Source organism: Tunturiibacter empetritectus, assembly GCF_013410875.1.
GTDB lineage: Bacteria > Acidobacteriota > Terriglobia > Terriglobales > Acidobacteriaceae > Edaphobacter > Edaphobacter empetritectus.
The window spans coordinates 1,149,792-1,207,462 of sequence record NZ_JACCCU010000001.1 but is presented as its reverse complement, the minus strand read 5'-3'; the positions used below and the strand labels follow the sequence as shown (position 1 = coordinate 1,207,462).

At 57.0% G+C, this 57,671-nt stretch carries 42 protein-coding genes (2 of these 42 cut by a window edge); 18 read left to right on the top strand and 24 right to left on the bottom strand.

All coding sequences use genetic code 11. The features are described 5' to 3' along the window. The 4 genes from HDF08_RS05030 to HDF08_RS05015 form a co-directional block, all read right to left on the bottom strand. Positions 1 to 42, bottom strand: partial view of a hypothetical protein gene (locus tag HDF08_RS05030; RefSeq protein ID WP_179637467.1) — the 5' end (the start) only. It extends 657 nt beyond the left edge of the window; only the first 42 of its 699 coding nucleotides appear in the window; its start codon is at positions 40 to 42; its stop codon lies off the left edge, out of view. Further along, entirely contained in the window at positions 39 to 794 is a 756-nt protein-coding gene (locus tag HDF08_RS05025) for a PilN domain-containing protein (protein WP_179637466.1), read from the bottom strand. The genes HDF08_RS05030 and HDF08_RS05025 overlap by 4 nt, the downstream gene beginning before the upstream one ends. Further along, positions 794 to 1,918 carry a type IV pilus biogenesis protein PilM gene (locus HDF08_RS05020; protein ID WP_179637465.1) on the bottom strand — a complete coding sequence of 375 codons (1,125 nt, stop codon included), beginning with the start codon at positions 1,916 to 1,918 and terminating at the stop codon, positions 794 to 796. Before HDF08_RS05020 ends, HDF08_RS05025 begins: the two co-directional genes overlap by 1 nt. A 112-nt stretch (positions 1,919 to 2,030) precedes the next feature. Beyond that, positions 2,031 to 3,665: a GspE/PulE family protein gene (locus HDF08_RS05015; protein WP_179637464.1), complete on the bottom strand. Its 1,635-nt coding sequence runs from the start codon at positions 3,663 to 3,665 to the stop codon at positions 2,031 to 2,033. Between the two features lie 237 nt (positions 3,666 to 3,902). On the opposite strand from HDF08_RS05015, the gene HDF08_RS05010 reads away from it, so the two are divergent. After that, positions 3,903 to 4,466 (top strand): HdeD family acid-resistance protein, encoded by a 564-nt coding sequence (locus tag HDF08_RS05010; protein ID WP_179637463.1) that lies wholly within the window; start codon positions 3,903 to 3,905, stop codon positions 4,464 to 4,466. A 209-nt stretch (positions 4,467 to 4,675) separates the two neighbouring features. Here the strand turns inward: HDF08_RS05010 and HDF08_RS05005 are convergent, their stop codons facing one another. From HDF08_RS05005 to HDF08_RS04995, 3 genes are all read right to left on the bottom strand, one after another. After that, positions 4,676 to 5,437, bottom strand: coding sequence for a DUF2959 family protein (locus HDF08_RS05005; protein WP_179637462.1), 762 nt, complete (start codon positions 5,435 to 5,437; stop codon positions 4,676 to 4,678). Positions 5,438 to 5,440: 3 nt separating this feature from the next. Beyond that, positions 5,441 to 6,112 carry a DUF2306 domain-containing protein gene (locus tag HDF08_RS05000; protein ID WP_179637461.1) on the bottom strand — a complete coding sequence of 224 codons (672 nt, stop codon included), beginning with the start codon at positions 6,110 to 6,112 and terminating at the stop codon, positions 5,441 to 5,443. Positions 6,113 to 6,368: 256 nt separating this feature from the next. Next, a complete protein-coding gene (locus tag HDF08_RS04995) occupies positions 6,369 to 7,568 on the bottom strand; it encodes a type II secretion system F family protein (RefSeq protein WP_179637460.1) in 1,200 nt (399 codons plus the stop codon). A 267-nt stretch (positions 7,569 to 7,835) separates the two neighbouring features. Between HDF08_RS04995 and HDF08_RS04990 the strand changes: the two genes are divergently transcribed. Next, positions 7,836 to 11,231, top strand: coding sequence for an FG-GAP-like repeat-containing protein (locus HDF08_RS04990; RefSeq protein WP_179637459.1), 3,396 nt, complete (start codon positions 7,836 to 7,838; stop codon positions 11,229 to 11,231). Positions 11,232 to 11,334: 103 nt separating this feature from the next. On the opposite strand, the gene HDF08_RS04985 is transcribed toward HDF08_RS04990, so the two are convergent. Continuing rightward, positions 11,335 to 11,922, bottom strand: a complete 588-nt coding sequence (locus HDF08_RS04985) for a TetR/AcrR family transcriptional regulator (protein ID WP_179637458.1) — start codon at positions 11,920 to 11,922, stop codon at positions 11,335 to 11,337. 160 nt (positions 11,923 to 12,082) lie between these two features. Here HDF08_RS04985 and HDF08_RS04980 point away from each other — a divergent pair, with 160 nt between their 5' ends. Next, positions 12,083 to 13,762, top strand: coding sequence for a DHA2 family efflux MFS transporter permease subunit (locus HDF08_RS04980; RefSeq protein WP_179637457.1), 1,680 nt, complete (start codon positions 12,083 to 12,085; stop codon positions 13,760 to 13,762). A gap of 280 nt (positions 13,763 to 14,042) precedes the next feature. Here HDF08_RS04980 and HDF08_RS04975 read toward each other — a convergent pair whose 3' ends face one another. Continuing rightward, positions 14,043 to 16,502, bottom strand: coding sequence for a beta strand repeat-containing protein (locus HDF08_RS04975; RefSeq protein WP_179637456.1), 2,460 nt, complete (start codon positions 16,500 to 16,502; stop codon positions 14,043 to 14,045). A 477-nt stretch (positions 16,503 to 16,979) separates the two neighbouring features. Next, positions 16,980 to 17,360 carry a HesB/IscA family protein gene (locus HDF08_RS04970; RefSeq protein ID WP_179637455.1) on the bottom strand — a complete coding sequence of 127 codons (381 nt, stop codon included), beginning with the start codon at positions 17,358 to 17,360 and terminating at the stop codon, positions 16,980 to 16,982. Positions 17,361 to 17,516: 156 nt separating this feature from the next. Here HDF08_RS04970 and HDF08_RS04965 point away from each other — a divergent pair, with 156 nt between their 5' ends. Together HDF08_RS04965 and HDF08_RS04960 are read left to right on the top strand one after the other, a co-directional pair. Continuing rightward, positions 17,517 to 17,690 carry a hypothetical protein gene (locus tag HDF08_RS04965; protein ID WP_179637454.1) on the top strand — a complete coding sequence of 58 codons (174 nt, stop codon included), beginning with the start codon at positions 17,517 to 17,519 and terminating at the stop codon, positions 17,688 to 17,690. A gap of 176 nt (positions 17,691 to 17,866) precedes the next feature. Next, positions 17,867 to 18,142: a hypothetical protein gene (locus HDF08_RS04960; RefSeq protein ID WP_179637453.1), complete on the top strand. Its 276-nt coding sequence runs from the start codon at positions 17,867 to 17,869 to the stop codon at positions 18,140 to 18,142. Between the two features lie 187 nt (positions 18,143 to 18,329). Here HDF08_RS04960 and HDF08_RS04955 read toward each other — a convergent pair whose 3' ends face one another. Together HDF08_RS04955 and HDF08_RS04950 are read right to left on the bottom strand one after the other, a co-directional pair. Further along, a complete protein-coding gene (locus HDF08_RS04955) occupies positions 18,330 to 18,821 on the bottom strand; it encodes a RidA family protein (protein WP_179637452.1) in 492 nt (163 codons plus the stop codon). Positions 18,822 to 18,849: 28 nt separating this feature from the next. Next, on the bottom strand, positions 18,850 to 20,436 hold the full coding sequence (locus HDF08_RS04950; protein WP_373563123.1) for a flavin monoamine oxidase family protein: 1,587 nt from the start codon (positions 20,434 to 20,436) through the stop codon (positions 18,850 to 18,852). 154 nt (positions 20,437 to 20,590) lie between these two features. Between HDF08_RS04950 and HDF08_RS04945 the strand changes: the two genes are divergently transcribed. From HDF08_RS04945 to HDF08_RS04935, 3 genes are all read left to right on the top strand, one after another. Next, on the top strand, positions 20,591 to 21,424 hold the full coding sequence (locus tag HDF08_RS04945; protein WP_218884495.1) for a TetR/AcrR family transcriptional regulator: 834 nt from the start codon (positions 20,591 to 20,593) through the stop codon (positions 21,422 to 21,424). A gap of 85 nt (positions 21,425 to 21,509) precedes the next feature. Next, on the top strand, positions 21,510 to 22,691 hold the full coding sequence (locus HDF08_RS04940; protein WP_257030873.1) for a hypothetical protein: 1,182 nt from the start codon (positions 21,510 to 21,512) through the stop codon (positions 22,689 to 22,691). Next, positions 22,688 to 24,184 carry a hypothetical protein gene (locus HDF08_RS04935; RefSeq protein WP_353068479.1) on the top strand — a complete coding sequence of 499 codons (1,497 nt, stop codon included), beginning with the start codon at positions 22,688 to 22,690 and terminating at the stop codon, positions 24,182 to 24,184. The genes HDF08_RS04940 and HDF08_RS04935 overlap by 4 nt, the downstream gene beginning before the upstream one ends. Positions 24,185 to 24,215: 31 nt before the next feature. Here HDF08_RS04935 and HDF08_RS04930 read toward each other — a convergent pair whose 3' ends face one another. Both HDF08_RS04930 and HDF08_RS04925 read right to left on the bottom strand, forming a co-directional pair. Then, positions 24,216 to 27,809 (bottom strand): TonB-dependent receptor, encoded by a 3,594-nt coding sequence (locus HDF08_RS04930; RefSeq protein WP_179637451.1) that lies wholly within the window; start codon positions 27,807 to 27,809, stop codon positions 24,216 to 24,218. A gap of 796 nt (positions 27,810 to 28,605) precedes the next feature. After that, complete coding sequence (locus tag HDF08_RS04925; protein ID WP_179637450.1) at positions 28,606 to 31,170, bottom strand: TonB-dependent receptor; 2,565 nt, start codon at positions 31,168 to 31,170, stop codon at positions 28,606 to 28,608. 116 nt (positions 31,171 to 31,286) lie between these two features. Here HDF08_RS04925 and HDF08_RS04920 point away from each other — a divergent pair, with 116 nt between their 5' ends. From HDF08_RS04920 to HDF08_RS04910, 3 genes are all read left to right on the top strand, one after another. Beyond that, positions 31,287 to 32,135 (top strand): hypothetical protein, encoded by an 849-nt coding sequence (locus tag HDF08_RS04920; RefSeq protein WP_179637449.1) that lies wholly within the window; start codon positions 31,287 to 31,289, stop codon positions 32,133 to 32,135. A 10-nt stretch (positions 32,136 to 32,145) separates the two neighbouring features. After that, positions 32,146 to 32,535, top strand: a complete 390-nt coding sequence (locus HDF08_RS04915; protein ID WP_179637448.1) for a hypothetical protein — start codon at positions 32,146 to 32,148, stop codon at positions 32,533 to 32,535. Positions 32,536 to 32,703: 168 nt separating this feature from the next. Then, positions 32,704 to 34,020: a hypothetical protein gene (locus HDF08_RS04910; RefSeq protein WP_179637447.1), complete on the top strand. Its 1,317-nt coding sequence runs from the start codon at positions 32,704 to 32,706 to the stop codon at positions 34,018 to 34,020. Positions 34,021 to 34,333: 313 nt separating this feature from the next. Here the strand turns inward: HDF08_RS04910 and HDF08_RS04905 are convergent, their stop codons facing one another. Then, positions 34,334 to 36,346 (bottom strand): winged helix-turn-helix domain-containing protein, encoded by a 2,013-nt coding sequence (locus HDF08_RS04905; protein WP_179637446.1) that lies wholly within the window; start codon positions 36,344 to 36,346, stop codon positions 34,334 to 34,336. Positions 36,347 to 36,627: 281 nt separating this feature from the next. Here HDF08_RS04905 and HDF08_RS04900 point away from each other — a divergent pair, with 281 nt between their 5' ends. The 4 genes from HDF08_RS04900 to HDF08_RS04885 all read left to right on the top strand — a co-directional run bounded on the left by HDF08_RS04900 (position 36,628) and on the right by HDF08_RS04885 (position 42,935). Next, complete coding sequence (locus HDF08_RS04900; RefSeq protein ID WP_179637445.1) at positions 36,628 to 40,032, top strand: TonB-dependent receptor; 3,405 nt, start codon at positions 36,628 to 36,630, stop codon at positions 40,030 to 40,032. Positions 40,033 to 40,187: 155 nt separating this feature from the next. Further along, on the top strand, positions 40,188 to 41,438 hold the full coding sequence (locus HDF08_RS04895; protein WP_179637444.1) for an MFS transporter: 1,251 nt from the start codon (positions 40,188 to 40,190) through the stop codon (positions 41,436 to 41,438). A gap of 80 nt (positions 41,439 to 41,518) precedes the next feature. Continuing rightward, positions 41,519 to 42,229, top strand: a complete 711-nt coding sequence (locus tag HDF08_RS04890; protein ID WP_179637443.1) for a response regulator transcription factor — start codon at positions 41,519 to 41,521, stop codon at positions 42,227 to 42,229. Between the two features lie 319 nt (positions 42,230 to 42,548). Beyond that, positions 42,549 to 42,935, top strand: a complete 387-nt coding sequence (locus tag HDF08_RS04885; protein WP_179637442.1) for a hypothetical protein — start codon at positions 42,549 to 42,551, stop codon at positions 42,933 to 42,935. 159 nt (positions 42,936 to 43,094) lie between these two features. Here the strand turns inward: HDF08_RS04885 and HDF08_RS04880 are convergent, their stop codons facing one another. The 7 genes from HDF08_RS04880 to HDF08_RS04850 all read right to left on the bottom strand — a co-directional run bounded on the left by HDF08_RS04880 (position 43,095) and on the right by HDF08_RS04850 (position 52,226). Next, positions 43,095 to 43,604 (bottom strand): DUF4142 domain-containing protein, encoded by a 510-nt coding sequence (locus HDF08_RS04880; RefSeq protein WP_179637441.1) that lies wholly within the window; start codon positions 43,602 to 43,604, stop codon positions 43,095 to 43,097. A 202-nt stretch (positions 43,605 to 43,806) separates the two neighbouring features. Then, positions 43,807 to 44,412 carry a hypothetical protein gene (locus tag HDF08_RS04875; protein WP_218884494.1) on the bottom strand — a complete coding sequence of 202 codons (606 nt, stop codon included), beginning with the start codon at positions 44,410 to 44,412 and terminating at the stop codon, positions 43,807 to 43,809. Positions 44,413 to 44,550: 138 nt separating this feature from the next. Next, positions 44,551 to 47,211 carry a TonB-dependent receptor gene (locus HDF08_RS04870; protein WP_373563122.1) on the bottom strand — a complete coding sequence of 887 codons (2,661 nt, stop codon included), beginning with the start codon at positions 47,209 to 47,211 and terminating at the stop codon, positions 44,551 to 44,553. Positions 47,212 to 47,267: 56 nt separating this feature from the next. Continuing rightward, the gene (locus HDF08_RS04865) at positions 47,268 to 48,008 is read right to left on the bottom strand and encodes an acid phosphatase (RefSeq protein ID WP_179637440.1); all 741 of its coding nucleotides are present in this window, start codon (positions 48,006 to 48,008) and stop codon (positions 47,268 to 47,270) included. Positions 48,009 to 48,194: 186 nt separating this feature from the next. After that, on the bottom strand, positions 48,195 to 49,619 hold the full coding sequence (locus HDF08_RS04860) for an ATP-binding protein (RefSeq protein WP_179637439.1): 1,425 nt from the start codon (positions 49,617 to 49,619) through the stop codon (positions 48,195 to 48,197). 4 nt (positions 49,620 to 49,623) lie between these two features. Then, entirely contained in the window at positions 49,624 to 50,301 is a 678-nt protein-coding gene (locus HDF08_RS04855; RefSeq protein ID WP_179637438.1) for a response regulator transcription factor, read from the bottom strand. A 212-nt stretch (positions 50,302 to 50,513) separates the two neighbouring features. Then, the gene (locus HDF08_RS04850; protein ID WP_179637437.1) at positions 50,514 to 52,226 is read right to left on the bottom strand and encodes an MFS transporter; all 1,713 of its coding nucleotides are present in this window, start codon (positions 52,224 to 52,226) and stop codon (positions 50,514 to 50,516) included. A gap of 249 nt (positions 52,227 to 52,475) precedes the next feature. On the opposite strand from HDF08_RS04850, the gene HDF08_RS04845 reads away from it, so the two are divergent. Next, entirely contained in the window at positions 52,476 to 53,543 is a 1,068-nt protein-coding gene (locus HDF08_RS04845; protein WP_179637436.1) for an amidohydrolase family protein, read from the top strand. Positions 53,544 to 53,642: 99 nt separating this feature from the next. Here the strand turns inward: HDF08_RS04845 and HDF08_RS04840 are convergent, their stop codons facing one another. Then, positions 53,643 to 54,629: a carbohydrate kinase family protein gene (locus tag HDF08_RS04840; RefSeq protein WP_257030871.1), complete on the bottom strand. Its 987-nt coding sequence runs from the start codon at positions 54,627 to 54,629 to the stop codon at positions 53,643 to 53,645. Positions 54,630 to 54,660: 31 nt separating this feature from the next. On the opposite strand from HDF08_RS04840, the gene HDF08_RS04835 reads away from it, so the two are divergent. Both HDF08_RS04835 and HDF08_RS04830 read left to right on the top strand, forming a co-directional pair. Continuing rightward, on the top strand, positions 54,661 to 55,893 hold the full coding sequence (locus HDF08_RS04835; RefSeq protein WP_257030870.1) for an SIS domain-containing protein: 1,233 nt from the start codon (positions 54,661 to 54,663) through the stop codon (positions 55,891 to 55,893). A gap of 2 nt (positions 55,894 to 55,895) precedes the next feature. Continuing rightward, positions 55,896 to 57,179 (top strand): D-tagatose-bisphosphate aldolase, class II, non-catalytic subunit, encoded by a 1,284-nt coding sequence (locus HDF08_RS04830; RefSeq protein WP_179637435.1) that lies wholly within the window; start codon positions 55,896 to 55,898, stop codon positions 57,177 to 57,179. Here HDF08_RS04830 and HDF08_RS04825 read toward each other — a convergent pair. After that, positions 57,154 to 57,671: the 3' portion of an aldose epimerase family protein gene (locus HDF08_RS04825; protein ID WP_179637434.1), read on the bottom strand. 511 nt of this gene lie beyond the right edge of the window; 518 of the gene's 1,029 nt are visible here — the last part of the coding sequence; the start codon falls outside the window, past its right edge — the gene reads right to left on this strand; it ends in the stop codon at positions 57,154 to 57,156. The two genes, HDF08_RS04830 and HDF08_RS04825, sit on opposite strands and share 26 nt — an antisense overlap.

The following is a 57,671-nucleotide window of genomic DNA, read 5'->3' as shown; positions in this document are numbered from 1 at the left end:
GGCCGCAACTGCGGACCGTTTCTTCTCCGCTACCGTTGTCATCGTGGCGCTCCCTTCTGCGTTGGAGCCTTCACGCCGGTCCTTGGAGATGCGGCAGGAGAAACACTCTTCAGAGCCCTCTTCTTCTTCACGCCATCCGCAGGCGAATCACTCTTCGCTGTGCCGCCTTTGACCTTAGCTGCAACATCTTTCGTTGATTTTTCCGGCAGCGGGTTATATCCGCTCAACACATCGAACTGCACCGCGCCCGGAACCGTCACCTGCGCCGCACTCCGATTGCCCTCCTGCGTCTGCGCCTGCTCCGACGCCAGCCTCGGCGACAGGAACCGCTGCGACGTCTCCAGATTCCTCACCAGCTGCACTGCCTTGTCGCGATCCCCACTGACCCGCAGCCGAATATTCACATCGCCTTCCTTCGTAATCACAGGATCGATGCTCGTCACCTGCACCCCAACCGGAAGCACACGTTCAAGATCCATCATCACGGCCGTCCAGCTGAAGCTCTTATCCGCAAATATCTCATTCAGATATCGCGATCGCTCCAGCACCGCCATATTCTGCGGCTGCCGCATCCTGGCCTCGTTCGCCTGACGTTCCTGCTGGAACCTCTGCGTCTTCGCCTTCAGCGCATCCATCTGCCCCTGCGCCACCTTCGCCTTCGCATTCAACGAGTGCAGCGCAAACCCCAGCCCCACCGCCAGCAGAGCCAGCACCACCATCGCCAGCCGCAGCTTCGCAAACAACGGCCTCAGCTCAATAAACGGTCGGTTCGCAAGATTGACAGAGATCCGCATCAGTTCTTCAGCGCTCCCCGGACGCCGGCCAGCCAGCCTCGCGGCACACTCGCCGTCACCGCTCCCGCCTCCATCATTCCTGCGTCCATCATCTCGCGCACCCGAAGGCCCTCCAGCCCATTCTCTTCAGCCGCCGTCGTCAGCGTCCCCGCATCCAGCGTTCCCGCCATCAACAGCTGCTCCGGTGCCGACTGCAACGAATCCTCAAAGTAAGCTGCCGCCACACTCACCGCCTGCGCCACCTCTCGCGCTGCCGCCTGGGCCTCAATCTCCCGCACCAAAGCCGAGTTCATCACCGAAGGTGGCATCGCAGACGGCGCATCAAATTGCTCCCATCCCTCCGGCCCCAGCGGCTCCTGCCGCGCCCACTCCTGCACCGAACTCTCCCGGTCCACCAGCGGTAACGCACTCCCAACAAGCTCCACCGGACCACCAGCCCCCGCGCCCAGATCCACCGACCGATGCAGCAGCAGAACTCCCGCCTGCACGATCGCCGTCGTCACCGAACCCAACCCAGCATTGACCACCAGCACCGGCGACGGCGTCTCATCGAGGCCAGCCAGCGCGGCCAGCGTACTCGGCAGCACCGCGCCCGGCAGATACCCCGCAGCCAGCACCATCGCCTCATACTCCTCGAGCACAGCCTTCGGCATCGCTACCGCCAGCAGCCGGATCGTTCCCTTCTCGCTCGACATCACCTGGTAGCTCACCATCGCGTCATCCGCGTCGAAGGGCAACAGCTTCTTCAAACGAAACCGCACCAGCGGCAGCGCCTCGGCCGCCTTGGTAGGTAGTTGCTCGAAGTCCAGAAACAGCACCCGCACCGCCGAATCCGGCACAATCAGGGTCACATCGCGCAACCGGCCCGCACCCCGCTCCGCCCGTTCCACTCCGCGCCCCGAGACCGTATCGAGCGCCTTCTTAACCGCAGCAGTCACCGAACTTTTATCGACGAGATTGCCCGCCTTCAGCCCCGGCGCAACCACACCATTCGCCAGATCCACTCGTGCCACAGAGGTCAGCAGAGCCGCCGCATCCTCGGCCCGCGCCGCCACAACGCCCTCTGCGCGAACCTCAACCGCCAGCCGCGGCCGCGTGCCCAATGTCTTCGGTAAAATTTCCATTCCGTCCTAGACTACCTTGCTCTATCGATTGTCACTACGTCACCAACATGGTGCGCTGTGTCAAATCGTACTTCGCGGCCCGCCTGTACCGTCCCGCCCTTATCTTCCCGCCCTACCGTCCTGCCTCGATAAACGTAACCTTGTTGATCTCCTTCAGCGTCGTAATCCCGTCCCTTACTCTCTCCAGCGCCGAATCCCTTAGAAAAGCCATCCCTTTCTGCTTGGCCTTCTTGCGAATCTCGCTTCCCGGCTTCTTCGCCAACAGCATCTCGCGAATCTCGTCATCCAGCTCCAGCAGTTCGTGGATCGCCGACCGCCCACGATACCCCGTCCCGCCGCACTCAATGCAACCCGGTCCCTCGCGAAAGTTGAACCCGCGCCACTCGTGCAGATCCAGACCGCTCGCCAACAGTTCGGCATCGCTATAGTGCACATCTCTCACGCAAAATTCACAAACCTGCCGCACCAGCCGCTGCGCCAGAATACAGTTCAACGCCGAAACAAAGTTGTAAGGCTCAACACCCATGTTCAAAAACCGACCCAGCACATCGACCACGTTATTCGCGTGCACCGTTGTAAACACAAGGTGTCCCGTCAGCGCGGAGTTGATGGCAATCTGCGCCGTCTCCGCATCGCGAATCTCTCCGACCAGAATCTTGTCCGGGTCATGCCGCAGAATCGACCGCAGCCCTCGCGCAAACGTCAGCCCCTTCTTCTCGTTCACCGGAATCTGCGTAATCCCGCGGATCTGATACTCGACCGGATCTTCAATCGTGATGATCTTATCTTCTTCCGATTTGATCTCGTTCAACGCCGCGTAAAGAGTCGTCGTCTTACCCGAACCCGTCGGCCCAGTCACCAGCACCATGCCATACGGCTCTTTGATGTACCGCCGAAACCGTTCAAGATCCTTCGCCGCAAACCCCACCACATCTAGCGACAGCGACTTAAACTTCTCCGACATCGACTCTTTATCGAGCACACGCAGCACAGCATTCTCGCCATGCACCGTCGGCATAATCGACACACGAAAGTCGATCAACCTGCCCTTGTAGCGAACGCGGAAACGTCCGTCCTGCGGCACGCGCCGCTCTGCAATATCCAGCTCGCTCATAACCTTGATACGAGAAAGAATCGTCTGGTGATGCTCCCGCGCAATCGGAGCCATCGCCTGCTGCAACACGCCGTCGATGCGGTACTTCACCAGCAACGAATCATCAAAAGTCTCAAGGTGAATATCCGAGGCGCGCCGCTCGAGCGCGGTAAAGATCGTCGTATCCACCAGACGAATGATTGGCGAGATATCGTCTTCGCTGGTCAGCCGCTCAATCGAGATATTCGAGTCCTGGTTGTCGTCTCCCGACAACACGTCGAATGCAAGACCCTCACTGGCCTCGTCGAGCACCCGCTGGCTCTGCTCGGTCTTCTTCAGCAGTTCGGTGATCTGGCTCAGGGTTGCGACCCGTGTCACCAGCCGCTGCCCCAACAGCCCGGAGATCTCGTCCAGCACCATCAGCTTCGAAGGATCGGAGACCGCGATGGCGAGCTTGCCCTCCATCTGCTCCAGCGGCACAAAGTTGTACCGGAACATCATGTCCACAGGCACGCTCTTGAACAGCTCATGCGAGATCTTGAAGTTCTTCAGGTCCACAAAATCAGCACGATAGCGCCGCGCCAGCAGCTGCGCCCGCTCCACCTCGCCCATCCCCGCTTCATTGATCGGTATTGCCAACGGTGCCATTGCCATATCCGTAAGACTCCCTTTGTAACTAACCGTCACTCACACCTTCGCGTCATTCACAGTGTGTTCAAACGGCTTTTTCTACGCGAACCGTTTCTACGAAAACTTTGCTCAAAATCCAGGACTCGTCGAAGACGAAAACTGTCGTCCAGTCTTCTATTATTCAGCAGAATCACCTCTTATGGTATCCTCCGCCCAACTACGTTTGGGCTCAGCAACCTACGTCTTTTGGAGGACTACTCTATGAGTACCTACCCGCCGACCCTCTCCGCTCTCGCTCCAAAAGCCATCAACTGGTCCATCGCCCTCAGTATTCTGCTGATCCTGGCCGGCCTCTTCGCGATCCTCGTTCCGCCATTTTCCGGCCTCGCGGTCACCCTCATCTTCGCGTGGGCCATGATCATCAGCGGAATCACCCACTTCGTCTTCGCCTTCAAGACCCATACCACCGGCGGCGTGCTCTGGGAGCTGCTCGTCGGCGCCATCTACCTCTTCACCGGAATCTATCTTCTGCTGCACCCACTCGACGCGCTCATCGTCCTCACGCTGATCCTTGCCGTCTACCTGGTCTTCGAAGGAATCGTGGAGATCATCCAGTCGTTCCAGCTTCGCCCCCGCCACGGAGCGAGCTGGCTGTTGTTCGACGGCGTCATCACGCTGATCCTCGCCATCATGATCTGGCGCTCGTGGCCTGCGAGCACGGTCTGGGTCATTGGAACGCTGGTCGGCATCAGCATGATCTTTAGCGGCTTCTCGCGCCTCATGCTCTCGCTCGCTGCCAAACGCGCGCTTAATCAAAGCCTCTAAAAGATAGCGTCCTGCCGGACGGGCCTCCTACGCGGAGAGCGGTCACTTCATGACGCGTGTACCCCTTCGGTTGCTCCTCCCGTTGGTCGGAAGGAAGATGACGCCGAGCATCGCGAGGCCCCCATGCTGATGATCCTGCCAGGACCGGTATACAAGTCACGAAGTGACCGCCCCACGCGCAGTGGGCCCGTCCGGCAGGACATCATCTTTTAAGGCTGATCCGCATTCAAAGAATTAATCAACGTATCCGCCTGCGCAATCGACGCATCCAGACTCACCATCAGCACATCTACATCCGTCGACATCTGAGCCGAAGTCCCCTTCAACGACCCAATCGCCCGCGCATTCAAATTGTGCTTCAAAAACGTCACCTGATCCCGAAACGCCGTAATCACCGGCGTCATCCGCGCCTCCGTCTGCCGCATCGACTTGATATACCCCGCCTCACTCAGCCGCGACTGCCGTAGCATCACCGCCGACTGCGCCTTCAGCTTCTTGTTCTCCATCCCATCGATCTCCTTCTGCCACTCCTTGAAGAGATCCCCCGAAACCTGATCGATCGAGTCGATGCGGTTATGCAACTTCTGCGCACTATCCGCAGCCTTTTCATACTCTCCATTCAACTTCTTGTAGTTCTTCTCGAGCGACCCACCCTGAAACCCGGTCAACGCCTGGAACGACTCCATCGTCGTCTTGATCTGTTCCTTCGCCTGCTGTTGATCCTTCTTCGAGTCCTTCACGCGCGACACCAAAATGTCCCGCTTCTCTTTGCCAAACGTCTTCATCGCCTTGTAGTACGAGCTCGTACACCCACTCAGCAACATCAGCGGAGCCACCGCCGCCACGCCTCGCAACACCCAACGCCGAGAGATCACAGTCAACTCCTCCACCCGTCCAAGCTTGACGAATTGTAACCTCTCCCCCGAATCCACCCGAATCTCTTGAATCAACGGAAGATCAGCCCGAATCAATCTCTAACCTGCAACAGGAAGCCGATTGCCCCTCGAGCGCAGCCACAGTTCGATAGCAATCGTGTTGATCGAAAATCCAATCCAGAATGCAATGCCGAAGAACTGCGCCGGCTCGAGATGCGTCAACCGGCTCGTCGCAAAAAACACACCCATCCCCGGCCGCGTGGTTGCAATACCAAGAAGAATCGCAACCGCCCGCAACATCCAGCGCATCCGTTCAACCGCATCGCCGCGTCGCACAGCCACGAAGGCCCGCAGCAGCGAAAACAGGAAGAGACTATTGAACAACAGAACCGCCGACCGCTCCACCCACCCTCCTACCGGATAAGCGCTCATGGCATACGCGGTAACTCCCACCCAGGCTCCCAGCGGAAAGAACAACCGCTCCGCCCACATCGTCGTCGGTCGTTGCAACAACACCAACGGACTCAGCAGAACAAACGCCATCGCTGGAACAATATGCGCCAGCGTCAAAGCAGCGTGCGACGCAAACACTGCATCAAGGGCTGCCGTAGGCGACAATCCACCAGACCCACCCTGCCCAGGATGAGCAAGCACCGCCACTCGACGCAGCACCACCGCAACCGCAATCACAACGCAGATCCAGAAGCCCACCTTCAGCCACGCAGGATAGACACCACGAGCCACCCCTTCTACCGGAGCATTAGCGCTCATATGCCCTCCTATCCTTGAGCTACAAACCCCCGCGCAGACTTGCGAGGGCAACCAGAATACGCAGCGAAGTACCTTCAGGTGCGCCCTGCGCGGGCAGCGGTCACTTCGTGACGTGTATACCGGCTTCGCCCTAGACCTCCCGATGGTCGGCACATAGATTTCAAGCGACCACCGGGAGCAGCGATCCAAAGGAGGTATACCCGTCACGAAGTGACCGCCCCGCGCGTAGCGGTCCCGGCCGGAAGGCCAAGATCATCTACTGGCCGCCCGAACCACCCGCACTCAAACTGAAGATCGGCAGATAAAGCGCAATCAAAATCGTCGTCACCACCAGCCCCATCATGATCAAGATCAGCGGCTCAATCAGACTCATCGCCGCCGTCAGATTAGTCTGCACATCCTCCTCAAAGAACTCCGCCACCGAGTTCAACATCTGCGGCAGCGCACCAGTCGACTCGCCCACCTCGATCATCTCGATCGCCAGCTCCGGAAATACCTTCGTCGCCTGCAAGCTCACCGACAAGCCCTTGCCCTCGCGAACCGTCTCCACCGACTTGTAAACCGCACTCGCAATCTGCCGCGAATCAATCGACTTCGCCGCCGTCTCAAGCGAAGGCACCAACGGCAAACCACCCGTCAACAGCGTAGACAGAGTCCGCGAAAACAACCCCACCTGATACTTCAGCCATACACTGCCAAACACCGGCAGCTTGATCCGAATCTTATCGATCAGGCTCGCCCCAGCATCCGTCTTCGACCACCGATAAAGCAAAAATCCAACCGCCCCCACCACCACCGCAACATAAATCCCGTAAGCCTGCGCCTCCCGCCCCAGGTCCAGCAGAAACGTAGTCAGCGCCGGCAGCTTCGTCCCCAGCTGGTCATAGAGCTGCGCAAACCGCGGCACCACAAACGTGATCAGAAAGATAAACAACCCAATCACCATCACTACCAGCAGCGCCGGATAGATCAAACTCGCCTTCAGCTTCTTGCGGAACGTCAGCGACACACGCTGAAAGTCCAGAAACCTCTGCAACACCTCTTCCAGATTTCCCGACCGCTCCCCCGCCAGCAGCGTCGTCGTATACACAATCGGAAATCCGCCCTGCGCCTCAAACGCCTGCGAGATCGACTCCCCCGTCTTCACCCGCGCCGCCACGTCCTCCAGCTGCGCGCGAAAGTGCGGAATCTTCTGCCTCTTGCCCAGCAGCTCCAGCGACCCCAAAATCGGCAACCCAGCCTTAATCAACGTCAGAAACTGTTGATTGAAGACCAGGAACGTCTCCAGCTTCACCTTCTTCTTGCTAGCCCCGAGCGCACTCTTCGCCTTGACGGAATACACGAAGTATCCTGCATGGGTAAACCGCGCCTTCAGCTCCTCCGCGGTAGCCGCCGCATGGCTCTGCTCCATCACCCGTCCACGCTCATCCGCCAGCTTGATCACAAACTCAGTCATAGAACCTACGGCACCCGTCTCCGCTCAAAGCTACTTCGTCCATCTTAGACGTTCCCACATCCAAAACGCGTCTCCGAAGGACACACGTTACTATCCCCCAAACAGGTCATAAGATTTCTCAACGACCGCAAACCCCGCTCCTGTATTATCTGGGTGACATTTCGTCGCCATAAATAAATCTTTTTGGCGGCATGACGCCGCATAAAGCGCACAGTACGAGCTTCACAAACCCGTTCCCGCCGAGCATCTTTTGAAGGACATGCCACAATGACTGCGACCCCTTGGTGCAAGACCCCCTCCGGAGCCCGATCGCTCCTCGTCTCTCTGATCGCCATTCTCCTCACCCTCCCCGCCATCGCTCAGACTCAAACTCCCATCTTCCCAGTTCTTCCGTATAACTTTGCCCTTTCCCCGCAGCCCAATATGGCCCTGGGCGACTTCAACGGCGATGGTCGAATCGACGAAGCTACGTCCAACGGCATCAACGCCATGGGTATAAGTCTGAACAACGGCCCGACGTCGTCACCAACTCTTACAAGCATCCCACTGTCATGCACCCCGCAGTATGTTCTGGCGTCAGATCTGAACAACGACACTAAGCTTGATCTCGCATTCTCGTGTGGAGGTGGATACATCGGCGTGCTGCTCGGGAACGGCGACGGCACCTTTCAACCGGCGTCCTACTACGCTGTCACAATTCCAGGCGCGGCTGCTCCCATCTTGACCCAGGTAATTGCCATCGACCTGAATGGAGACGGCTATCTTGATATTGCCGTTATCGCGAACAGCGACGAAGTTGGTGTACTGCTGAACCAAGGCAGCGGAAAACCAGGATCGCTCTCTTCGTCCGTCTTATATTCCGCCCCAACAAATGTCACCTTCAGGTTCATCGGCGCCGGTGACTTCAACGGTGACGGCAAACAGGACATCATCGCAGGCAATGCGCAACTAGCGGTCTACTACGGCAAGGGAGATGGGACATTAAACTCTCCACAGCTTATAACCGCGAGCGTCGCTACAAATTCAATAGGCCAGAGTTTCGTCACTGGAGATTTCAACCGAGACGGACTGGCAGATGTTGCATATCTCAGCTCGGACCCACAGAGCCAGGACCCGTCAGCTCCTGCCATATCACTTCAGATTTTACTTGGGGATCCAAGTAAAAACTTTACGACTGGCGCGACCCTTGCTCTCAACCCGTCCATGAATTATGCGCAGATCGTTCCCTTCCAGAACACAACTACGAGCAGCGTCACGAACTTCGCCCTGGTCGGCGGTGTTACCTCCATCGCTATCAATGACGGGAATGGTGGCCTCTCCATGGGAGAGAGCTATAGCTTGTCCACCTATGCCGTAGCCTTGTCGGGAGCCAACGGCAATATCAACCTCTACTTTCAGTCAAATGTAGAATCGGTAACCGCTGTCGGCAACGGAAACGGCACCTTTCAAGCATCCCCAGCGACCGTTCTGCCGTACGCATCGACATCGACACAACAAATCGGAACTCCTATCACTGCGGATCTTAACGGAGATGGCCTCACCGATGTGCTCGGTGTTGACTTTGGCGGAAATTTGATAGCCGCCTTGGGGCGCGGAAACGGGAGGTTCGCGGTCACCACGCAAAATACCGGGAGCACCCAACCGCCGCAATATATAAAGAACCCGCCAGTCATCGTCACAGGAGATTTCGATGGCGACGGCAAGCCGGACGCGATCATCATCCTGCCCGGATCACTTGACTCCCATGGGGAAGTCATTACCGCAAACGCACAGATGTTTTTTTACAGCGGTAACGGCGACGGCACCTTCAAGGCGAGTCCCGCCCCAGCAGCTCTGAGCTTCTATGGGGCAGGCACACCTGCAGTCGGCGATTTCAACGGCGACGGCAAGCTCGACCTTCTTGTACCTTACGGCGGACTCGACGCCCACGAGAACCCCGCTTTTCCCACAGGAACTTTCTTTTTTGCAGGCAAGGGAGACGGAACCTTCGCCGCTCCCATAGCGGTTTCGGCACCCCCGGTCGGGTACGATCAATCCACTCTTGGACAAGTCGTAGACGTGAATAACGACGGGAAGCTCGATATCATTGGCGGCAATACCCTCAGTTTGGGAAATGGTGATGGCACCTTCCAGGAACAGCCCTGGCCCACTGGAGGGGTTGTTACAAGCGATCTGAACGGGGATGGGATCCCCGACCTGCTTGCCGGAGGCGGGATCTATGCCGGAAACGGTGACGGAACCTTTCAGACGACGCCCTTCTTTACAAAAGCTGGCTTTGGCACAGCGGTCGGCGACCTCAACGGAGACGGACACCTCGATCTGCTCAACCCTGCGACAGGTGGCCTAAATTCATCTGTCACCATTTATTTCGGAGATGGTAAAGGCAACTTCACTGCTGACCCGAACACCTATCCTGTCAATGTCGGTCCTCTCGGTCAACTCGCCCGGTTGAATAATCAGGCGCCAAACCTGCCAGGCGACAACAAATTGGATTACCTCAGTTTCAGTGGCCAAGCATACTCGCTTGGCCAAGCCGTGTACTCGCTCCTGAACCAACTCAACCCTGCGTCGACTCCTCCAGCACTACTTCCCTCCAAAACCACACTCGCGGCCTCAGCTAACAGCGCAGCACCCGGTCAGCAACTCACGTTTACCGCCACGGTCACAGGAGCCACACCAACTGGCACAGTCTCCTTCGCCAGCAATGGCAAAGCACTCGGAACAGCGTCCATTATCAACGGAAGTGCCACACTCGCCACGTCCTTCGCGACGGCAAGCACTTACCCCGTCATCGCCAACTACGCCGGAGACACCAACAACACATCAAGCTCCTCAAACGCAGTTTCGATCGTCGTCGCTCCGGTAAGCTCGACGACCACTCTCTCCGTCTCTGCGGCGAGCGCCGGAACGAACCAACAGCTCACCCTCACCGCATCCGTCTCAGGACTCAATCCGACCGGAACGGTAACCTTTGCCTCCGCAACCGCGATCCTTGGCACAGCTCCTGTGACCAACGGAGTAGCAGTCCTGCCCTTCACCTTCACAGCCGCTGGCATTTACACCGTCACAGCAAGCTACGCAGGCGACATTGCCAACCTGAGCAGCGTCTCCGCACCGGTCACCGTCACCATCCCCGCTCCGGACTATACCGTCACCGCCTCCCCGTCCTCCGCAACCATCAAGGCCGGACAATCCGCCACCACCACCCTCACCGTTACCCCTGTGGGTGGCTACACGGGCACGGTCAAGTTCTCCTGTGGTACCCTGCCCACCGGAGTGACCTGCAACTTCGCTCCATCCTCCATAACGCCGTCCACCGGCTCGGCAACCTCCACTCTAACCATCACGACAACCGCACCACCGACTGCCTTCCTGCGTAACCTATCCGGTCCGCTGCAAGGGATCGCCTGGGCCAGTCTTCTCTTCCTGACCCTCACCCCGCGCCGGATCTTCAGACTCAATCGCCGTCTCGCACGCGCAAGCCTGCTCACACTCTTGTTGGCCGCTGGTCTGCTGTCGTTCTCAGGCTGCAGTTCTTCCTCACCCTCTAACCCTCCCACCAATCCGGGCACCCCAGTAGGTGTCCAGACCGTCACCCTGACCACGACAGACTCCTCCGGCAACCTTTCACACGCCATCAACTTCCAGGTGACGGTCCAATAACCGGCAGCTGATCGACAGCGAAGAATAAAGTCGCCACCAAACCTCCACCAACAAAAAATCCCCGAGATTCAATCGGGGATTTTTCGTGTCTCGCATCGCCCTATCAAGCCGCCACAATCTGACCCAGCATGATCTCAAGCCCGTCCCTCGCGTCTTGTACCGCCACCCGGTTCCCCTCCAGACGGCTGATCATCAATGCGCCTTCCAACGTCGCAATGATCACGTTCGCAACCCGCCGAGGCTGAACCTCACCCCGAATCTCCCCCGCCGCAATCCCAGCCTCCACAATGCTCGCCAGCCGAGCCTTCCACTCCTTCATCGCCGCACAAACCAAACTCCGCAGCAGCGGATTCCCATCATCCGCATCGATCGCCGTATTCATCAGCGGACACCCCCCCGGAAAAATCCCCGGAGTCTCCGCAAACCGCCTCACCGAGTACCTCAGCTTCTCCACCGAACCCGGAATCGCGTCTTGCCCTTCCCGCCGCGCCTTCGCCACCCGCCCCCACGCATACCGAAACGCCTCCGCCGCCAGCTCCTCCTTGCTCTCGAAGTGACGGTACACCCCACCCTTCTCCAGCCCCGTAGCATCCAGCACATCCTGCATCGAGCATCCGGCAAACCCCCGCTGATTAAAGATCGGCGCCGCCTCCTCGATAATCCTCTGCCGCGTTAACTCCCCTTTTCCCATATCTCTATCCTCACCCTCGCGGCCGCCCCGAAATCCTACAGCAACAAAACGAATCAAGCGGCGCCTCAAATGAATCAGATGCTTAAAGAAACCGTTCAGTCTCTTTTTTGAGACCGCACCCCAGAACGCCGCCCTAAACCGAGAGGAGATCCAGAAGTCCATGGCCACCGCCACCCTCATCGAGCCACCGAAGCCCGTTCAGCCCGCCGCTCCCCCGCAGCCTGCCAAGTCCGCCGCCCAGCGCCCAGCCCGTCCCCTCATCAACCCTTGGGTCGTCGCCCTCACCGTCACCCTCGCCACCTTCATGGAGCTGCTCGACACCTCCATCGCCAACGTCTCCCTCCCCTACATCGCCGGCGGCCTCGGCCGCTCCTACGACGAAGTCACCTGGATCCTCACCACCTATCTCGTCGCCAACGCCGTCGTCCTCCCCATGTCCGCGTGGCTCTCCCGCGTCTTCGGCCGCAAGACCTACTACATGGCTTGCGTAACCCTCTTCACCATCACGTCCTTCTTCTGCGGAATCGCCCCCACCCTCGGCATCATGCTCCTCTCGCGTGTCCTGCAAGGCATCGGCGGCGGCGGCCTCGCCCCGGTCGAGCAAGCCATCCTCGTAGACGCCTTCCCTCCCGCCAAACGCGCCTCCGCCTTCGCCCTCTACACCGTCGCCATTGTCACCGCCCCCGCCATCGGCCCCGTCCTCGGCGGCTGGATCACCGACAACTACAACTGGCGCTGGGTCTTCTTCATCAACATCCCCGTCGGCATCCTCTCCCTCTTCCTCACCAACCGCTTCGTTCACGATCCCGAGGGCTACGCCGAAGAGCGCAAGACCGTCCGCGGCCCTGCCCTCAATGGCAAGCCCGGAAAACTCCGCGTCGACGGCATCGGCATCGCCCTCGTCGGCCTCGGCTCCGCAGCCCTCGAAGTCCTCCTCGACCGCGGCCAGATCGACGACTGGTTCGGCTCCCCCTTCATCATCTGGTGCTTCGTCATCGGTATCGGCTGTCTCACCGCTGCCGTCTTCTGGGAGCTCCACGTTCCCGACCCCATCATCGACTTCCGCCTCCTCAAGATCCGCAACTTCGCCATCGCCAACTTCTTCTACTTCATCTTCGGCTTCGGCCTCTTCGCCTCCACCACCATGATCCCGCAGCTCCTCCAGTCCCTCTACGGCTACCGCGCCATCGACGCCGGCCTAGTCCTCGGACCCGGAGCCTTAGTCATCACCTTCCTGGCCCCCGTAGGCGCGCAACTGGTTCAGCGAGGCATCGTCAAGCCCCGCATCCTGCTCTTCGGAGCCGTCATGATCGTCGGCATGTCGTTCCTCCACTACAGCCACTTCAACCTCGACACCGACTACAAACACTACGCCCTCGCCCGCGCCCTGCAAGGCCTCGGCTACGGCTTCTTCTTCGTGCCGCTCTCGGTCATCGCCTACTCGCAGCTAAGCCCGGCACAAAACAACAAGGCCTCCTCCCTCACCAACTTCTTCCGTAACTGGGGTGGCAGCTTCGGCATCGCCTTCATCACCACCATGTCCGACCGGCGCCAGAGCTTTCACCAGGAGCGCGTAGGTTCAAACCTCGCCTCCTCCAACGGCACCCTGCAGCAGAACATCAACCAGACGGCCTCCTACCTGCAATCTCACGGCTTCTCCCCAGCAGACGCCATCAGCGCAGCCTACGGACGTGTCTACGACCAGCTCCACGCCCAAACCCAGCTCCTCGCCTTCATGGACTGCTTCCACATCATCGGCATCATCACCCTCATCGCAGCCCCGATAGTCCTGCTCACCAAAGCCTTCAAACCCAGCGGCAAGTCCGAAGAAGCCCACTGACCTAGTCTTGGATCGACAACAATTTCGCATAGCTCCTGCCGGCTTGTCGGGACTTCTCAGTGGCATGGAACCAGGAACCGGGCGCAAGAGTCGCTATCTGAGGAACTAGGCAACTGGTAGTTCCCTGATTCGCCGACGCCGGCCACAGGAGCCCACCATGAAGAGTAACTCCGCCCTGTGTTTAAGTCGTGACGACTGCCCGGGGCACGCCGCTGCTGCCGTGCCTCCGGACTATAAGACACCTACTGACAAGGCAACTCTTTCGATCTCTCCTCGTCCGCTAATTTGACGGTGCGCCAACTGTGGCTGAGAAGTTGCTGACGGTTGTCTGTTCATAGTATCTGCCGGTAGCTGCGCTGAAGTAGAGGTAGGCGACAGGAGGAACAGCGACGCTGCCTGAAAACAGCTGCTGGCCATCCATCGTGACAGTCATCATCCCCTGAACGATGGAGACGACATAATCATGTGAGACCGTGGCCCCTGCCGTGGCAAGCGGAGGGATATTGCCATTGATGAGAGTGTACGGCTTTTCCCACAGCGCGCCCTCTCCTCGACCCACGGCGATATAAGGAACGGCTGGATCGGGGCCATCACGGTAATCGTCGAAGACGAGCACGACTCCGGGAATTGTCTCAGCTCCCAGGCCGCTTCCCGCCGTTCCAATGCTGCTGGTCGTTGCTCCGAGAGAGGGGTCTCCCAACGTCATGGCAAAGCCATCCGCGGGCGGAGTGCTCGCATCGGTGGTCGTGAACGTGAAGCTGAGTTGAAGGTTGCCCGTTGGGATAAGGTTCGGCCAGACGATTGCCGAGCTTTGATCGTTCGCAGCTGAGGAAAGTTGGACCTCGCAGTTAGCATTAGGGGTAGGGGTAGTTGTACTGCCAGCCACCGGTGCCCATCCAGAGCAAAAATTGCTGATACCTCCTAGAGGTCCAACGGAAAGTAAGACAGAGGTGCTCGTGACAGGAGTAGAAGACCCGTTACTGACGACCACATAAAAGACCGAGCCGGAGTCGGTGGTGGCTGTCGTAGCCTGCGTATAGCTCGCACCCGTCGCCCCTGCAATCGCGGTGAAGGTGGAGGTTCCAGCCGCGGCTTCAAACCATTGATAGGTCAGGGGCAGCAAAGAAGTCGCCGTTACGGAGAAAGTAGCTGGTTGCCCCGCGCTGACGTATACGCTCACTGGTTGCTTCGTTATCTGAATTCCATTGCCAATCGAAAGAATGGCTGTCTGGGATGTGGCCTGTCCGTAACTGTTCACTACGATGACATAGTAGCCATCCTGGTCGTTGCTGAGGGCAGTACTCGACGCAGGAACTGTGTAGGTGGTGCCGGTTGCGCCAGAGATCGCTACCCCGTTGATCATTCCTGCCGGAATGCGATACCACTGGTAGGTAAGCGTTCCAGGTCCGCTAGCAGTCACTGTAAAGGTTGCAGTGCTGCCACTGGCGACCGTTTGGCTAACAGGCTGCGTGACGATGGTGGGCGGCACATTGCCCGTAGTCACTGTCAGGGTTGCCGAGGTGCTGGTAAGAGCATTCCCGCAGGTATCGGTCACCGTGGCGTAGTAGTTTGAGCCGCTGGAACTAACGCCCTCTACCGGGGTCGTATAAGTGCTCGAGGTCGCACCGCTGATCGCAACTCCACTCGAAGTGCCGGAAGCGATAAGGTACCACTGGTAGCTAAACGGAGCCTCGCCCGCAGCCGCAACCGAGAATGCTGCAGTCTGACCCTGGGCGATCGAAAGGCTCATAGGATTCGTCGTGATCGACGTTCCTACTGAGACCGTGGCCGCTTGCGAGGTGACGGTACCCGCAGCATTTGTAACTGCCACGGTATAGCTGCCGGCATCTGTTGCGGCGGCGCTGGCGATGAAGTAGCTCGAACTCGTGGCGCCCCCAATCGGCGATCCATTGAGGAACCACTGGTAGGTCCCTGCGTTCAGCGCCGATACAGAGAGCGTTGTCGAAGCATGAGTGCAAACATTCACGCTTGTTGGCTGCGCCGTAATCGCCGGCGGCACGCCAGCCGTGACCGTAAGTGTGGCAGGATTGCTGGTAACCGACCCGGAAGTATTGGATACAGTGACGGTAAACTGAGAACTATTGTCTCCAGCCGTCGTGGCAGGAGTGGTAAAGGTGCTTGAAGTGGCTCCGGCGATTGCGGTTCCGTTATCGAACCACTGATAGGTTAATGGCATGACCGTCGAGGTCGCGGTAACGCTAAACGTAGCAGTCTGTCCAACAGTCACACTCTGATTTGCAGGCTGCGTCGTAATCATTGGCAGGCCAACCGTCACCGTAAGCGTGGCGGGATTGCTGGTAGCCGACCCGGAAGTATTGGATACAGTGACCTTAAACTGAGAACTATTGTCTCCAATCGCCGCGGCAGGAGTGGTGTAGGTGCTTGAAGTGGCTCCTGCGATTGCGGTTCCGTTATCGAACCACTGATAAGTGAACGGCATGACCGTCGAGGTCGCAGTAACGCTGAACGTAGCCGTCTGTCCTACAGTCACACTCTGATTCGCAGGCTGGCTCGTAATGGTGGGGAACTTAGCGAACGGGTCTTTCGCACTCTTGCCGCAGGCTGTCATCACCAGCAGCAAGGTGACCGCCAGAAGCTGGCTGCACGACCAAAGCATAGCCGAACGGCTTGATCGTCCTCCGCCACCTGAAATGCCGCGGGGCGAAGGGAAGAGTGACGAAGAGGTGAGCGAATCAACATACGCAGCTGGTTTAAGCACGGGGGCTCCTGGACGGAACTGCAATTTTTAGCTTGGGCCCATCCCCTTGGTATATGGCTCAACGTCCAATGAGGAGCGAAAGATGAATCTCTAGCCAAGATAGCCGCAAAGATCTTCGAGATTACTACACCTTCCGTGCTATCTCATTACCCCAATCGGAGGGTTCCGCCGACTGCTCTTTCTGGCTTTCTTGGCCGCTTCCCGACCGATACCCCGAGATCTGACTCGAGCTCCTCACCCCAGAAGACCCTGAAAATAAACCTGAAAGCCGTGGCGTATTTTTCGGACCTCAAAATGTGACTGCTAAAACACCATCTTCACCACGCAAGCCACCACATCTACACCATCAAAACACCACGTCGAAACACCGCTTTTTCCTGAAACACCCTCAAAAAACGCCCATTAAACGCAGAAAAATCCCCGGCACCAGCCGGGGATTTTTTTCTTACCTTTTTCTAGAATTTCAGGTGAGTCTTATTAGACGCTGAAGCTCGAACCGCAACCGCAGGTGCTCTTCACCGCGGCATTCTCAAACTTGAAGCCAGCCGCCTCGAGCGTCTCCACATAGTCCACTGTGCAATTCTGCAAATACATTGCTGAGGTCGCGTCCACAAACACTTTTAGATCCTCGAACTTATAGACCTTGTCCATCATCCCGCTCTGATTTTCGAACGACATGGAGTACTGGAAACCCGAGCATCCGCCGCCAACCACACCAATCCGAAGCCCTGCAGGAACCGGGGTTTGCGTTGCCATAATCTCCCGAACCTTATTGATCGCAGCCGGGGTCAGGGTCACAGGCGTAGTCGAAACTGGCGCTCCAACAACAACTTCGGGGGTAACGGATGCAGTAGCCATCAGCAAATCTCCTTGTCTCATTCAGACATCTTTAAGTGTATGCGCCCGCCACCGCTCCGGCAAGCCCTTGTGTATAAGATGCGTCGCAGCTTGTTCCGATTCAACTGCTTGCCTAAGAATCCTGCTACGATTCCCCGGTAATTCCATCTAATCAATGTGAAGCTCCTCCTCTTCATCTCGAACGCTTTCATCAACACCATGGGCATCACCCAGCCCTCTCCCAAGGCTGCAAATCGTGCAGCATGGTTCATCTTCCTCATGCTGTCTGCCGTGCTCACTGTAGTTGTGACCATTGCACTTCTGGCCATCCGCTGGGCCTCTCAGCACTAACGTTTCAGGCTCGTTATAAGTTAGTCTCCCCCCGAAAAACCCTGTCGAACCGCACCCTCCAGAGCGTATGATTGCGGCGGACGGCCTGCTCCGAAACATCGGGAACCATCGCTCCATCGGAACGCATATCGCCCGAAAAAAGAACGTCGGCCCTGTAACAGGGCGGAGGAACCGCTATGAGCGTTTTACCTGTTCTACTAATCGTCTGGGCGGTGTTTTCAGCCTGTTTCCTCGCGCTTCTCGCCTACAAGGGACAGCTCACCCGCTATGAAGAGGACCAACTGTTCCTCAGTGACGGCGTCTCGGCTCACTCTCAACAAATGCAGACCGAGATTGTCCGCAAGGTTACTAAAATCGCCCCATTTGTTCGCGTCTTTGGCGTTGCGGCAGCCGTTATGACCGCAGGCATCATCGGCATCTTCACCTTCGACGCCTGGCAGCACCTAAGGTAGATCGCCAACACACATGCCGACCCGTCCCGCAAGGACTGTGTCGTCCTCTCTGTCGCCAGCCAGCTAAATGCCTTGGAAAATCGTTCCAGAAACAACGGGAGGTAGAGCCTTTCCTGTAGGAAGCTCTACCTCCCGGCGGCTGAATGTGTGTCCTCAAACGCCTACTACATACTTTGCGGCAACGAGCCTACTTCCCTCTCACTGCAATCACTTCTATCTCAATCAACGCCCAGGGAGCAGCCAGTGCCGCCACCTGAAAAGCACTCCTCGCTGGCTTATTCGGCTGATCCTTCGTGCCGAAGAACTGGGTATACGCCGCCTGCAGACCCGGAAAATCCAGCTTGCCGCCCTTCTCCGGATCTCCCGCCAGAAACACCGTCATCTTCACGACATCCTTCATATCCAGCCCCTGCTCTTTCAGTAGCGCCTGAATTTTGTTCAACGCGCTCAAGGCCTGCGTCTTCGTATCGCCGTAAACCGCAGCAGTTCCCTTCGCCTCATCCGCAGGTGTCACCGGCGAAGCCAGCTGCCCGCTCAAGTAGAGGGTATCGCCAGCCCACACGCCATTCGCGATAGGCGACTTCTCATTTGGCTGTAGATGCTTCACCACAACCTGTGCCTGCACTCCACATGCAACAGCCATCAGCGCTGCCGCCATCACACCAGTCTTAAGCTTCATCAATCACTCCCTATGCTTGCAGAAAAATTTAGCTGAGCACTGCACCAGTGGCAGCACCGGCCAGTCTCGCTGACTTCACTTTTTCAGAGATCATTCCAACCGCACGACGAGCACTCAACGCCGCACCCTCCTGCCATCCCACAATGTGGCTGGCCGTGTCGCCGGCAAAGTAGATCGGCCCATCCGCCTGGATGATCACGTCATACCCGCTCTTGCCGCCGCCATATTTGTTGATCCACGAGCCCTCATTCCAAGGCACTCGACTCCATCCACAGAACACGGGATTCATCAACTCTTTTCCATGGCCCGGATGAATCTTCTCGATCGAAGCTCGGGATGCCGCAAATTTTTCATCTAGAGTCATATCGTAGAACGGTGTATTCAGCTCATCTGTATAACCCGATACCACCACACCCGTCTGGTGCATCAACCGCGACGACGGATACCAGATCGGGCTTGGACCCTGCATCAGATACGACAGCCCACCGTAGATGTTGTAGTCCTGCTCCCAGAACCTTCTGCTCTCCCACGCAATCTTGTAGGCGCCGCCCATCGTGCTCTCGTCCACAACCCTCTTGAACGCCGGGGACAGGTCATTCGGAGTCTTCTTCAAGATTGAAAACGGCATCGCGATAATACAGTAAGAAGCATCCACCTGCTTCGTCTCGCCGCCCTGCGTATACGACACGCGAACGCCATTCGATGTCTTCCGAATCTCGGTCACCGGCGAGTTGTACTGCACCACCGGTCCCAGCGCCTTCGCAAAGGCATATGGGATCCGATCCATCCCGCCCACCGGCTGCATCATCGTCGCCTGCCAGTCCCAAGCTTCTTCCGTAAACAGATCAAACCAGAAGTTCTCATCCAACAACACCCGCATATCCATCGGTGCTTCCGGCACAGACACCTGAGACCCCGCCCCCGGCGGCGTCTTATATCCTGCCCTGTCGGAACCCGTATACGCACCCTTATCGTTCAGCGGTCCGTAGACCTTCAGAAATGCCGTCATCCGTTCACGGTCTTCCTTGGTTAACTCCGAGTCCAGCGCCCCATGCGCAATGCACTTCGAAAGCAGCTCCGAAACATGCCCGCGCGTATCGTTGATCGCCTTCCTCTGCGGCACTGGCTTCCCATCATTCGCCCGGTCGTTCTGAAGTAGGGTGGAACGCGATGTATTGATCTCCACCTCCATCGGAACGCCGAGCTCGCGACAATATCCAAGCATCGTCCAATGAGTGCTAGGCAGCCGCGCGGGGCCGAGGTTCTGATAGTTTCCCTCTTCCCAGTTGATCGCCTGTTTGCTTCCATCGCAGAAACAAACCTCCTGTCCTGCCCTCCCAGTCCAGTTACGCCCGCCCGGACGCTCGCGTGCCTCCAGCAAAGTCACTTCGTATCCCAACTTCTGCAGCTCATAGGCTGAGACCAGGCCCCCGATCCCACCGCCCAGTACCACCACCTTCACGCCCTTGCCGGACCCAGCCGCCGCCTGAATCGGCTCAGCCTCCGCGCCCTTCATCGGCATCAGCCCGAGAGACTGCATCGTTGCAAACGCGGCACTGTAGCCACCCACCTGACCCACTCGCATCAGAAAATCGCGTCGGGAGATTCCCATCATGCCACCTCTTTCTTCCAATGAATTCAACTCCTGATGCAGCTGCAAGAGAACGAACATCCTGGCGGAACGGAAAGGAATGGAAGCTCCGCAAAGACTTCGCGGAAGCCGCATCGCCTGAAGCACGGAGCTAAAGAAACCAGTTTTTCGAAAAGATATGTCTACTCTATCGCAAAACTTCGATACTGGTCAGCAAATTTCAGCAATGAATGTAACGCCGCAAGCGCCACATGCGACAAAGATGATGATCGTCATAAAATATCATCCGAACTTCAATCAACTTCAGGGTCGATCTTCGATGAGAGTAAGCCGAATCCAGGCAGCGCAGAACCGCGAACGAATCCTTGACGTTGCAACCAAACTCTTTCGAGAGCACGGCATCGACGGTATTGGGGTTGCCGATCTCATGAAGAGCGCCGGTCTCACCCATGGCGGATTCTACGGCCACTTCAAATCAAAAGAAGATCTCGTCGCACAGGCGTGCGGACGCGCTGTCGCCCGGATGCGTGACAACTGGATCCGCACCATGGATCACTCGAGTGCTCCCCTAGAAACTCTCGCGAATGAGTATCTCACTGCCAAACATCGGGACAACGCTGGCCGGGGCTGTCCCATAGCCGCCCTCGGCTCCGAGATTGCACGTCAAGGTTCGGTCGCGCGACACGCCGTGACCGAAGAACTGAAGCCTTTCATCAACTACCTCTCCGAAATCGTTCAGGGCAGATCTGCAAGTCTTCGTCGCGAACGCGCCATCGCACTTTACGCCAGTCTCGTCGGCGCTGTCGTCATCGCCCGCGTCGTCGACGATCTCGAATTTTCCAACGAAGCCCTTCATGCCGTGGCTAACGCGATCCACGGAAGAGGACGAAACGGAACACTCCGGCATCTCGGATCCCCGCGCCAAGCAGTAAGGAAAAAATTGTCTCCCGCGCTCTTCGCGAAACAAAAAAGTAGTTCACGCATCGATGCCCTCATTCTCAGAAAGGAGTAGGCCAGCCTCCGGTTGCGAAAGTGAGATAACTTGAAGCTCGGCAACATATAAGATAGGGCCATCGCAGCTTCGACAGTGAGGTTTCATGGCTTCCTCTACCTTCCCAATTCCGTACGCTGATAGTGCGAAGGCCGCGAGCGTTCCCTGGTATATCTGGTGCGGCGCGCTTGCCGTCACCTCCTCCTCGATCGGCGGAGCGTGGGACGTCTCCTGGCATCGCTCCATCGGCCGGGACAGCTTCTGGACTCCAGCACACATGGCTATCTACGCCTGCGGAGTTCTGGCCGCGATCATTTGCGGCTATCTCATGTTGGTCAATACGTTCGGGCGCTCTTCACGAGGGAGCGCAGCCTCAGTGAATGTTCTCGGCTTTCGCGCCCCTCTTGGCGCCTTCATCGCCGCCTGGGGTGGTATCGCGATGATCACTTCGGCCCCGTTCGACAACTGGTGGCACGCCGCGTACGGCCTTGATGTCAAAATCGTCAGCCCACCCCACACGCTGCTGATTCTCGGCATTCGTTGCGTCGCAATCGGCATACTTTTTCTGATTCTCGCCGCAATGAATCGAGCCTCCGCTGAAGAATCGAGCGAGCGCACCTTCAAAACTCTCCAGCGTCTCTTTCTGTATGTCGGCGGACTATTCATAGGCGGCCAGATGTTTTTCCTGATGGAATACACCTGGGACGTGAAGCTTCACTCGGTAAGTCCTTACGTCGCGATGGGAATCGCTCTCCCAGTTATCTTCGCAATGCTCTCGCAGGCGTCGCGGTACAAATGGGCCGCGACCTCAACCGCCGCTGTGTACATGATCGTCGCTATCTGTGAGATTCTCATCTTGCCTCTCTTCCCGGCGCAACCGAAGCTCGGACCTGTTTTCTATCCAGTCACGCACATGGTTCCTGCGAAGTTCCCTATCCTGATCGTTGTTCCTGCACTCGCACTTGATCTCCTCTGGCAACGCACCCGCGAATGGAAGCCCTGGATGGTCGCTCTGGTCTCCGGCTTCTTATTCATCGCGGTCCTCATGGTTGTTGAATGGCCGTTCGCAAACTTCCTGCTATCCAAAGCATCGGAAAACCGGTTATTCGGCACCGGCTACTTCGACTACAACTCCCGTCCCAATGGCGTCGACCGGATGCGCATCTTCTTCGAGCCTGACCATGGCACCGTCCTATTTGGCGGTCTGCTGCGCGCTGCTGTCTACGGTTCCATCGGAACCTGGATCGGACTGAGCTTCGGTCGCTGGATGCGGAGCGTGCAAAGGTGAGCCCTTTGTCCAGCCCGGTTCGCCTTCTCCTGCTCTCGATACTTTGTCTCTTTGCCGCTCCTCATTTAGCCCACGCCCACGTCGGCAGTAAGGACGTCTTTGAGCAGATCAACGCCGGCCCTTACAAGCTCTTCGTCACGATTCGTATGCCGACTGTGATACCCGGCGTGGCCTCGGTCGAAGTACGTTCCAGCGGCGCCACCGTCAGAAACATTCACATCACGCCGCTTCCCATCACCGGCGAGGCATCGAAGCATCCTCCAACATCAGACCCGATGACGAGCTCTACTGCTGATCCCGCGTTCTTCACTGGCAGCATCTGGATGATGGCCTCCGGTTCCTGGCAGGTTCGCTTCGAGATTGCAGGAGATGCCGGAGATCAGATCACGTCGGTTCCCGTGCCAGCTGTCGCCATCTCGACTTTGAAGATGCAGCACGGCCTTGGTCTCACACTAGGAATCCTTGGCCTCTTTCTAGTTGTCAGCATGGCGGGTATCGTTGCTGCGGCCGTCCGTGATGCGCGACTTGAGCCCGGCGCATCTCCATCGCCTAGTCGAAGACGAAAAGCCATTCTGGCTACTGTCGGCAGTCTCGCATTCATGGCTCTTCTGATTTGGGGCGGCGCGATCTGGTGGAACGTCGAGGCCGCAACCTATTCCTTGAATGTCTATCACCCCATGTCAGTCGAGACAACGCTTTCTGGCAATCTGCTCAATCTCAAGGTAGTCGCCGACGAGGGCGGCAAAGAGCGAAGCTCGCGCTCCAATAGGGATCTTCTCCTCGATCACGGCCACTTGATGCATCTCTATGCCATCCGTGAGCCTGAGATGGATGAAGTCTTCCACTTGCATCCCGAACTAACAGCACCAGGAGACTTCCGTATTGCATTGCCCTCAATGCCAGCTGGAGATTACAAGCTCTATGGCGACATCGTCCACGCTAATGGCTTCCCTGAAACGTTAGTCTCTGCCATCACCGTTCCTCTGAATATGCCAGGCGGGCCACTTGGTCCCGATGATGCGAATGGCTCTCCTACGCCTCTGAGCCGCGGCGAGCTTGGCAACTCATACAAACTACCCGATGGATACGTGATGGTGTGGGATTGCCCCTCAACCATCAGCGCGAGCACTGCATATGCTTTTCGATTCCATCTGCTGGACGCGAATGGTAGACCCGCTCCGGATGTCCAGCCTTACATGGGCATGGCAGGTCACGCGGCATTTGTTAAGACGGACGGCACCGTCTTTGCTCACACTCATCCTGAAGGGTCCGCTGCGATGGCTGCGCTCATGCTCGCGAACGGTAGGGACGCAAGCGGCCACGGAGATATGAGTATGGACATGAGTACGGACATGAGTACGCACAACGAGCCGCTCTCCAACATCGTCGTGTTCCCGTATGGGTTTCCCTCCCTTGGCCGCTATCGAATCTTCATCCAGATGAAGCACGGCGCGACCATCGAGACCGGAGCCTTCGACGTCATCGTTCCATAAGCGCTCCTCGATCTGCATCCAGCCGCAAACGCTAGAAGTTCAATCGCAACTGGAACTCCGTGCTCCGAGGCCCACCGATGTCTGATGTGCCTGAACCACGCTGGACGCGATTTTGATCATGATCACTAAAACTATTAGGCCCATTTAGCAGGCCGCTCGAATTGCCAGTGGTGGTATTTGCCAAAGTGCCGTTTTGATAGTCTTTGAAGTTCGAGAAGTTAGCGACGTTGTAGAACGCGATGCCGGGCACCAGGGACAGACCCTCCCGTATGCGAGTGAGACGAATCGGATAGGAGAAGTTAACATCGAGGGCACGGTAGGACGCGTTCTCGGGCCCATGAGCCTCCGGCACTGGGACGATAGGCTGCTGTGTCGCTTGGAGAGCAACCAACTGCTGCTGACTAAATAGCCCGGCTGCAACGAGAGCCTGTCCAGCTGGTGTCAACTGACCGGCCTGCGTCGCGTTGTATTGGCTAATCAAATTATTGAGGTTCGTGCCCTTGTACTGGTGCATGAAGTATCCGGGATTCGTTCCGGGTACAAGATCACCGATCGTGCCGTCACCAGTTACGTCGGACTGGAAGATACCAGCCGTTGGACCGCCGCCGGTTCCGCCATTATCAAGATTCAGATCGGTGGCCGCCGCGGAGTAAAAGTGACCGATGATGCCGACCTGTGGTCCATACTTCAGTGTTGCCGAACCGCCAAACGAGATCGCGTGCGTGTGATCCAATCCATTCCGGCCTATATATTGCGTAGGATTGTCCCAGTCATACGACGGCGAAGCAAAGAACTGGTCCCCCACACCTGTGTTGCCGTTGTTGATGGCAGGGTTTGCTGTCGAGACGATGCGGGAAAGTGAGTAGGAGATCTGCAGATTAGAGGACATAATGCCAGGAGCCGGATGGGCCTTCTGCTCACGGAAGACCACCTGCAGCGCATCATAGCCAGATCGCCCGACGGGTAGCAGAAAAAGCCCCTCTCCCAGCAAAGGATTGGCACCGGGAAACACCGCCCCGGTATCGGGGGTGAGTCCGTTGTAGGATGCCGGGTTGGTGTTGTTAAAGGTTCTCCCCGAATCGACACCGTTCCCCGCGAAGTCCAGGATCGAAGCTCCCGCTCCGATGGAGCATGTGATTGCCGCGCTTGTGGATCCGCCAGCGCATCCGAAGCCGTTGGTGGTCGCTGCTATGGCGTGTCGGGCTGCGGCGGGATTGAGATAGCGAGCAGCCCCGACATGATTCACATCAACCTGTTGAACGATCTTAAGGGTTGAGTTATGAATGTAATCGACTGAGAGGATGCCGCCCTTGAAGAGCTCCCGCTGAATACCGCCGTTCCACTGTTCGGAGTACGGCGTACGGTAAGGCGCCCCATAGATGGCAGTAGCCGTCAGTGTATTTCCGACAAATTGACCATTGTTGGCAGGCCCTACAGATGCGGTCACCTTCTGGAAGAGATTCGAAAGATTGAGGAAGTGCTGACCTGCTTGACTGATTGGTTCTGTGCAAAGAGTGGCGATGGAAACGCCGCCATCGCTCGTAACCACGCTTCCATCCGGAAGCGTCAGCGAGTTGGTCCCGCCGCAGATCGTGTGGTTTGCATCGTTGAAGAGACCCTTTTGGAGAAGTGGGCCACGGGAGTTGAGAGTATTGTTGAAGACGTCACTTTCGTAGAAGATTCCGAATGCTGCACGAAGCACTGTCTTGTGGTCGCCAGGGCTGAAAGTGAATCCAAGCTGAGGACCGAAGTTTGCATCCGGCTGGTGAACCTTCTTACCAAGCCCAGGCTGAAACTGATCGAACAGAGGGGCGTTTCCGGAGCACGGTGACAACAGCCCAGGAGCGACATCCGAGCACAGAGGGGTCGCCAGGTCCTGGTTGGCCCGGCCGGTATCCACACTCCAGCGAAGACCGCCTGTAAGCGTGAAGCTGGGACTGATCTTCCAGTTATCCGAGATATAGGCTCCCTGGCGCCAATCAGTGAGGCCGCCACCCGGAAGGTTAAAACCAGGATTCTCCGTGGAAAAGCCCTCTCCGTTGCCAAAACGCACACTGGAAGGGAAGTACCCATTCACGGGATCAGAGGGGCAGGTTCCGGGGGTGCCAGTCCCGCAATTTGCGACCAGATTGCCGGCCAGGAGACTCACACGAGGAGAATCCTGAAAGAAACTGGCGAATCCGCCACCAAGAATACGATTCAGGCTATATCCGTACCGGATCAGATGGGAGCCTCTGGTCCAGGATCCGTCGTAGCGTATTTGTTTATCCGACTGGTAGGTATTCTGAGGAGCATCAACGTTCGGACCGGAGTATAGACCTAACGACGCAAGACGGAAGTTTAGGTTCTGTCCGTTCGCCCCTTGGAATCCGTTATATACGCTGGTGTTTCCCGCAGTGCCGTCGACCAAAAGATTATGAAACTTTTCATAGCTGCCACGGAAAGAGTGAGTGAAGTGTCCCGTCGTGAAGTCCGCGCCACCTGCAAGACCGGGCGTATTGTCGCGGTTGTTGTAGATCTCATAGCCCGCACCAAAGTTTGAGCTGGACTTGTTGACATCATAGTTCGCACGAACAAAGTAGTGCACGCTCAAGGGTCCGTTGTAGTCCAGGCGAACTGTCGAATACGTTTCACGATAAGGAGAAGGAATGGTAGGGTGCGCCTGCTGAATCGCAAGGAAGATTGGGGCCATAGTGATCGAAACGGGAGACTCCTGCTTGATGCGCTCCGCATTTCCGAAGAAGAACAGCTTGTTCTTAATAATCGGTCCGCCGACGCTTCCACCGTACTGGTTACGCTGGAAGGGAGTATCAATCCCTCCAGCAGTGTTCGCAAACAGCGCCCGGTGATCTTGGAAGTTATAGAAGGCCTGCCCGTGAATCGAGTTGGTTCCGGAGTTTGTCGATACCAACACCTGGCCGGTAGACGTCACGTCACCCGAGACATCCTGCGTCGAGCGGTTCAACTGAAAGTCGCCGATCGCACCTTGAGAGACGTTGAAGATCGTAGTTCCAACATTCTCATCCGTGATGTCCTGACCGTCGAGAAGGATACGCGTGGTGCGGCCCGAAACGCCGCTCGTCGAAATCGCGGAGTAGCCGGCCTTCGTCGGGTCAAACGACTCGCCACTCTGCAGGATGACCCCCGGTTCGATCTGCGCAAGATCGAGAAAATTGCGACCGTTGACCGGCAGCGAGTCTATCTGATCCTTCGTGATGACGTCACTAACCCCCGCCTGATCCGTGTTGATCTGAAGCGCTCCGGCGTTAACCTCTACCGTCTCGGTTGAGGAGCCGATCGCGAGCTTGAAATTTCCATTCGTCGCCGTTCCCGTCCGAACTACAGTCTTCACCGTAAGCTTCTCAAACCCAGCAGCACTTACCGTGACCGTATAAGGTCCGGGAGTCAAAGGCCCCAGGCTATAGAAACCACTGCTATCAGACTTCAGAGTCTTCGAGGAATTGGTGTCATTGCTGAGAATAAAAATTGTCGCATCGGGCACAATCGCTCCGGTGCTATCTGTGATAGTTCCTTGGATTGATCCACCGTTAACCGAGATCGCCTGCCCCGCTCCCATCACCGCAGTGGCAAAAAACAGTACTAGCAACCCACATAGTGTCTTCATGATTCGTCTCCTGTGCCTCGCAAAAATAATCAAAAAAAGGCGATACCGCGACGCATCACCGCGGATCGACAAACTAAATTTCGGCCGGCCTTTCGCAAATTCAACGGCAATTTACGCGGTCGTTTTTAGATAGGCATGTGTTCCATCACGTCCACTACGAAGGAATGTCGTTGACCGGACGGATACAGCCCCTACCGGACGCACTCTTCGCTCACGCACGAAAGATCTTTAATCCGAGATGGAATGGATCGTCATCACGCCTGGGATATCTATGCTGCAACGCTATGAGGGTGAGATTTGTTCAAGATGTACTGACATGTTGTGGAATCTTTTCGAAGAACTGCGAACCATATAATCTTCCTTCTAGATTCGGAATATTTGACGATACAGGTTCGCATTCGAAAATGTAGAAAGTCAGATTTGAAACACCCTTTAAGCCATAAACTACTTTGAAAATAATTGACTCGATACTTCGTACGACTGACTTTAGGGGAACGCGGTGGGATCTGCTATGGCCGCCTCTAAAAAGTTTTCCATAGCCACTCTTCCAATCTTCGCAATCAATAATTCAAGAAGCTCGCGAAGTGCGATGCGCCTCTCCGCGAGCTATATTTTTTTGTAGCAACCGCCATTCACCTAAGCGCATGCCTCAGAAAAAACTTGGACTGCCTCGGACGCTCAATGGCGCTTGCAAACTTTTGAGCAGCGATCTCCGATGCTGCTACATCAGAGTTAAGTGATCGACTACTCAGCTGCTTGAGTGGATCTAAATTTCGTTCATTGGTATTCGCTTGAGTTAAAAGCGGTAGCCGATGGAGAACTGTAGCTGACGGCCTGCGAGGGCTGCGGTGGGGTGCTCGAAGAGTGAGGAGCTTAGCGAGCCGATGTAGTTGGTGTAGTTGGTGCGGTTGAGGACGTTGAAGGCGGAGATGCCGGCGGAGAGAAATTTGGCTTTGTCTCCTTTTTCTTTGGTGAGGCGGAAGTCGTGGTTGTAGAGGAGGTCGAGCGAGGCGACGCCGCCGGCCTGGAGGGTGTTGCGTCCGACGCCCGGGGGGCGGGCGTTGCCGAGGCCGGTGTGGAAGTCATCGTTGCCGGTGGTTTCGGTGTAGGGCGTGCCGGTGTAGAGGGTGGCGATGACGCCGAGCGAAAGCCAGTGGTCGGGGTTGATGTTGCCTACGAGGTTGAAGCGCTGGCGGCGGTCGAGATCGGCGCGGCCCCATTCGTTATTTGGGTCGTACTGGTTTTGCGGAAAGGCGTTGATGCCTCCGGTGTTGTTGTCGTAGCGGGAGAGGGTGTATTGGGCCTGACCGGAGAACCAGCGTCCGGCCTGCCCGCGGAAGGAGAGGTCGAGTGCGTTGAGGAGACCGCGGCTGCCGGATTCGATCTGCTGGATCTGGCCGTAGTTGAGATTGGGGCGCGGGTAGTTGGCGGAGAGGTTGGGGTCGGGCGGGAGGATGGGGGCGTTGGCGTCGCGGGAGCGGAAGGACTTTACGCCGACCTGTCCGCGATAGGCTGCGGTGACGGTGACGGTCTTGTGGATCTGGCGTTCGACGCCGAAGCTGTACTGGATGGCGTAGGGTGTGCGGATGTTGGGGGCGAAGCGAACGAGGTTGGTGGGGATGGTGTTGTAGTCGAAGTTGGGCGGGAGGGGGTAGGTGGGGTTCTGGATCTGGATGGAGTGGAGGACGACGCCGTTGTGGAGGACGACGGTGGCGGGATTGTCGCCGCCGGTGCGATCGTAGAAGATGCCGGTGCCGGTGCGGAAGATGGTCTTGCCTTTTCCGGGGGCATAGGCGAGCGAGATGCGCGGGGAGAGGTTGTTGTAGTCGTGCAGGAAGGTCTGCCAGTCGTAGCGGAGGCCGAGTGAGGCCTGGAGATGCAGAGTGAGCTTGACCTGATCCTGGATGAAGGAGCCGAGTTCATTGATCCAATAGAGGCCGCGGCCGATGCCCTGCTGCGCGGTGAAGACGTAGGGGGTGTTTGCGGCGTAGTTGTCGAGGGAGGCGAATTTGGCGGTGCCGAGGCGGTTGGTGTGGTCGTCGACGGCGCGGCGGCTGAACTGGGGGAGTTGAACGCCGATGCGGAGGTAGTGCTTGCCGTGGCTCCAGGTGAGGATTTCGTTGAGGTGGATGGTGTTTTCGGTGCGTGCGATGTCGGCCTGCGCGCCGCCGCCGATGAAGGAGCCGCTGACCTGGACCGCGGGGGCATTTGTAACTGATTTGGTGACGTCTTCGTCCTTCTCGAAGGTGATGAGGAGCTGGTTGATGAGATTGGGAGAGAGGATGAGGCGGTCGTTGAAGATGACGTCGTCTTCGCGGGAGTTGAGGTTGTAGCCGGCCTCAGGGAGGGTGATGCCGCCGACTCCGGCGTTGGTGCTGGAGAAGCTTTCGAAGTTGTAGCCGATGGCGAGGCGATGGTTGGGGGAGTAGTCGTGGGTGAAGCGCATGGAGTACTGCGAGTTGCGGTTGGGGGTGAGGACGTTTTCGCTTATGGTGCCGTTGGGGCCGATGGCGTTGACGACGGAGGCGGTGTTCTGCTGGCGGTAGGAGGCGGAGGCTATGAAGCTGGTGTGTCCACCGTGTCCGACGGGGCCGCCGAGGTGGCCTTCGTAGATGCGGCGGGCCTCTGGCGGGCGGACTGGAGAGAAGTAATTTTTTGCGTTGAAGATGGCGTCGCGAAAGATGAAGTTGGCCTCGCCGTGGAAGATGGGGGAGCCGGGTTTGGTGGTGATCTCGATGCGGCCGCGGCCGGGGCGGGTGAACTCTGCGGAGTAGGGGTCGTTGTTGATGCGGACCTCCTGGATGGCGGAGGCAGAGACGCCGACGGACTTCATCTCGACGCCGTCGACGATGATGGTGGCGCCGCCGGAGGAGCCTGCGGAGGAGTCGAGGAAGGGGGTGAGGGTGGCGACGATGTCCTGATCGAAGACGGGGAGTTTGCGGAGGTCGTCGCCGGAGACTGCGACGGTGTCTTTGTTGGCGGAGGGGTCGGTGGAGAGGGACTGGTCGGTGTCGCCGACGTTGACCTCCTGATTGATGGACTGGGTGAAGAGGGTGATCTTGAGGTTGGCGATGCTGGTGGTGAGGTGGAGCGGGGCCGCGTGGGCAGCGAAGCCGGAGTAGGCGGGGACGCTGAGAGAGTAGTTGCCGGGAGAGAGATTGCTGAGGAGGAAGTTTCCGCGGTCGTCGGATGCGGATTGGGCGGCGAGGGTGCCGGTGGTAGTTTCGAGCTGCACTGCGGCTCCGGGGATGGCTGCGCCGGTGGGGTCGAGGATGGAGCCACGGACAGAGAGCAGGGTCTGCGCCAAGGAAGAGCAGGAGAGCGTGAGCAGAAGAAAAAGCAGCAGGTGACGCGGCGCCATCTCTCCATGTTAGTCAGTCAAGCTTAAGGATTGCTGAATGGGTTTCTTGAGGTGAGTCGCGGGCTGCCGAGCTTCTCTTAAGGTCCACTTAATGCCAGATTTGTAAGCTCTTCTTCATGGCAGATGCCAGCTGCTCCCTTTATCGAATCAACCGGGCTCTTCTCTTTTTCGTACTGAGTGTTGGGCTGCGCGGATTGGCTGGCACTAGCTTGCGGGCGCAGAGCAACGAAAGTCTTGAGAGTGTGGTGAGGTCGGTTGTCAGCGCGGAGCGAGAGGCTGCCTCGCAGAGACCGCCTTTTCTCTACACTTCGATTGAGACCTCCGACCGGACGAAGGGCCATGTGTGGACAGAGCGTGTCGCGGATATCTGGGAGGGGAGGCTGCGGTACCTGATTGCGGAGGATGGTCATCCGCTCTCTGCCAGCCGGCGTGCAGAGGAGATTGCACGAATCAGGGCGATTGCAGCTGACCTGACTTCCCTTCGAAACAGCAGACAGGACCAGCAGAGCGACGAGAACCGCGCGCGGCAGATGATTTATCTGCTGCCTCGAGCTTTCGTGTTCGAGGACGGCGGCCGCGAGGGGGATTGGGTTCGCATCAACTACAAGCCCAACCCGAACTACGTACCGCAGACCTTCGAGGAGCGGGCGCTCCATGGCATGAAGGGAACGCTGATCGCTGACAGCCGATCCCGGAGGCTGCATCAACTCAGCGGCGCGCTCGACGATGACGTTTCATTTGGATACGGTTTGCTGGGCACCATTCATCGAGGGACGAACTTTACGACGACGCGCGATCTTGTTGGGCCGAATGTCTGGAAGACTACTGTGCTGGACGTAAAGATCGATGGACGGATCGCAATTTTTAAAACGATAGGACGGCAGCAACACTCCATCCATCGAGACTTTCACGCGCTGCCTGTGGACATCTCGCTTCCGCAGGCGGTCGCACTGCTGGTGCAGTGAGGAGTTTGAGGTGATTCAGGATTTCGGCGTTACTCAGGGTGGGCGAGCTGCTTTCCGTGGGACCGACCTGAACTTCGCCTTTGTGGTGTCCCTTCAGGGTTGCGGCTTCGTAAGCGACGAGAGTGCCCTGTTTGGTTATGGATTCCACCTTGGTGATGTCTGTGCCTGCTGCTTTTTTTCGCAGAGCTGCCTGAACGTCGGGAGGGAGAGAGTCTATGGCAACTTCTTCTTCGATTTCGTTCAGGGTTCCATCCTTTGCGATATGGATGTCTTTGGTGTGGCCGTCCACGATCATCTCGGCTTCGTAGACGGTCTTTCCGTCTTCCCGCTCGGTGACAAATCGTTTGATGGTGGCTCCCTGGGATTGGGCTTGGACGGTCTTCTCAACGGCGGGTGGTAGCTGCGACCGGGTCAAGGTCTTCTCCTGTCCCAACCCGATGAAGGGTTGGAAGCGTTGCGATAGTCTTTGTATTGAAGTGGGTCTTCGACGCACAACCTCTTTGCGATTCGAGCGTCTTAATGCTCAGTTAAGTTTCAGAGTTCATCATGGAGTATGAAGTTACGGAGCATGGATTTGCGAAAACTCCCCTTGTGCTCCCTGGCGTTTTTTGCCAGTATCTGCACAGCCCAGAGCTTTACCGTTCCTGCAGGTACACCCTTCCCGGTCCAGATTGAAGATCATCTCCCTATGCGGGTGGGCCAGGCGATAAACGCAGAGTTGATCTACCCGATCTACGTCGACAACACGGAGGTTCTTACGGCCGGGACGGTTGTCTCCGGTACGGTGGTGGGTCTGCGCGCGAACCACTCGCGGCGCGTTACGGCACGCCTGCGGGGAGACTTCACACCGTTTCGAACTCCTGTGGTTCGTTTTACGGGCGTCACGCTGGCGGATGGGACGACGGTTCCTCTTGTGACCGGTGTCGCGACCGATGGCGCACCGATCTATCGGCTGGTTGCGCCGCCGCCACGTCAGGGGGGCTTTGTGCATCAGCAGTGGGACAACGGTAAACAGATTTTGAAGGACAAGCTTGCGATTGTGACTGGCCCCGATAAGCGCGATCGCCTGACGCAGTTTCTTTATACGCAGCTTCCGTATCACCCACAGCGGATTGAGAAGAAGACGGCCTGGACGGTTGAAAGCTCCGAGCCACTATCTCTTTCGCAGACGGCTGTCGAGACGGTGGCCAAGGAGCAGCCTGTTGCGGCGACGCCTGCGCCGGCAGAGACGGACAGCAGGACGTGGATCATCCAGGCTTATCTTGGCGGAGGGCTGAGCTCGGCTACGTCGAAGTCCGGTGAGGCAATCGAGGCGACGGTGGCCGAGCCTATCTACAACCCGGACCACACGATCGCCGTGCCCGAGGGGGCTACCATCGTGGGAGCGGTGACGGAGGCCAAGCCTGCCCGCAGCTTTGGCCGTGGCGGAACGCTGCACTTCGACTTTCGGCAGCTGATTCTTCCCAGCGGGGTGACGCAGAATGTTCAGGCGTCGCTGACGGGAGCCGATTCTGCTGCGCCGGACAAGCTTGCGCTCGACTCAGAGGGCCAGGTGAAGCCAAAGCCGCAGGATAAACTTCTGGTTCCCTTCACGCTGCTGGTGCTTGCTGCGCGGCCGCTTGATGTGGACAAGGGTGAGGGAGCGGGCGGCGGGTTCGGCAAGAATGCAGTTGCCTCCAATAGTCTTGGCGCTATCGGTTTTATTGTCGGAACTGCTTTGCAGCAGCGAAATGTGGCGGCAGGACTCGGCTACTATGGCGCGGCGATTTCGATCTATGAGCGGTGGATCAAGCGTGGGCGGGACGTTACGTTCGCTCGCGATACCCGGCTGGTGCTTCAGACTACGCCGCGCAACTCGACGATGTTGCCGTCGCCGAAGTTGTGAGTTGCAGCGAGTCGGCGAGTTAGCCAGTTAGCGATTCGCCGGCGGGGTTCGGTGTTGGGTTCGGTTTTATTCATGGGTGCTTTCGCGAGGGTTGGGAGGAATGTGTAGTTTTTAGGTGTGTGCGGGATCGGGAGAATGCGGTTCGCGCGTGGCGCGAATACCCCACCCTATCGCGCTGAGACTGCGAAAGGATGGGGCACCCGAATTCATCACACCCCGATTCATCACCACCCGGATTCGTCACCACCTGGATCATCACACCCGGATCATCGTTGGCTGCTGTAGGGATAGATGTCTAGTTGACGGAGATGTTTTAGTTGACGAAGTTCATTCGCTGGAGGAGGAGGTTTTGGAACTTCGGGTTGCTTCTTAGATTGTCGAATCGGGGATCGACGTCGAGGAAGACCATGCTGTTGGAGCGGTCGGCGTAGGCTTTCTCGAGCCACTCCATGGTGTGATTTTCGTCTTTCAACCCTGCGTAGACCAGGGCTACGTAGAAAGGAGAGACGTAGCCAGTCGCCGACTCGGACTGGAGCTTCTCGAGAGTCTTGTGGGCTTCGGTGGCTCTGCCTGCAACGGCGTAGACGTGTCCGAGAGCAGCGATGACCGGGGGACTCTGGTGTGACATGATCGCGGTCTTCTCCAGCTCGGCGATAGCCTTCCCATAGTCTCCCTTCTGCTCGTAGGTCTGTCCGAGGACGATGTGGGGAAGGACGAAGGATGGATCCATCTCGATGGCATCGTTGAGCTGTATGAGAGCTCGATCGTACTCACGCGCCATGTAGAGTCGCCATCCGAGGCTGAAGTTCATGCTGACGGAGAGGGGGTCGAGGGACCGGGCGCGCTCCATCTCCTGCAGGCTTTCGTTGCTACGGCCCATGGCGGTGAGGTAGAGGGAGTAGCGTTGATGGGCGGTCGCGTAGTTGGGGTTCAGCTCGATAGCCCTGCGGAAGCCTCTTTCGGCGGCCTTCCAGTCCCACTTATAGTTGAACTGAACGGTGGCGAGGGCGGTCTGGGTCTCGGCGAGAGAGGCATCGAGCTCGACGGCCTTCATGGCAGCGGCTTCAGCCTTCGGGGCAACGTCAATCGTGGGAACAGTGCCTACGATGGCTGCGCCTAGAATGCCGTAGCAATCTGCGAGACCGGCGTAGGCGAGGGCGTACTGCGGGTCTTTGACGATGGCCGATTGAAAGTAGTCGATGGCTTTGAGGAGATCTTCCCTGGAGCGCTTGTTCCAGTAGAACAGTCCTTTGAGGAAGTCCTCGTAGGCATCGGGCTTGACGAGACGCCTGCTGGCTAAGCGGCTTTTATCCTGCGAGGTGAGTTGAATGCGGATCTGCTCTACGATCGCCGACGCGACGCGGTTTTGCAGGGTGAGCACGTCATCGAGCGGGCTCTCGTAGGTGTCGGCCCAAAGATGCCTGTCGGTGGAGACTTGAATGAGCTCTGCGGTGATCCTGACGCGATCGCCGGAGCGAAGAACGGTGCCTTCGACGACTGCATCGACGCCGAGGTCACGCGCGATCTTTCCGAGCGACTCGTGGGAGTCTTTGTACTCCATCGCTGTGGTTCGAGAGAGGACGCGGATGGAGCTGATTCTTGCCAGGCTTGCGATGAGCTCGTCGGTCATGCCGTCGGCGAAGTACTCCTGGCTCTTGTCGCCGGAGAGATTTTCCATGGGCAGTACGACCAGAGAGGTGATGGGCTTCGCTGAGGCGCTCGAAAAGATGCCGTTGGAACGGAGTCTGAAGAAGATCGACGAGACGATGGCTGTCAACAGAACCAGAACCACGACAAAGATCAACGCATGAAACAAGGAGATCTGAAGGTTTTTTTTGATCCAGGCGGCAGGGGCGGTGGTTTCGTCACTTGCGATGGGATAGACGACTTTCGATTCGTTTGCTGGCGGGAGAGTTGCGTGATTGCCCTCCGGAGCGGCGAGGGAGTCGGTTGCGGTCTCGGATCTGAGCAGCTCGGGCCTGACCAGGTGGACCGGGGCGACGAACCGGTATCCCTTGCGCGGCACGGTTTCGATGAAGCGGGGATTCTCGGAGGAGTCGCCGAGGACTTCTCTGAGCCGCATCATGGCGGTGTTGAGGCTGTGGTCGAAGTCGACAAAGGTGTCTGGTTGCCAGAGTCGATGACGCAGCTCTTCGCGGGTTACGATCTCGCCGGGCCGCTCGATGAGCACTCGTAAGATATGCAGCGGCTGATCCTGAAGCTTGATGCGCAGGCCCTTCTTTCGAAGCTCGCAGGCTTCAAGGTCGACCTCGAAGAGGCCAAATCGGACGATGCGGAAGGGTGCTTCGACTTGCTCCGAGATCATGAGAGATAAGCCCGCGTTGGTGAAGACTTGACGATAGCGTCGAACTATAAGCCCCTGTTCTGTGTCGTGTCAATTAGAAACGCGCGGGCTGAGGGCTGTTACCCTGCGCTGAAACTTATTCAATCCAAAGGAGTAGCAGCGTTATCTCCAAATGTTTCGCAACTGATACGCAAGCTATTGCCTGCGTGGGGACGAAGGCTCAATATTCGTGCACTTGCAGAGTTACTAAACTGTGCCACGAGCACAGAAATTTACTTCTCAATGAGGCAGTTGGAGGCGTTATGACGTTTGGAATCGACTTCAGAAAGTTTGGGTCACGTTTGCTGGTGGGCGCGTTGGGTGCACTGATCGCGTGTGGAGTATTTGCGAAGTCGGCAGCGGGACAGGTATCGGGGGCGACACTTTCGGGGGAGATCTCTGACAACTCGGGCGCTGTGGTGCCGGGAGCGCTGGTGACAGCGCAGAATAGTTCGAATGGGGCGAGCCGATCCGCGACGACCAACGATGCCGGGTTCTATGTGATTCCGAATCTTCTTCCAGGGGACTATACCGTGAAGGTCGAGGCGAACGGCTTCAGCACGGTTCTGCAAAAGGGGCTGGTGCTGACCGTAGGCGCACAACAGACCTACGATGGCAAGCTGTCGGTCGGCAAGATCTCGCAGACGGTGGTTGTGACGACGATTCCGCCGTCGATTCAATCCTCGTCGTCCGGGCTGAGTGCGACGGTGGATTCGAGGACAGTGCGGGAGCTGCCGCTGAACGGCCGGGACTGGACCTCGCTGGCGACGCTGGAGCCTGGAGTTGTCAGCATTCCGAATCAGGCGACTACCGGCTTTAGCGCGAACAAGGGAAACCGTGGGTTTGGTAATCAGTTGAGCGATGGCGGGCATCGCGCCAACGAGAATACCTACCGGGTGAACGGCATGGTGACCAATGACTACTCGAATGCGGCACCGGGCGGGGCGACGGGAGTGAATCTTGGCGTTGATGCGATCGGCGAGTTCTCGGTGCTGACCGCGAACTATACGGCGGAGTATGGGCGTACCTCTGGCGCGGTTATTAATGCGATCACGAAGTCTGGTACGAACGAGATTCATGGGACGGCGTACTTCTTCGATCGCGATAGCATCTTCGATGCACGCAACTACTTTGATGGTCCCAAGATTCCCTCGTTCCGCCGGCTACAGTTTGGCGGTTCCGCGGGCGCGCCCATCGTCAAAGACCATAGTTTCATCTTCGTGGACTACGAGGGGATTCGGCAGAGCCAGTCGAGCTCGGGCACGATCCATGTCCCGGACGCTGCCTCGAGAGCAGCCGCGGTGCCTGCGATTGTTCCGTACCTTGCGTTGTGGCCGGTGGCTCCTGCGGGCGCGCCTGACTTGAACGGGATTCAATCGCTCAATGTGTCGACGCCTACGCATGCGTCGGAGAACTATGTCATCACCCGCTTCGATCAGAAGATCTCTAATCGTGACAATCTTGATGCGACTTATTTCTTCGATTCGGGGCCGCAGACGCAGGCTGATCCGCTTAATAATGCGGTGCACAGTGTCTTCTCCCGGAGGCAGCTCTATACCGCGGAGGAGACTCACGTCTTCAACCCTTCGTTCGCCAACACGGTGCGAGGCGGCGTCAGCCGGATTATCGGTAAGATCAATACGCCTGTCTCCGGCAACGCTGTAGCGACGGACGCTGCGCTTGCGATTGCGCCGGGGTCGAAGGCGCCGCCGCAGCTGCCGGTCGCCGGCCTTACGACGGCTTACGGGCTGAATGGATTTAATAAGTTCAACCACGCGTGGACTTCAGGTCAGATCTATGACGACGCGTTCCTGACGAAGGGCACTCACTCGATCAAGCTGGGCTTCGGGTTTGAGCGGATGCGGTACAACGTGCTCGAACAGCTTAGCCCGAATGGAAGGATGAACACGTATTCCACGCTGGCGAAGTTTTTGAGCAACCAGGCGGATCAGCTGAATGCGCTTGCTCCGGGTGGATCGACCGAGGTGGGTCTGCGTGAGAGTCTTTTTGCTGGCTATGTTCAGGACGACTGGACTGTAAGCAAGAACTTCACTCTGAATCTGGGACTGCGCTACGAGGCGACGACCAAACCCACCGATGCGAATAAGGTACCCGGTTACACGGTGAATGGTTATACGGTGGCGTCCGCGGGCTTCCAGGAGATTACGACGCTGGTCAACTGCGGTGCCAGCAGCACGGCGTGCGGACCGGTGGGCGTGGACAGTCCCATCTCGTCGAACCCGACGACCAAGAACTTTGAGCCGCGCGTGGGATTTTCGTGGGATCCGTTTCGCACCGGAAAGACAGCGGTGCGTGGAGCCTTCGGAATGTTCGACGTGCTCCCTCTGCCTTATGAGTTTGGGTTGAATACGGCCGCGACCGCTCCCTTCCAGATTATTGGCGCCGATCCGAACGCAACGCTGGGGACTGGTGTGATCGACGGCAATGTCAACTTCAACCAGCAAAAGATTCGAAATCGTTACATTGACATTCATCCAAAGCGCGCAGCCGTTTATAACTGGAACGTCAATGTCCAACAAGACCTGGGGCAGGGGTTCATGATGACCCTCGGCTATGTGGGCTCTCGCTCGCTCCACCTGTCAGCGGCAGCGGACGATGTCAACCTTGTACCAGGGACCGTGGTGAGCGGGGTCGGCATCGTCTTCCCCTGTGACCCGTCTTCTCTAGGCGCAGGAGGTACTTGCTCCAGCAGTCAGACGGGCACGCGGGTCGACTCCAACTGGGGCGGCGGCGCTGGGATTCGTCCTGTGTTGTTCGATGGGGCAGCTAGTTATGAGGCATTTCAATCTCAACTGAAGAAGGCGGCCGATCACGGCATCCAGGGGCAGTTGTCTTACACGTTCAGCAAATGCCGCGACCTTAGCTCCGCTCCGGTTACGGGTGACACCTATTTGAATTCGATCGCTGTTCCTCTTCTGTCTTTCAAGCAGGCGAGGGTTGGGGCTTGCGACTTCGACATCAGACAGGTGTTGACTGGCAACTTCATCTGGGAGATTCCAGCGCCGAACTTCTCTTCTTCTTTTGCAAACTTCGCAGTCCACGGGTGGGAGATTGGAAGCATCGTTACGGCTGAGACGGGCGCACCTTTCACGGTAACCGTAGGAGGAGGAAATGACCCGCTCGGAACGGGCTTCAACGGCGACTACTCCATGGACTTTGCGGATGTGCTTCCCGGTTGCAAGCCAACCGGCGGAAAGGGATTGGCCTACATCAATAACAACTGCTTTACGCCACCGACGGCGCCGTTATCGCTTGGAGTTGCGACTGCTGCGAATCCTCTGGGATGTGCGCCTAACTCCTTCCTCAACTATTCCGGACCTGCGGCTCCTTCGGGGCGTCAATTCTGCTCTAACGTTGTCGGCAACTCGGGGCGCAACAGCTTCTATGGTCCGCATCTGACGACTGTCGATTTTTCTCTCTTCAAGAACACCAAGGTGCCGCGAATATCGGACGCCTTCAACGTGCAGTTCCGGGCGGAGTTCTTCAACATACTCAACCACACGAACTACCTCTCTCCCGGCTTCTTGAACACCTTCGGGCAAAACAACTCTGTCTACGACTTTGATGGAAGCTCTCTTCCCACGGCTCTCAATCAAACCTCTTCTAGCTCCCGGCAGATTCAACTTGGAGCGAAGTTTGTCTTCTAACCCTAAGCGCGATGGCGGACACGAGACGCCGTCGCGCTTTTCTCTTCGATGGTTTTCTCCCCATCCTCTGTTCCGAGTAGAAAACGCAGTTTTAGCATAGAAGTCTGCTGGGGTACTGCAGACGCCGGCAACATCCATGCCAGCGAGGGCCTTGCATGCATATTGAAGACGAGTTGACCTATTCGCAAGAGGAGCAAAGCACGCCCGGCTGGCAGTTCGCGGTGGCCTCCGGCCTGCTTGGTTGGGTGCTGGACGCCTTCGACTTTTTTGTCATTGTCTTTCTGTTCGACACTCTGGCGAGCCACTTTCAGGTGGAGAAGAGAGCCATTGTCTTTACGATTTCGATCACGCTGGCGATGCGTCCGGTGGGCGCGCTGATCTTTGGAGCACTGGCTGACCGGTTTGGACGCAGGAAGCCGCTGATGCTGTGCGTCGTCTACTTTTCGATTGTCACGGTTCTGAGCGGATTCTCTCCTAACTACGGATTCTTTGTCGCGATGCGAGCTCTGTATGGGATTGGCATGGGCGGTTACTGGGGCATCGGGGCTTCGTTCGCGATGGAGAATGCGCCGAGAAAGCTGCGGGGTCTTCTCTCCGGCATGATGCAGGGAGGCTATCCGTTCGGATATCTTCTGGCGGCAGTGGGGATGTTGACGATAATGCCGCACCTGGGCTGGCACGCGATGTTTCTGGTGGGGACGTTGATGGCGGCGGTGATCGTTGTGCTGACACTGCTGTCGCCGGAGTCTGAGGCGTGGAAGCTGCACCGCATGGGCTCGGTCACAACGATCTTCAAGACACTCTTTCAGCACATGGGGAGTTTCTCGTATCTCCTGCTGGTGATGGTTGTGATGTCGTGCCTGTCGCATGGAACGCAGGATCTCTATCCCGACTTTCTGAAGAGCATTCCTTCCATCGGGAGCTCGCTGGTGCTGGGCATGAAGCCGCTCTATGGGATTCCGATTATCTACAACATCGGAGCTATCACGGGAGCGGTCTTCTTTGGGTATCTCTCGGAACGCGTAGGCAGGCGGCGTGCAATTATGATCGCGCTGGTTGTCAGCCTTGCGGCGATTCCGGCTTGGGCGTTTGGCGGGACGGTCCTGGTGCTGGTGGTTGGATCGTATCTGATGCAGACCGGAGTGCAGGGAGCCTTTGGGGTGATTCCGGCACACCTGAACGAACTCTCTCCGGATTCGGTGCGCAGCCTGTTCCCTGGCTTTGTGTATCAGCTTGGGGTGTTGATCGCGTCGCCGGCGGTGTCGATCGAGTTTCTCCTGCGCGATCACCTGGGGTATCCTCTAGCACTTACGATCTTTGAAGTTTTAGTGATTGTGATGCTGCTGTTTATCTTTGCTCTAGGACCGGAGAGACGTGGAAGAAGCTTCCGCGCCAAAGCCGGTTGATCGGCCTGTACGCTGTCGAAAAATCACTTGCCGAGGGACAGCTTCAGGCTGTCTTAAGCTTTATGTGTTGAGATCTATTCATGCGTGTCCTACTGGTTGAAGACGAGATTCGCCTGGCTGAAAACGTGGCGCATGCTCTGCGCGATGGGCCGGGCTTCGCGGTGGACCATGCGGAGGATGGGCAGACGGGGCTGGATCTGGCTGAGAATGCCTGTTACGACCTGATCATTCTCGATCTAATGCTGCCGGGGCTGGATGGCATGACGGTGCTTCGCCGGCTTCGCGAACGAGGCGATAGCACTGCAGTACTGATTCTGACGGCGCGCAGCGAACGGTCTTCAATTATTCAACTGCTGAACAGCGGAGCGGATGATTATTTGAGCAAACCCTTCGACCTGGGAGAGGTGATTGCGCGGGCAAAGGCGCTGATTCGCCGGGGCAAAGGGATGGCGAGTCCTGCGCTGCGGCTGGGCGATCTGGAGCTGCACACCGGGGACCAGAGCGTCTTTCGTGCGGGCAACCCGATTGTGCTCTCTCCCATGGAGTATCGGATTCTCGAGTACCTGATGCATCGGCCGCGCGCAATCGTCTCCAAGCGAGAGCTGTTGGAGCATATGTACGACTTCAACTGGGTGCATCACTCCAATGTGATTGAGGCGCATGTTTCGAATTTGAGACGGAAGCTTGGAGAGGGGTCAAATCCGCCCACAATTGAGAATCTGCGCAATCGGGGTTATCGGCTTGTGCTGGAGTATGGCAGCTTCAAGGACGCCGGGGACGAATCGGCATGAAGGCCTACTCGCTGAGGCGCGGGGAGCGTGTTTGTGGTTTAACTGGGCGGTAGAATCCAGTTTTTTCTGCGCGAGGATATTTTGCGATTTTCCTAGGGGTTTTGGAGAAATCGGGTGTTTTGACGTGGTGTTTTGGTGGTGAAGCTGTGGTGTTTTGCGTGGTGGATGTGGTGTTTTAGCAGTCACTATTTCGGGCGCTAAAATTGTGACACGGATTTGAGATTTATTTGGGGCTTCCCACTTCGGGGGAGGTTTCGGTGAGTTTTGGTATGGTAGTGCGACCGGGCCCAGAACACAGTTTGTGTCTTTGGAGGCGTTCATGGAGAAGGTCGATGTGGTCAATGCCGTTACTTCCGCGCCGGGGCTGCCGGCCAGTCCTTTTGGAGCCACCGGGTCACCCTCGGTCGCAGTGCCAGCCGGGGGGCACCTGGTCGTCGAGACGCTGAGTCTCCAATTGGATGTGACTCCACCGGGGAGCAAACTTGAGGCCTTCGTGAACTACATCTGCGGGGGCGTGAGTGTCACTTTGTTTGTTCCGCTGACCTTTGCGTACGCCCAGAGTTCCAATGGCTATGACTTTTATGTCGCTCTGCAGGCGGTCCGCCTGTACGCCGATCCGGGGACAACGATCTCTGTAACGGCGACCAGTCCGCCGGGTAGCTCAACGGGTACGCTGTTTGTAACGGTGTCGGGCTATCTGGCCTAGCCCAAGTGCTCTACAGATCATTTCAAAAATGAAATGAAAACTTTCACACGCTTTGTGGATGCCTGAAAGGCAGGCGATCTATACGGCAAATGCCCACCCCTGCGCCTCGGTGGCAGGGATGGGCATTCCTTGTTTGAGCTGAATCACTCTACAACTTCCCTACAGCTTCTTTTTCAGGTCGTAAGCCATGTTCTTGTGGGCGGCTACGGCTGTCTTTCCTTTGATGACCGCGGCGCGAAATTTCACGTCTTTGGTGTCTTTTGCTTCGGAGGTAAAGGCGCTTAGCGCTTTTGAGTGATCGGTCACCATCTGGCTCATGTACTCCTTATCGAAGTCATTCCCAGAGAGACCATTGAGCTTATCGAGTTCTTTCTGGTGGTCAGCATCGGGGCCGCTCGGAGGTGTAAGGCCCCACGAATCGGCGAAGGGTTTCATACTTTCGGTCATGTTCGTGTGTTCTTTGACCATCTTGCCGGCGAATGCTTTTACCGCGGGATTTGTGCCCTTCTGGTCCGCCAGCTGGCTGAGAGCGATCTCATTCTGGTCGGACTGCGCGGCGGTCGCGAGGAACTTCTTGTCGTCGTCTGTTGCGGCTTTGGCTTTGGCTGGAATAAGAGTTGCCGCAAGGCCCAGCGTCGCACAACAGATCCACTGCGTGGTGTTTTTCATCGGTTCTCCATGTTGCGGCTTAGCCGCGAGATTCGTTCACGGTGTGAGAGGCCGTTTCAGGCTTCGACGTTGTATATAGATGCGCCGTGGCAAGACGGGACCTTGATGTGTTCAACAAAAATTTTGTGACTCTTTCAGTAACTCATTTCTCTGCAACACTGGCGTTAGCGACTACTAACTTCTCGATGGTGGCAGGATGAAGTTAGCGGATGAGCTTTAGCATGAGTTGCTCGTGAACGAGCTTTTGCGATACGAGCTGACCGCTGGGCCCCATGGTCAGGACTACGACCCAATCGTAGACGTCATCGGGCCAGCGGCCATTGGGGAGGAGTTTATCCGGCGATGCTCCGAAGGCGGTGAGGAGGGCGGGCATGTCGCCGTGACGCCAAGAGATGAGCGGGCAGTGGCCGTGCGGATGAGATCTGAGTTCGGCGACGAGGGCGGCGGAGTCCTTTGAGCTGATGGAGGAGTTGATGGGGAGGTTGGTAGCTTTGCTGAGCGGCTCGAGGGTTAGCCTGGGGCGGATGCTGCTTTTGGAGTCGGCTCCGGCGTAGAGGCTATCGACTTCGATGGGCGGCTGCTGATCCTGAAAGGGCTGGAAGTATTTGATGTAGAGGCGAGCGCGCTCTTCACCCTGGGCGGATAGACCGTTGCCGGTCTCGGGCTTCTCCGAGTGACGGATGATGAGGACCGTGTTGTTGGCGAGATGGTCCTGGAGATGGTCCTGGGGCTGCTGCACCGGCGCCGGCTGGAAGGAGACAGAGCTGAGAGCAGAGATCGCGAGGAGAACTACCGAGAGAGAACGCATGGGAAGTCCTTTTGAACTGCTTCCATTTTATGGCGAGCGAAAGGGCAAAGTTGAATGGTGATGAAAAAGAGGCCGTGCCGGTTGGAGACTCGCCGACACGGCCGTGATGGAAGCTCTCGTTGAAGTTGGGAAGGAACCTTAGTGCTTTGGAGAGTAGCCAAAGATCACGGAGAGGATGACGCTTCTTCCTGGCATAAGGGTTGGGTTGTCGGCGAGGTTGACTCCGTTGGCGAAGCCGGTGGGCGCTCCCGAGGGGAAGGCGGTGGAGGTGGTGGTGGTTGCGTTGAAGGGATCGGTGTACTTGAAGCCGCCGGAGGTGAAGGTCTTGGTGACGAGCGCTCCACCCAGGGTGTCGCTGGTCTGGTTGTGAGAGTCGAAGAGATTGGTGAAGCTCAGCCGAAACTTAGTCTGGTTGAAGCGTGACTCGTTGCGGATGGTGTAGTTGATGTAGGCATCGGTGCCGGAGAAGGCGTCGACGCGCTGCTGGTTGTGGTAGGCACCATTGTCCTCCCACTGCGAACCGACACGCTTGTTGAAGATGCTGAGATTCCATTGATGATTCTGATAGGTGACGCCTTCGGATTCGGTGTCAGAGGGTGTTCCGGCGACCCACAGACCCGAGGGAGCCTGGACGACGAGCGGATTTAAGGCGGAGCCTGCAGGACTGTTGACCGTGAGGCTGCCTGTGTATTTGGCTGTGCCTCGAGTGGCGTTGAGATAGGCGCTGAGTCCGAGACCGAGGTAGAGGTTGCCTTCGAACTCGACGCCCTGGGTGACGGAGTCGGGCGAGGCAAAGTAGATGGTTTCACCAGTCTGTGCATCGCCCGAGTTATCGACGGTGGAGGAGAAGCCGTTTTGGAAGTGAATGTGATAGTAGTCGGCGTCGAAGGTGACACGCTTCAGCTTGAGTACCGTTCCGGTCTGATAGGTGGTGTTGGTCTGCGGCTTGGGTGGGACGGCGACCTGTCCACCGGCTACGTCGAAGACGCTGGTGGGAGGGATGACACTGCCGGTGGCGTATTGACCGTAGACAGACCAGTTGGGCAGGATGCGATAGTTGCCGTCAACTGAAGGGAGCCAGGAGGTGTAGTTGGCATGGTTGAAGATGAAGGGTTTGCCGCCGATGCTGCCGATCTTGCCGCCATTGTCTGCGTACTGCTTGAATCCCATGGTGTAGTACGCGAACTTGAGACCGGCGGTGACGGTGAGCTTGCGGGTGGCGTGGAATTCGTATTCGCCGTAGGGCTGGAAGGCGTTGGTCTGGTAGGTTTCGTTGAAGTTGGGGAGAACGTCGTCGACTTTGGTGAAGGGATTGGAGGGAGTCTGATGACGATTGGTGTTAGCCCACTCGTACCAGAGGCCGGTGCGGAAGACGCCGTACTTTGAGGTCTGGCTGACGGCGGAGGTTTCGCCGTACTTGCGGTAGCTGTTGTACTTGTCGACGGCGCAGGGGCTGATGCCCTTGGCCACGGTCGAGGTCTGGGCACAGTTGACGGGATTGATCGGTGCACCGCCCTTGGGCTGCTTGGAATAGTACTCGGAGTTGTCGTAGTTGTAGGTGTAGGGTTTGACGTCGACGCGCCAGCCGCGGCCGAGCTCGGAGTCTACGCCGACGTACTCGAAGTCGGTGGGCACATGGTAGTAGTTGTAGAGATAGTAGTTGGCCTGGGTGGTGTCGGTCTTCTGCAAAAGGTAGTTGTCGCCGTGGGTGATGAGTTGTTGACGGGTGGAGGCGAGGTTGGGGGTGTTGGCATCGACCCAGACGACACCGCTGAAGCCGGTGAGGACGGTCTTGGCCGAGAGCTGATATTGATACTTAAGCGAGCCGGCGTTTCGATTTTGGAGGTTCAGGGTCTGGTAGCCGTCGGACGAGGTGTGGTGCACGTCTACGAAGAGATTTGACTTTTTGCTGTCACCGCCGAAGTTGCCGGAGTTGTATGCGCCGTCGAAGAGGAAGGTGTTGAAGGAGCCGTAGGAGACGCCGCCATGGATGTTTTGATTGGTGAAGAGATCCTTCGAGAGAAGGTGGATAGAGCCGCCGAAGGGCGTGGGTCCGATGGTGGAGGCTGAGCCGGGGCTGCGGTCGAAGTCGATGCTGCCGATCCACTGCGAGGGGAAGAAGGCCCAGGAGTGGTGGCTGGGAGTGTTGGTGTCGAAGAAGGGGACGCCGTCGAAGTCGATGTCGAAGTTGCCATCGGGGAAGCCGCGGAAGGTCGTGGTGCTCTGGCCTAGGCCGACGCCGTTCTGGCTCTGGGTGAAGGTGCCGGGGACCATCTGGGTGAGCTCGCCGAAGTCGGCGATGGGCGAGGCGTAGTTCTGAATGTAGGTGGAGGAGATCTCGGTGCGCGCGGAGGTGGCGCTGAGGAGGGCGTCGAGCGGGGCGTGTTGCGCGGCGAGCGAGTTGGAGGCGTTGGCTTCGACGTTGACCTGCTCGGAGACGTTGCCGATGGTGAGCGCGAGGGATAGATCCTGCGACTGGCCCTCTGCAAGCTGCAGGCCGGTTCGTGCGGCGGAGGCAAAGCCTGGCGCCGTGACCTGGACGTTATATTTGCCGGCGGGCAGACCGCTGACGGAGAAGTGACCCTGGCCGTCGGCGGTGGCTTTGTGAGCTTGCGTAGAGGCTTCACTGGTGACGGCGATGAACGCGCCGGAGACTACGTTTCCCTTGGGATCGAGAATTGTGCCGGTGATGGTTGCAGATTGCTGCGCGTAGGAACGCGGGGAGAGCGTGGTTAGAAGAAGAACCAAGGATAGTTTTGCGGCCAAGCGTTTCCAGGAGAGGAATTGGGTGCGTTTCACGTGTTGCCTCCAGTGCAGGTCAAGAATTGAGTTGTCGTTTTGCTGTTGCAATTTGTTCAAGAGGGCGAGACGGCGGTGGGAAGCCCGAGGCGGGAGCGCGTCTCTTCGCGTGCGGCTGCAAGCTCTTTCTGAAACTGCGGGTCGGCGAGCATGTATCCGAACATGAGATAGGCGATGTCGCGTCCGGCGTCGAGGTCGCTGGGGTAGTGAACGCCGCAGACGATGCGGTTGTGGGCGTAGTCCTCGGCGCGCTTCATGATCTGCGCCTGCTTCTCCGGGACGATCTGCATGAGGGTGAAGGCCATGAGGTATCCGGAGATGGTGTGGCCGCTGGGGTAGGAGTTCGGTTCCTTGCTGAGGGCGCAGACGGGTTTGAGCGTGCTGTCGGATTGGAAGGGGCGGGGCCGGGCGAAGGTGTTCTTGAGCGGTTTGGTGACGACGCCTTCGTCGTTGTGAATGTGGCGGGAGAGAGCGGCGGTGAGAGGCAGCTTTTCGGCGGTGAAGTCCTGGCCGAGGGAGTCTTTGAAGATGAAGATGTCCTGCTCCTGATCGTCTGCGCGAGCGGCTGCGATCTGCTGGGCGGTGCGGGTCTGTTCGACGCGGTGGATGAGGGCTAGCTCGGTTTGAGTTGTGGTGGAATCGGGTGCTGGAGGCGGAGCAAGGAGAAGGGCTGCGTCGAGCGTGGATGGGTTGGCGAAGTAGGCGGCGTGGGGAGCTTTGCTCGATTGCTGTGGGATAGGATCGGACTGCTGCTTCTGAGCGCCGATGAGCGAAGGCGTCAGAAGGAGCAGGAGCATCCCTGCAGAAGATTTATGTCGCATAATGGAAACCGAGCTTAGGGTCGGTTTGTGAACTTAAGGCTTCTGGCCTGTTACTACAGCGTGAATATGAGTCCTAAATGGCTCGCATTTCCATTTTTTTGTTGATATTAAGGTTTCTTTAAGGCTAATTTCAGCAAACTTTAAGTTCGTAGTTTGGGTGGTTCAACGCGATGCGTGAACGGTGGTTGCAGGGTTAATTTCAGACATGATGGGGAAGCGGATCTGAAAGGCAGAGCCTCTTCCCGGGGTGCTCTCGACTGTGAGGTCGGCGCCATGGGCGTCTGCGATCCACCGGCCGATGGAGAGGCCGAGGCCGCTGCCTGCTCTGGATTTTCTCTCGCGGAGATCTGCCTGATAGAAGCGGTCGAAGACGTGTTGGCGCACATCCTCGGACATGCCGACGCCTGTGTCGCGCACCGTGACGATGGCGGCATTGTCGGCGAGGAGGACCTCGGCGCGGATCTCGCCGTGGCCGGGCGTGTATCGAATGGCGTTGTCGAGGAGGATGCCGAGCAGGCGCTGGAGGAGGAGCTCGTCGCCCTGGATGAAGGCGGGTTCGGGGGGAAGGTGCCAGTCGAGCATGATGTCGCTGGACTCGGCGAGGTCTTCGACGCGCCGGCAGCCGCTGACCAGAAGCTCGCAGAGGTCGATCTCCTTGAAGGCGACCTCGTGGATGAAGTTGTCGCTCTGGGCGAGGGCGAGAAGTGCGTCGAGAAGGGTGGAGGCAGTGCGGCACTCTGTGACGATCTTGTCGAGGTCATCGCGGTACTCGTCCTCGGAGCGGCGGCGATGAAGCGAGAGCTGTGCGGTGGCGAGGATGACGGTGATGGAGGTTCTGAGATCGTGGGAGGCGTCGGCGGAGAACTGGCTGAGACGTGAGACGGCGGCGTCCAGCCTGACGAGGAGCTGGTTCCAGGCGATGGCAAGCTGCTGTATTTCGTCCTTTGCTTGCGGGACTGGAAGCCGCTCGGAGAGATTGCCGATGCCGATGCCTAACGCCGCGCGGGTCATGCGGTCGACGGGTTTGAGGGCGTGGCCGCTGAGGAGGTAGCCGCAGAGAGAGGACAGGATGAGCAGACCGGGCATCAACAGCAACAGGGCGTTGCGATATTTTTTGAGGATGTCGACCTCTTCCTCGAGCGATCCACCGATGTGAAGACGCACGGGGTGGCCGTCGAGCAGGATGATGTGGCACATCATCATGGCTGGCTGGGGGTCGAGGATGGCAGAGCGAAAGACCGGGTGGGCGCAGTCTTCGCCCTTGGGCAGAGGCCAGTCGGGTGCAACGCTCTTTGAGGGAAAGAGTGGGGTGCCGTCGAGGTTATGGATCGCGAAAAGATTTCCTTCGTGGGTAACTAGCGCATAGTTGCGGAGCTCTTCTTCGAGGCTGATGGGATCTTTTCTTGCGTTGTTTTCGCTAAGGAGGCTGAGGAGGCGGTCTTCCCTGCCCTGCAGGTGGGTCTTCTTCGCTTGCAGCAGCGTGTACTGCAGCACGCCGAAGCTCATAAGCCCGAACAAGAGAAGGCCGGTGAAGGTGACCAGGAAGTAAAGGAACATCAACTTCGCACGGACAGAGAGCGCGTGCATGCGGTCAGGTCGCCTCAAACATATAGCCGGTGCCGTGGACGGTCCGGATGAGAGGTTCACCATGATCGAGCGGGCTCTCAAGCTTGGCTCTGAGGCCGTGGATATAGACATCGAGGGTGTTCTCTTTTACTTCGGAGGTGCGTCCCCAACCGGCTTCGATGAGCTGCTCGCGGGAGGTGATGAGGCCGCGGCGCTCCATCAAAAGATTCAGGAGCTCGAACTGTTTGCGCGTGAGGGGAATGTCTTTTCCGTGGCGGGTTGCGAGGCGGCGGCTTGGGTTGAGTGTGACGTCGCCGACGCTGATGATGACCGGTTCGGGCCTGGCGACTCTTCGTGCGATCGCGGTGACTCGTGCCAGCAGGATTTCGAGGATGAAGGGCTTGACGAGGTAGTCGTCGGCACCGAGATCGAACGCGTGCAGGATCTTGGGAACGGCATCGACTGCAGTGAGGACCAATACGGGGGTCTTGCAGTGCTTCATGCGGACTCGGTGCAGAACCTGGAATCCGTCGATGCGGGGAAGCAGGATGTCTAAAAGTGCAGCATCGAAGTTTCCTGCGATTAGTCGGTCGGCGCCCTCCTGACCATCGTGGGTGAGAGTGACTCTGTGACCATCTTCCGTCAGGGCACGTTCGACAAGGGACGCAATCCGCTTGTCATCTTCGATGACTAGTACATTCATGAGTGCAGCACTTAGGCTACAACTGGTGGTGGTACTGGAATGTGAACAGATGATTACATAACCAGATTCATCGGGACTCGCGGACGATGCCTGAACTATTAGGGACTACGCCCTCGAAGCGTGATCGTTTCATTTTCATCCCGACCCAAAGTAAAACCCTGGATACCGGAGACGACGTCTTTCGAGAAAAAGCTGCTTAGAGTGGTTAAGAATCAGCTATCAGATGTGCTGCGTGGGAGCAGCAAATGAGCCGGGTCAAACTGACGCTCGATCTCTTCGAGAGTCTTCCCCTTGGTCTCCGGAAGAAAAAATGCTGCAGTAATGAAATAGACGACTGTGCAGCCAGCCCAAACCAGAAACATCAGGTAGTAGCCATATGTCGAAACCAAGGGAAGGAACACGCCAGCGATGAGAGTGGACACTCCTTGATTGAGGAGCAACGCGATACCCATTCCCGCAGAGCGGATGCGAGTCGGCATTAACTCAGATAAGGTAAGCCAGACAACCACACCCGGGCCGATGGAAAAGGAAGCAATGAACAGTGCGAGCCCAAAGGTGATGAACCAACCGGTACGCTCTGCAGGAACATGGCTCAAGAAGGCGCGTTTGATATTCAACTGTTGCGTGGGAAATCGGGGGTCAGGAACTAACGACAGAGTTTCGGCGTAAGTGCTGACCAGGGTTGCCATCCTGTCGCCGGTGCCGTAGGAATAAAGAACCGTCAGAGCCGTTGCGCCCGATTCTTGAGGCGACCAGGTTTTAATATCACTCGAAGGCAATTTCAAACTGTTTTCACGAACCTCCCTTTGCACCTCGGCGGTGATGTCCTGGCGATGAGATTCGAATCCGTAGAATAAGAAGGCTATTGCCAATAGCGCGAGGATAATGCCACCTGTCCCTAGAGTGAGCAAAAACTTTCTGCCCTTCCTGTCGATTAGCGCAATGGCAACAATGGTCATGACACAGTTGAGAAGCTTGACTGCTAGATCCCCTTGCGCGGCATGATTCGCAGACATGCCAGCCTGCTTCAGGATAACGATCAGATAACTGAGAACCGAGTTGATGCCTGTCGCCTGATTACAAGCCAGGATGACACACGCCAGAACGAATGGAACGACATATTTACGTTGCAAGAGTGACCCTGTGTGCGTAGCAGCCTGCGTGTTCTCAAGCGCAAGCTCTTCCATCTCACTCATCTCCCGTTGGGATTCCGCTTCCGATGAGGCACGCCGTAGCGCGATATTCGCCTCTTCTATGCGGCCTTGACGGAAGAGCCAACGCGGGGTTTCGCTCAGGAAGAATGCACCGACAAAAAAGATAACGCCAGGGTAGATGACCGACAGAAACATCCCGCGCCACGCATGGTCTTCAGCCGCCCGGACCAGCGCGGGATCATTTGCGGCTACATGAATCGCCGCCTCAGCCTGATGGATATAAAACCAGCCGATGAAAGCTGCAGCGAGAATGCCAAAGGTGAGCATGAATTGAAAGACCGCTGATCCCCTGCCCCTGGTGTTTGCGCTCAAACATTCAGCTAGATAAAGCGGGACCACGACGGCAATCACTCCACCGCTAAATCCTTGCAGCAGTCGCCCAAGAAGAAGAGGAACAAAGCCATGTGAGAGCACGATGAGACTGACACTCGATACAAATAACAGACCGCTCAGGATAACCATCTTCTTACGGCCAAACCATTCGGCGAAAAATCCGGCGATCAGCGACGAGAGCATGCTGCCACCGAGCACGGCCGCGACGATTGCCGATGTCTGACGGACTGTCAGATCAACAGTCTTGCCCAGATAGAGCAAAGCTGCGGAGATGATACCTATATCGATTCCGTAGAGCAGGCCGCCCAACCCGGCGATACACAGGAGAAATCTATTGTAAAAAACAGGGCTAGTTTTTACTGAAGAAGCTGGGTTCATGGATTCCCTTGAGAGAATTTAGACAGAATCGAAAGGCTTGAGGTAACGACTTGAGTAGAACTCTCTCCCAAAGAACCACCATAACGGACTCTTCGCTAGAGAGCTTTGTTAGACTCACATTCCTTTTTGAAACGACAGCAGGAGTGCCTCTGGGCAGAAGTGGCTCGTTGAACATCTTGACGAGAATCAACTGGAGTTGTAGTGTAATCGAAACAAAACGTAATAAAAAGATACAAATCGATTGAGGCTATGGTGAAAGGTTCTGAAGGCACCTCGGACAAGTTCGTTAGCATGGTAAGCGCTACCGCAGAGGTGGATCTGCGTTTGAGCGATTTTCATCCACGTTCCACTTTGAACAGCAAGGTGCATAGGGTGGAACGCGCTCGATTTCCGGTGATCGACTATCACAATCATCTCGACTCCATGAACCCTCATGACGTTCTCTCCATCATGGATCAATGTGGTGTAGAGCATGTAGTCAACATCACCATGCAGGTTGGTCAAAGAGCATTGGATATGATGGACCGATATCATGCCGCTGCTCCAACGCGCTTCTCGACGATTGGATGGATGGATTGGAGCGGTGTAGAACGCAACGATTTTACTCAGGTAACCCTGGACAGGCTGCATCGGATGATCGATCACGGCGCATGCGGAATCAAGTTTTGGAAAGACCTCGGACTAACATTGCGCGACAGTGACGGTATTCTATTGCGCATTGATGATGAACGGTTTTCTCCCATCTTTGACGCGTGCGGGAAGCTCGGTCTCCCTGTGATGTTTCACACCTCTGATCCCACTGCATTCTTCGAGCCGATCGACGCCGAAAATGAACGATACGAAGAGTTAGCTGCACATCCTGACTGGGGGTTTCATCAACTGCCGGTCACGAAACGTGATCTGCTTGAACAGCGTAACCGCGTCATCGCGCGGCATCCTTCTACTACTTTTGTTGGTGCGCATTGCGCGGAAAGCGGGGAAGATCTGGAGTATCTAGCTGAGCAATTGGATGCTCTTCCCAATCTACAGATCGATATCAGCGCCCGCACTCCCGAGCTTGGAAGACAGCCTTATAGCGCGCGCGCATTCTTCCTAAAATATGCAGACCGTATTCTGTTCGGCACAGATCTGCTGCCTGAGCCTGAAATGTATCGCCTCTATTTTCGTTTCCTTGAGACAGCGGATGAGTATTTTGAGTATCCCTCGCATGCCTCCAGACAAGGACGCTGGAACATCTACGGCTTGTTTCTACCGGAGGAGGTTTTGTTGAAGGTCTATCGAGAGAATGCTCTTCGACTACTGCCGCGGCTTCAATAGTCGAAGCCGCTTCCAGTGTCGCAGATTGGTCCGGCAATGCTACAAAGACTTTCAATTCAAAACTCTAATGAATACTGGCAAAAAGCTTTGAGTATGTTTTTAGAAATTTCCACCGCTGTTTTGGGAGAGAAATCGCTCTCTAAGATTTTTGTCTCGGAAAGCCTCTGTACCGCCCGGTGCAAGTGTAGAGAGTGCGCCCGTTACATTACCCATACGTGCCGCTTCATTTACCGATGCGCCGCGGAGATAAGCGCTTAGGAAGCCCGCGTTAAAGCTGTCCCCTGCTCCTATTGTATCGACGGGAGTTACAGTAAGACCCGGAACATGCTGCCGGATGACTCCATCCTGCACAAAGGCTCCTTTAGAGCCGCACTTAACGACAACCACGCGAACCCGACGGCCAACGATCTCCAATGCCTCTTCAACGGTGGAGACTCCAGCAATACGGATCAGCTCATCTTGACTGGGAAGAAAAATATCAACAAGATCAAGGATCTCATCGAGTACACCTGCCCACTTATCCTCCGGATCGTCATTTGTATCTAGAGAGATGGTCAAGCCAGCTGACTTCAGCTTGCGAAGCAAGTCGGCGAGACCGGGTTGCAAGCCACGCTGGAGATACAACGAGGACAGGTGAAAATGGCGGGACGAGAGAAGGTATTCCATCGGAAGATCCTCTACGGTCATCTCCGCGATGGTCCCCAGGTACGTCAAGATATGACGCTCTTTCCCATGAGGCAGAAGAACGGTCACTCCGGTACCGGAAGATCCGGATTGAACCTGCGACAGATCGACTCCACTTTCGGCCAGCCTGGCAAGCGCCAGCTTCCCAAGATCATCGGGGCCAACGCGTGTCACAAATCCAACTTTTACCCCAAGTGAAGCGAGATTGTGGGCGACAATGGCAGACGAACTTCCAAGGGTTAAGCGGAAGTCCGAGGCCAATAGCTCTCTCTCAACCGGCATTTCCTTAGCTAACCCATAGAGAATAAGATCCAGGTTGATCTCACCTGCAATGGTCACATCGAAGCGCGCTTGCGAAATCGATCCGTCAACAATCATCTCAACCTTATTTACTGCTTTCATAATTAGTTTTTATGTTACTATTCCTTGTGTTTTGTTTCTTTTGTTTTTCTATTTTAGTTTTATCTGGAGGACTGATCCCGTGGGTGCCCTAACAACTTTGCTTGATCTGCCGACCTCCGAACAGGAGTCGCGAGGGCTGATTTTTACGCCGCGCGAGATCGCGCAGCAGCCTGAGACCTGGCGCAAGACAGCGCTGTTCTTCGAGGCACAGCAGGAGCGGTTTCGGACTTTCCTCGAGAAGACGGGAGTAACCGGTCCCCTCGAGAAGCGCCCGATCGTAATGCTTATTGGCGCGGGCACCTCTGACTTCATCGGAGAATCTCTTGCACTCCTGCTCAGGCAGCGCTGGGGTTGTGAAGCAACGGCGGTTGCGAGCACAGATTTGCTGCCTGGTATGTCGGAGTATGTCATCCCCGGACGCCGCTATCTTTGGATCTCATTTTCACGCTCTGGCGACTCTCCCGAGGGGGTCAATGTTCTCGAGCAGGCTCTGGAGATCTATCCCGAGATCTCGCACCTGGTAGTCACCTGCAATCCTAACTCCCGGATGGCAGGACTTGCTGCAAATCATGCCCATGTCTGTACTGCGGTGCTTGACGATGCCGTCAACGACCGCAGCCTGGCCATGACCAGCTCCTTCACCAACATGGTGGTTTTGGGGCACTGCCTGGCGCATGCCTGGAGCTTTGCGGAGTACAAGCCTATTCTCGACGGCATGATCGATGCGGCAAACAAGTTCCTGAGCGATTCTGCTGAGCTTGCGCAAAAGATGGCCCGCCGCCACACACAGCGTATCTGCATGATTGGTTCGGGATCGCTGGCGGCTGTCGCCCGAGAAGCCTCGCTCAAGGTACTGGAAATGTCTGGCGGCCAGGTCAAGACCATGCCACAGACTTCACTGGGGCTTCGTCACGGCCCAATGGCTGCCCTTGATCGTGATACCGATCTGATTTGTTTTCTGTCGTCGGAGCGAACTCGTTTCCGTTACGAAGCTGACCTGCTCCGTGAGATAAAAGCGAAGAACATCACCGCAACGTGTGTCGTTGTAGGTTTGAGATCGTCCGAACGGGAAATTGCTCCTCTTTGCGATACATATCACGCTATCGATGGACTGTTCCCTGACGCCTATCGGCCGCCTGTAGATGTCATCTTCGGACAACTTCTCGGCCTTTATTATTCCATCGCTTTTGGTCTGAGACCAGACGCACCAAGCCCGGCAGGTGTGATCAACCGCGTCGTGAGCGACTTCACGATCTACCGCTAAAGATGTCTTCTATTCTCCAGAATCACCTCAGATTGCGGGAAGATGGAACTCGATCGGGGATTTACTCAGTATGTTCGGCACATCCGCTTGTCTTGCGTGCCGCTGCGGAACAGGCCGTAGCAGATCGAAGTCTTTTGCTAATAGAAGCGACGAGCAATCAGGTTAATCAGATGGGCGGATACACCGGAATGCAGCCTTCCGATTTCCGTCGCTTTGCCGAAACGATTGCAACTGCCGCGCATCTTGAGCCACAGAGACTTGTCCTCGGTGGAGATCACCTCGGGCCGAATCCGTGGCGACATCTGCCAGCATCTGAAGCGATGCAGTACGCAAAAACCATGGTGTCCGCCTATGCCAAGGCCTCTTTTAGCAAAATACATCTAGACGCGAGCATGTCGTGTCTAGATGATCCCGCCATACTCAGTGATGAAGAAGTTGCGCATCGAAGTGCAGCGCTCTGCACCGAAGCAGAGGCAGCGTATGCTGATGAAATAACCAAGCCGGTCTATGTCATCGGAACTGAAGTTCCTACACCTGGCGGGGCTACACATTCGCTCAATAATCTCTCGATAACTCCGCCTAAGTCAGCGTCACGCACTTTATCAATTCATCGACAGGTTTTCATGAAGCATGGTCTGGGAGACGCGTGGAAGCGTGTGATCGCGATGGTCGTGCAACCGGGTGTGGAGTTCGATCATGACAGCGTAGTTCACTATCAACGCTCGAAGGCAAAAGCGCTTGTTGAATGGCGACAACAAGAGAACAGCGACATCGTCTTTGAAGCACACTCAACCGACTATCAGCTCCCACATGCTTACGGTGAGTTAGTACATGACGGATTCGCCATTCTAAAAGTCGGCCCTGCAATGACTTTTGCTTTACGCGAAGCAATGGACGCATTTGCTGCGATCGAGGAGCTGTTGATTGCACCTGAAGAGCAGTCAAAGTTATTGCAGACTCTCGAGCAAACTATGATCGCCAACCCTCAAGAATGGCGCCCTTACTACGAAGGAAGTCCTAGCCAGCAACAACTTCTTCGGCGCTTTAGCTACAGTGACCGGGTTCGGTACTATTGGCACAATCCTGAGGTTGTAGCTTCTGTAAGCCGGCTCATTCGCAATCTCGAAACAACGAAGATTCCTGAGAGCGTTCTCAGTCTTTTCATGCCCGCTCAATATGCGCGTCTACGGCTTGGGCAGATACCCTACGATCCAACATCGCTGATCGTAGACAAGGTCAAGGATGTCCTGCGCGTCTATGCTAAGTCTTGCTCACCAGGTCGCTGAGCCTAACTGGAGAGGCAACTCCACTTTCGATACCACGAACGAAGGTTTCTTCGCTGATCACTTCAGTGAGTCCGGCAATTAGAAATTCAATAGTCCAGGAACGAGTTTGATTGGCCTCAAGCACGGGTGCCACCTTATCGCGGATCGCGTTCTCAAGAGAGCCCCGTGCGGCGACGGTAGGCTCGAGTGCGATTGCAAACTGGCGTCTCTCGGAATCATCTGGCCATCCACCGTAGCAGAGCCACAGACCCAGATAAGGCAGTTGTGCATGATCGAAATGAAGCACAACGCCTCGACCAACTGCAGAGCGAAAGAGGCCACAACGTCCGTACGCCAGTGGCCCCGTATAGAGCATGTCGGCAGTATTAGCGATGGAAGGCAGCGTCACACTTAAATCGATGGGGCCCGATGCATCGTGTGTGATTGGCCAAGAGATCGAATCACCTTGATTGCCCAAGCGATTGCGGGCGGAAGACTCTACCCGTAAGGACG

Excerpts from the sequence above, each read along its gene's own strand:
- HDF08_RS05025 (WP_179637466.1), bottom strand. The coding sequence starts at position 794 with ATGCGGATCTCTGTCAATCTTGCGAACCGACCGTTTATTGAGCTGAGG.
- HDF08_RS05020 (WP_179637465.1), bottom strand. The coding sequence starts at position 1,918 with ATGGAAATTTTACCGAAGACATTGGGCACGCGGCCGCGGCTGGCGGTT.
- HDF08_RS05015 (WP_179637464.1), bottom strand. The coding sequence starts at position 3,665 with ATGGCAATGGCACCGTTGGCAATACCGATCAATGAAGCGGGGATGGGC.
- HDF08_RS05010 (WP_179637463.1), top strand. The coding sequence starts at position 3,903 with ATGAGTACCTACCCGCCGACCCTCTCCGCTCTCGCTCCAAAAGCCATC.
- HDF08_RS05000 (WP_179637461.1), bottom strand. The coding sequence starts at position 6,112 with ATGAGCGCTAATGCTCCGGTAGAAGGGGTGGCTCGTGGTGTCTATCCT.
- HDF08_RS04995 (WP_179637460.1), bottom strand. The coding sequence starts at position 7,568 with ATGACTGAGTTTGTGATCAAGCTGGCGGATGAGCGTGGACGGGTGATG.
- HDF08_RS04990 (WP_179637459.1), top strand. The coding sequence starts at position 7,836 with ATGACTGCGACCCCTTGGTGCAAGACCCCCTCCGGAGCCCGATCGCTC.
- HDF08_RS04985 (WP_179637458.1), bottom strand. The coding sequence starts at position 11,922 with ATGGGAAAAGGGGAGTTAACGCGGCAGAGGATTATCGAGGAGGCGGCG.
- HDF08_RS04980 (WP_179637457.1), top strand. The coding sequence starts at position 12,083 with ATGGCCACCGCCACCCTCATCGAGCCACCGAAGCCCGTTCAGCCCGCC.
- HDF08_RS04970 (WP_179637455.1), bottom strand. The coding sequence starts at position 17,360 with ATGGCTACTGCATCCGTTACCCCCGAAGTTGTTGTTGGAGCGCCAGTT.
- HDF08_RS04960 (WP_179637453.1), top strand. The coding sequence starts at position 17,867 with ATGAGCGTTTTACCTGTTCTACTAATCGTCTGGGCGGTGTTTTCAGCC.
- HDF08_RS04955 (WP_179637452.1), bottom strand. The coding sequence starts at position 18,821 with ATGAAGCTTAAGACTGGTGTGATGGCGGCAGCGCTGATGGCTGTTGCA.
- HDF08_RS04950 (WP_373563123.1), bottom strand. The coding sequence starts at position 20,436 with ATGATGGGAATCTCCCGACGCGATTTTCTGATGCGAGTGGGTCAGGTG.
- HDF08_RS04945 (WP_218884495.1), top strand. The coding sequence starts at position 20,591 with ATGTCTACTCTATCGCAAAACTTCGATACTGGTCAGCAAATTTCAGCA.
- HDF08_RS04940 (WP_257030873.1), top strand. The coding sequence starts at position 21,510 with ATGGCTTCCTCTACCTTCCCAATTCCGTACGCTGATAGTGCGAAGGCC.
- HDF08_RS04930 (WP_179637451.1), bottom strand. The coding sequence starts at position 27,809 with ATGAAGACACTATGTGGGTTGCTAGTACTGTTTTTTGCCACTGCGGTG.
- HDF08_RS04925 (WP_179637450.1), bottom strand. The coding sequence starts at position 31,170 with ATGGCGCCGCGTCACCTGCTGCTTTTTCTTCTGCTCACGCTCTCCTGC.
- HDF08_RS04920 (WP_179637449.1), top strand. The coding sequence starts at position 31,287 with ATGGCAGATGCCAGCTGCTCCCTTTATCGAATCAACCGGGCTCTTCTC.
- HDF08_RS04910 (WP_179637447.1), top strand. The coding sequence starts at position 32,704 with ATGGATTTGCGAAAACTCCCCTTGTGCTCCCTGGCGTTTTTTGCCAGT.
- HDF08_RS04905 (WP_179637446.1), bottom strand. The coding sequence starts at position 36,346 with ATGATCTCGGAGCAAGTCGAAGCACCCTTCCGCATCGTCCGATTTGGC.
- HDF08_RS04900 (WP_179637445.1), top strand. The coding sequence starts at position 36,628 with ATGACGTTTGGAATCGACTTCAGAAAGTTTGGGTCACGTTTGCTGGTG.
- HDF08_RS04895 (WP_179637444.1), top strand. The coding sequence starts at position 40,188 with ATGCATATTGAAGACGAGTTGACCTATTCGCAAGAGGAGCAAAGCACG.
- HDF08_RS04890 (WP_179637443.1), top strand. The coding sequence starts at position 41,519 with ATGCGTGTCCTACTGGTTGAAGACGAGATTCGCCTGGCTGAAAACGTG.
- HDF08_RS04885 (WP_179637442.1), top strand. The coding sequence starts at position 42,549 with ATGGAGAAGGTCGATGTGGTCAATGCCGTTACTTCCGCGCCGGGGCTG.
- HDF08_RS04880 (WP_179637441.1), bottom strand. The coding sequence starts at position 43,604 with ATGAAAAACACCACGCAGTGGATCTGTTGTGCGACGCTGGGCCTTGCG.
- HDF08_RS04875 (WP_218884494.1), bottom strand. The coding sequence starts at position 44,412 with ATGCGTTCTCTCTCGGTAGTTCTCCTCGCGATCTCTGCTCTCAGCTCT.
- HDF08_RS04865 (WP_179637440.1), bottom strand. The coding sequence starts at position 48,008 with ATGCTCCTGCTCCTTCTGACGCCTTCGCTCATCGGCGCTCAGAAGCAG.
- HDF08_RS04860 (WP_179637439.1), bottom strand. The coding sequence starts at position 49,619 with ATGCACGCGCTCTCTGTCCGTGCGAAGTTGATGTTCCTTTACTTCCTG.
- HDF08_RS04855 (WP_179637438.1), bottom strand. The coding sequence starts at position 50,301 with ATGAATGTACTAGTCATCGAAGATGACAAGCGGATTGCGTCCCTTGTC.
- HDF08_RS04850 (WP_179637437.1), bottom strand. The coding sequence starts at position 52,226 with ATGAACCCAGCTTCTTCAGTAAAAACTAGCCCTGTTTTTTACAATAGA.
- HDF08_RS04845 (WP_179637436.1), top strand. The coding sequence starts at position 52,476 with ATGGTGAAAGGTTCTGAAGGCACCTCGGACAAGTTCGTTAGCATGGTA.
- HDF08_RS04840 (WP_257030871.1), bottom strand. The coding sequence starts at position 54,629 with ATGAAAGCAGTAAATAAGGTTGAGATGATTGTTGACGGATCGATTTCG.
- HDF08_RS04830 (WP_179637435.1), top strand. The coding sequence starts at position 55,896 with ATGTCTTCTATTCTCCAGAATCACCTCAGATTGCGGGAAGATGGAACT.